Raw genomic sequence first — 57,671 nt, 5'->3', positions numbered from 1 at the left:
TTCATGCGCTGCAACAGCAATACTGGTAACAATTCCCAGTTTAACATCGGTTAAAAATGCCGCCGCAATGAGTATCCCATCGACAAAGTTATGGATTCCATCACCTAACAAGATCAAAATCGCGGCAGGCTGATGGTCGTGATGATGGTCGCCCCCGGCTTCGTAGCCGCTGTGATGACAATGCCGCCAGATCAGTAGTTTTTCAAGTACAAAAAATACCAGAATACCGCCCAGTATGGTCGCCGAAAGCCCTTGAAACTGAGCCTTTTCAACCTCTTCAAAAGCGTTTGGAATCAGCCCCCAAAAAGCGGCCGCCAGCAATGCCCCTATCGCAAAACTGATACCATGAGGCAATACATGCGCTCTTTGCGTCTCCGATAACAGTAAAAATACCGAGGCGGCCAGCACACTCAGTACACCGCCAATCGCTGTAAAAGTGACAATCAATAACAATAAACTCATAGCCGCCTTATGCCCGCCATATCAGTGAGGCCATGCGCCCCGTTTGCTTATCCCTTCTAAAGGAATAAAAGCGGTCCGCATCCGTCACTGTACAAAAGCCGCCCCCATAGACCTGATTAATTCCTACCGAAGCCAGATCAATACAAGCGAGCGTGTAAATATCGGCCAGCCATTTACCGTCATGACTTTCAGTAAAAGCCGCTTCAAAGTAAGTTGATTTCGCCAGGAACGCTTCCCTGACTTCCGCGCCAACCTCAAATGCAGCCGGACCAATCGCAGGCCCCAACCATACCAGTAGATCTTTACCCTGCAGGACCTTAACCGTATTGGTAATGACTCCGTCCAGCAACCCCCGCCAACCGGCATGAACTGCCGCAACGCTCAACCCGTCTTTGGAACACAATAAAACCGGCAGGCAATCAGCCGTCAGCACGGCACAGACAATGCCCGCTTCGTCGGTAAAACTGGCATCCGCAGCACATAAGCCATCGACGTGAGCGGCATTGATGACCGTATTGCCATGCACCTGCTCAAGCCAGACGGGTTCCGCCGGCAAATCCAGCATAGTGGAGATTCTGGCTCTATTGCGCATGACGGACTCGGGATCATCCCCAACATGCAACGCAGGATTGAGGCTTTGATAAGCGCCTTCGCTGAAGCCACCGGTTCGCAAAGTGGTCACAGCAAATACGTTATCGGGCGCTGGCCATTCGGGGGTAAGCCAATTATCAGTGTTGGTCATTTTCACGAAATGCCGCCAATAATTCTTTCATGTCTTCAGGCATTTCCTGAACCCACTCGCAATATTCATCGGTTAAGGGATGCACCAGACCCAGCTTTTCAGCATGCAAGGCCTGCCGCTTGAAACTACGAAGAATTCGCTCCAGCCGCTCGCCGCATTGCGCCGGCATCTGGAAACGTCCACCGTAAACCTGATCACCCACCAATGGAAAATGAATGTGAGCCATATGCACCCTTATCTGATGCGTACGCCCCGTCTCCAGCTTAACCCTGATCAGGGTATTGCGCGAAAAACGCTCGACCACACGGTAATGAGTCACCGCCTCCTTTCCGTTCATCCTGACGACATACCGTATTCTGTCGTGGGGATGACGACCAATCGGCTCGTCGACGGTGCCACCTGCGATCATCCGCCCTTTGGTAACGGCCAGATACTCCCGGTTTATCTCTCTTTCCTGCAGTTGTCTCACCAGACTGGTATGTGCCGGTAAGGTTTTTGCCACCATCAATAAACCGCTGGTTTCTTTATCGATGCGATGCACCAAACCGGCTCTGGGAAGAGTATCCAATGCAGGACAATGACTGAGCAAAGCGTTTTGCAAAGTGCCGGTCCAGTTACCTACCGCTGGGTGAACGACTAATCCGGCCGGCTTGTTGATAATCAACAGCGCCTCATCCTCATAAACGATATCCAGCGGAATGGATTCGGCCACGCACTCAATAACGCGCTCGGCCTCCGCATCCACTTCAACATCCTCCCCCCCTTCCAGCCGGTCTTTAGGCTTTAAAACCCGGCCATTGACGGTGACTTTTCCTGCTTTAACCCAGGTCTGCAGCTTGCTTCGAGAATACTCTGAAAAAAGCTCAGCCAACACCTGATCCAACCTCATGCCCGCCATTTCATCGGGCACATTTGACGATAATCTAGTCATAACAAAATCTTCTGGTTAACCCACCGTATAAGTTATACTCGCCGCATAAAAGCGCAGTTGAATACTGCAGCTATCAGTCCGGGTGCAACTCACTGCGTTTGCACAAAAAACCGATCATATTACAACGTGTCGTTAACACTATGCGATTATTTTTAGTAAAATTGTTTCTCATCATCAGCCTGGGGCTTATCCTGCCTGGGTGTGAGACCTTGAAAAACTTTAATTTCGGCAGCGACAGCGAAACGGATGAATACGCCGACTGGAACGAAGAACAACTGCATACCTCGGCAAAAGAGGCTATGGACGCAGGCGGCTATCAAAAAGCCATCAAACTTTATGAAACCCTGGAATCGCGCTATCCCTTCGGCGACTACGCTGCTCAGGCACAACTCAACATTGCTTATGCCTATTTCAAAAACGATGATCCTGAGGCTGCGATTGCTGCCGCAGACCGGTTTATCAAACTTCATCCGCGAAATCCCAGCGTCGACTATGCGTATTATTTGAAAGGACTGGTTAATTATAACCGGGGAATTGGCTTTCTGGACCGGTTTGTGCCTACTGATTCCACACAAAGAGATCCGGGCAGCGCCAGAGATTCCTACGACAATTTCAATGAGCTGCTGACGCGCTTTCCCAACAGTCAATATGTATCCGACGCGAAGCAGCGCATGATAGCCCTGCGAAACAACATGGCCATGTATGAGGTTCACGTAGCCCGTTTTTACATGAAACGTAAAGCCTACAATGCCGCTATCAATAGAGCCAAAGAAGTGATCGAAAAATACCAGCGCACACCTGCGATTCCTTATGCCCTGGAGATCATGAAAGAAGGCTATACCAAACTGGGACTAACTGAACAGGCCAATAACGTTAATCGTGTTTATACCCTCAACTTTCCGGACGGGCCGCCCGTACCTATTAAAGACACCAGCACAACGGCCGGAAAAGTGTGGGATTTTATCGGTCTGGATGAATAAAAATCTGTATCTTCTGACCATCCTCCCATTTTATTGGGTGTAGGCGGTTGATTGAAAAGGCTTCTGCAAAAGGAATATTGCAGAGAGCGACAGGGACGTATTGTTGCGTCCTTTGAAATCAAGTACCTACGACCTTAATTCAAAGGGGGCGAGTAGTTACAAAAATCTTTTGCTTGAGATTGGACGAGTGAGCTTTTTCAACCGCTCTTTTTGGCTCGTTCGTCCTGAACAAAGCCCGCTAGCCTTGTATCTTGCGCTCCAGTTCTTCATGGCTGATATGCCGCACATCTTCGCCTCTGACCATGTAAATCACATGCTCGCAAATATTGCAGGCATGATCGCCGATACGTTCCAAGGCCCTGGCCATCCATAACACATCCAGTGCCCGGCCAACATTTCGCGGATCTTCCATCATTCTGGAGATCAGTTGACGAATGATACTGCTGTATTCCCTATCCACTTTTTGATCCTGACCGGTAATTGCAACCACCTGGTCTACATTCATTCGGGCAAACGCATCCAGCGCTCCGTGCAGCATCTCTTTCACCATAGACACAAGATGCTGGATTTCATAGTAATCTTCACCCTTATGCTTATGATCCATACCATTCAAGTGAATAGCCATTTCCGCAATTTTTATCGCTTCATCACCGGCTCGTTCCAGATCATTGATGGTTTTTATCACCGACAACAGCAAGCGCAAATCAAAAGCCGCAGGTTGCCGTAAAGCCATGATTTGGGTGCACTCCTTGTCAATCTGCATTTCCAGCTGATTAACCTGACTGTCTTGTTGTATGACTTTTTCGGCCAGCTCCAAATCGCTGTTCATTAACGCCGTGGCAGCCTCATCAATCTGGTTTTCAACAAGGCCGCCCATGATCATGACTTTATTGCGGATATCTTCAAGTTCTTCATTGAATTTACGGGATATATGATGCCCGATTTTGCTCACATCCATCGTATGGCTCCTTTTAGCTGTAGCGTCCGGTTAAATAATCTTCCGTCTGTTTTTTTGACGGGTTGGTAAATAATTGACTGGTTGTGCCAATCTCAATCAGTTCGCCCTTATTCATGAATGCCGTTACATCAGATACCCTGGCTGCTTGCTGCATATTATGGGTAACGATGATGATGGTATATTGATTTCGCAACTCGCTGATTAATTCTTCTATTTTCAAGGTCGAAATAGGATCTAGCGCAGAAGCAGGTTCATCCAGCAACAAAACCTCAGGTTCTATAGTGATTGCCCGAGCAATCACCAGCCTTTGTTGCTGGCCGCTGGACAGATTCAATGCGCTATCGTGAAGGCGATCTTTAGCCTCATCCCAGAGCGCTGCTTTGCGCAAAGCCAATTCTACTTTTTCATCCAGCGTCTTACGCTGATTGATACCCTGAATTCTAAGCCCATAGGCGACATTTTCATAAATCGACTTTGGAAAAGGATTGGGCCGTTGAAACACCATTCCTACCCGCCTGCGCAGTGCCGGAACGTTTGATGACTTGGCATAAATATCCTGATGATCGAGAAATATGCTGCCGTCAATTTTCACATCATCCAGCAAATCATTCAGGCGGTTAATACATCTTAACAAAGAGGATTTGCCGCAACCACTAGGACCAATGAATGCCGTCACTCTTTGCCGGGGAATGTCCATATTGACTTTATGAAGCGCTCGTTTGGCCCCATAAAATAGCGATAAATTATCCACCTTGACAATACAGTCATTCATTGCGTTCATTCCTCCATCGCCTGGTATTTTTTCCGCAGATAATTCCTGATACACACCGCAGTCAGATTGAGACAGATAATAACCAGGACCAACAACAAAGCCGTGGCGTAAACCAGCGGTCTTGCGGCTTCAATATGCGCACTTTGAAACCCTACATCGTAAATATGAAACCCTAAATGCATAAACTTTCTTTCCAAATGCACAAAGGGAAACGAACCGTCTACCGGCAAAGCCGGCGCCAGTTTCACAACCCCCACCAGCATCAAGGGCGCCACCTCACCCGCTGCTCTGGCAACAGCTAAAATCAATCCGGTCAACATCGCCGGACTGACTAAGGGCAAAACTGTCCGCCATAGTGTTTCAGCCTGAGTTGCGCCTAACGCCAGACTCCCTTCGCGTATCGACCTAGGCACACGCAGCAAGCCTTCTTCGGTAGACACGATCACCACCGGCAAAGTCAACATGGCCATGGTCAAAGAGGCCCAAAGCAAACCCGGAGTTGCAAACACGGGGACAGGGTAGGCCTCCGGATAAAATAAGCGGTCCATCTCTCCACCCAACAACGTGACAAAAAAACCCAAACCAAAGACGCCAAACACCACAGACGGAACGCCCGCCAGATTATGCACAGCGATTCGAATCAATTGCGTGACAAAGCCCTGTTTGGCATATTCCTGAAGATAAATCGCAGCAACAACGCCCAGAGGTGCAACGACGAGTGACATCACGATGACCATCATCACGGTGCCGAACAGCGCCGGAAAAATTCCGCCTTCACTGTTGGCCTCCCGGGGATCTCCTGTCAAAAACTCAGTAAGCCGTGCCCCATAAATGCGGATTTTATCGCTGCCGTTCAGCCTGTTGGGCTGATAAATTCGAACGATGTTAGCCAAAGGAATTATTTGCCGTTGTTCATTTGCATCCCTGGCAACCACAGTGTACTGTTTAATCAACGGGTATAGCTGCTCTAATTCATCCAGATAGCGTTGGTATTGCCCTTCGTGGCGGGTTATTTCAGCTTCGAGCAGGCTCAATTCATCCGGCTGGGTAGAATTCTCCATCAACAAACGCTTTTTTCTAAGCTTTAATTGCTCAAGTTGTTGGCTGATCTTTCTTATGGCATGACTTTCAATCTGTTGAATTTTTTTAATTCGTTTTGATGTTTCGTCCAGCTTAGTCCATAACACAGGCCAGGCCTCCAGATTGGTGGCAATGACGCGGCCCTGCTCGTTGATACTTTCTATAAATCCGTAATAATTACCCCATTCCTTACGCTCTATCACCATCACTTGATCAGGATAATGCCAGCGCTCTATCCTGTTGGCTGATACCCAGTGGAAATCAAATCCATTGACATCCCGGTTTCCGGATTTGATCAAATATTGAAAAGATACACTTTCAGCTGTTTCATCTCCAGCATCTGCAGATCCGGCGATAAACGCGCCTTGTTGATTCGTTCCGGCTATTTCGCCAATAATCATCCGGACTTGGCCCTTTTCATCGAGGTAACTCATTTCTGCAACCGATTTGGGCCAAAAATGACCCAAGCCCTGAATGGCGATAAGGAGTAAAAGCCCGGACACCAATAACAGACTGACACTGACAGCCGCGGCATTCAGCCAGATCCAGGGGGTATCGGTGCGCAGCCAGGACTTCATCACAAGGCGCTATAGCTGCGGCGTAGTCGCTGACGAATCCACTCTGATAGCGTGTTGACTACAAATGTAAACATGAAGAGCAGCAATGCCGCCAGAAACAACAACCGGGAATGCGTGCTGCCGGTCTCGGATTCGGGCATCTCAATAGCAATGGTTGCCGACAAGGTTCGCATGCCCTGAAAGATACTAAAATCCATCATCGGCGTATTTCCGGTGGCCATCAACACGATCATCGTCTCCCCCACCGCACGGCCAAAACCGACGATAACCGCTGAAAAAATACCGGGACTGGCCGTTAACAGCACAACCCTAGTCATCGTTTGCCATCGTGTTGCTCCTAAAGCCAGCGAACCGATGGTCAGATGACGAGGCACATTAAAAATAGCGTCTTCTGCAATCGAGAAAATGCCAGGAATCACGGCAAATCCCATAGCAATACCGACGACCATCGCATTGCGTTGATCATATTCGATACCCCACTGTTGAGATAACCAGTCTTTTATACCCCCATCAAAAAACTCGGCCTCCATCGGCCCGCCAAAACTTAAACAAAGCCAAACCACAAGCATGATCAACGGCATCAAAAATGCCGCTTCCCAGCCGTCCGGTAAACTGTGACGCCATGAAGAGGGCGCATATTGCCAACCGTAAGCCGCCAGCAAAACACTGATTGGCGTCACCCATAAAGTAAAGATAATGCCGAACAAGTGCGCTTCGATAAAAGGCGCCAGCCAAAGTCCGGCCAAAAACCCTAAAATAACGGTGGGTAGCGCTTCCATAATTTCGATACCGGGCTTCACTATTTTCCGCATGGCAGGAGCCATAAAGTAAGCGGTATAAACGGCACTGGCCAAAGCCAGAGGAACGGCAAATAACAAGGCATAAAATGCGGCTTTTAAGGTGCCATAAACAAGCGGTGTCAAGCTGTATTTGGGTTCAAAGTCATTGCCGGACGAGGACGACTGCCAAACATAATCCGGTTTTGCGTAGCTTTCATAGCTGATTTTTTGCCACAAAGCCTTTAACGACACTTCAGGGTGGTTATTGGTCAATCGCCATAAGGTCAGCCTGCCGTCTTCCGACTCACTTAAAAGCGCAGTAGCCCGGGGCGCTAAAGCCATCATCCGGATTTTGTTTTCGGACAAGCGGTATTCGAGTAATTTCCGTTCACTGGTGGAATAAAAGAGCGCGGCTTTACCGGTTACATCCAGGGCAATAAAACCTTTTCGCCGTTGCTCGGATTCAATCGACGTGACCGCTTGAGCGGATACGTTAAACGTTCTTAATTTTTGCAAAACCGACTGATCAAGCCCGCCCAAAACCCAAGCCCACTGACTAACCGATCCGGCGTCATCTCCGGCCAGTATCGACAAATGTCCGTTTAGCAGCGTTACACTACTCAGCTTTCGGCCGGGGCCGACAAGGTCTTGCCGACCTTGGGACAAAACCTCAAATGCCGGATCAACCTTAACCCAATTGAGAACGCCCGATGCTTCAACCCAATAAACAGTGCGTCCGGCCTTATCCAGAAGCACATGCTCAATGGGTCCCAAAGGTAAAGTAAATTCCTTGCGGACTATTTTAAAGCCGGAAGCCCAGAGCGGAGAACTGATTGCCGCCAGCCTGGTGAGCACCAGACGACCCGATGCCGTCATAACTGCCAAAGTGGCCTGTCCTTCTTCGCTGGCAACGGCCAGCCGGGACAAAGATTCTCCGGATTCATCCAGTTTGATAGGCTCTTGACCGAAAGGAAAATTAATTGAAGGGATGATCACTCCCTGATCATGCTCAAAAGTCAGCGCGTAATGCGGCTGAACCAGAAGCGCCTTGCCGTCAGAAAGGCCAAACGCCACTAAGGACTGATCACCCCCTTCACGGCTAATGCCTGTTATGGTGACATTTTCAGGCAGCGGAATGGACGCCGTTTTAACGCTTCGTCCGGTTTCCGTCTCAAAAAAAATGATGCGCCCTTTGTCCGTATATCGGACGCCCAGCTTGTTTTTCTCCTCCATACCCAGCAGCAATGTTTTGCCTGCCGCAGAATCCGGAACCGGGTATCCTCCGACCTGTTTTATTGAAGAGCCAACAAACAAGGGCATAACCATCGCCACCAGGTAAAAGAACATCAGTGCAATCATCAGCATGACGCCGTAACCGCCGGCATGAACGCAATAACGCAGCAGCGCATCCTTCGTCATTCGCCATAAGCCATACCAGCCGCCACAAGTTTTGATGCGGGAAGCAAAAAAGGCAGGCCTGGAAAATTGCTTTTCGCTCATGCCATGACTCAGAAATTCAACCGGAGCATTGTAATATCAGACTTCCTATGAAAAAAGTAAATGAGGAGCCGCAACCATGCCTTCGTTTTGGCACGTTACGACTGAGCAAAAAATACAGTACAGATTCAGATAGGCATATTTGCCGGGTAAAACAGGTTCAGTTCTTATAACCGGAGTCAAGAGAACTCAAAATCTTGTCTATCATCTCTTTAGGCAAAGGAATATAACCGTCTTTGATCACCATCTCCTGCCCACGTCTGGATAATACTAATTTCAGAAATTCAAGCTCCATGGACGCCAGGGGTTTAGTGGGGTGCTTGTTCACATAAATATACAAATAGCGGGCAAGTGGGTAGGTTCCGTTAATGGCATTTGCGGGCGTGGCCTCAACGTAGCTCATACCTGGCTTAATCGCCAAAGCAACACTTTTTACTCCCGATGTTGCATAACCAATCCCTGAATAACCAATGCTGTTTAGAGAAACAGAAATAGCTTGTACCACTGATGCCGAGCCCGTCAGCTCATTGACATTATTTTTGAAATCGCCGCCACACAAGACCTGCGCTTTAAAATACCCATAGGTTCCTGAAACTGAGTTGCGCCCATAAAGCTGTATCGATCTTCCCCGCCAAATGCCATCAAGCCCCACCTGCCCCCATCGAATGATATCGAAGGGATGACCGCATCTTCGGGTTGAAGACATCATCGCATCGACTTGAGGGAGCGTTAACGCTCTGATTGGATTATCTTTATTGACAAATATAGCCAAGGCATCAATGGCTACCGGCACAGCCAACGGATTGTAACCGAATTTTTTTTCAAAAGCTTCCAACTCACTGTCTTTCATTTTTCGGCTCATAGGCCCCAAATTAGCGGTTCCTTCCGACAACGCGGGCGAAGCACTGGAAGAACCCAGCGACTGAAACTGGATATTGACATTGGGATAAACGCGTCTGAATTCCTCCGCCCAAAGTGTCATCAAGCTACCTAACGTATCAGAACCGACGCTGGAAAGATTTCCGGAAATTCCGCCCACTCGCTGATATTCGGGAATACCGGGATCAACAACCGGAAGAGCGTTGGCTTGAGCAGCCAGCATGGCTAAAAAAAATCCGCTTATCTGTGTGTATTTGTCGAATTTCATCCGCTCCCCTCTTCCAACACTCTTTTAAAAGTAATCCAGGATTATACTTCGCGCGGTCACATTTGCAGTTTTCTGACGCGCTCTTTTGTCCGATAGCAGCGTTGCGAAAACAGTTACATAGCTTGCTATGCGCCTGTTTCCGCGCCTTGCTCTCGAACAAAATAGCATTGCCATAAAAGCCGCAAACATGACCGCGCGAAGTATATAAGCCGCAAACGTCCAACTGAGGCTTGCAAAATCGCACTCGTCAGACCATTTATTTCCTGTCAGCCAAGTTAGCCGTTAATCAGGATCCTCTTCAGATCGTAAATCAGCGGCTCGAATAAGCAACAATAACTTCGCTGATGAGCGGGTTAAGTGTGTCCAGTCATCCGGCATCATGAGCCTTGCCAGTGTTGCTGTTGCAAACAATTTTCCGTCCGGCGGCACGTCTACCTTGTCAGCGAGATAGCTTAAAAGCGCTTCCAGATCAGGATTATGTCCGACTAATAAAACACGCCGATAAGTCTTCGAATGTTCGGCCAACACAAGCAGTAATGACGCCACATCGGCATCGTAAACCCGAGGATCTTTAATGACTGAGCGCCTATCAAAAGCCATGGCCTCACAAACCAATTGCGCAGTCTTAAGCGCCCTGACCGCGGGTGAAGTGATGATACAATCAGGAACAAGGTCTTCCTGCTTCAGCCATAAGCCCATTCGCAGCGCAGCTTTTTTGCCTTTTTTCTTCAATGGACGGTTAAAATCATCCGTTTCTATTCCCCAATCCGACTTGGCATGTCTTAATATAAATAACTCTCTTTGCATCATCCGGCTACCCATGTAACTACTCGCCCGCTTTGAATTAAGGGTATAGGTGCTTGATTTCAAAGGACGCATCAATACGTCCCTGTAGCTATCTGCAACATTCCTGTTGCAGAAGCCTTTTCAATCAACCACCTACACCCACTAAAATTGGAGGGGGTGAGCAGATACCTACCAATTAAATTAAAAAATGGATACATCAAAGTAACACAGGAACATACGGCACTTTGTCATGGTTTTTTAATATTAGCTTGCTAAAATCAAAAATTTATGACAATAACCGTCTCGGTACAAGTAACCAAACGTTTATTTTTAGTCATCTAACACACTCATCATGCCTTTACATTTTAAATTACCAGGTCATCTGAGCATCGATAAACTGTTGCTGGAACTTGAAAAACAGACCGTTCTGGAACTGGTCACTCAACATTTTGCCTTAAAAACATTTTATGACAGTTTTGACTGGCGTTTATACAGAAAGAACCTGATCTGCGAATATGATCAGTCCCGTCTTTCATCGATGCTGTTTATTAAAGAAGCGGATTCCGACAATATCGTCCACTCAGTTCAGGCGGATCAAGTGCCTTCTTTTGCTGACGATTTCAGTCAAGCGGAACTTCGTGATTTATTGCGTCCTTTACTGGACATGCGCGCGCTAATGCAAATCACAACCTTGGACTACACCTGTTATCAACTGCATATTCATAACAGTGATGCCAAAACCGTTCTTAAAATGACTATTGAACACTATGATCCGATTCAATCCCGGGTCATTCTTGACCCCGTCAAAGGCTATGATAAAGCGTTTAAACGCATGTCAAAGCTGTTATCGAATCTGGGCTTGATGCCAACGCAAGAGCCGGTTTTAGTTGACGCACTGAAAACCCAAGGCCGCAAACCCAAGGATTATTCCTCCAAATTAAATATTAAACTGGCGCCGGACATGCGGGCCGACATTGCCGTCAAATATATTTACAGCCATTTATTGAAGACGCTCAAACTCAATGAACAAGGCGTGATTGCCGATATTGACAGCGAATTCCTGCATGACTTCAGGGTTGCCGTCAGACGTACCCGGACAGGCCTGACCCAGCTTAAACAGGTTTTGCCAGTCGCCCAGACCAAACGGTTCTCAAGCTATTTTTCCTGGTTAGGACAAATAACCAGTGAACCGCGAGATTTAGACATTTATCTGCTTCATTTTGAAACATTTAAAAACCATCTGCCGGATACCATGAAAGCAGACCTGGATCCTCTGTATGATTTTATGGTGCAAAAAAAACGGGCGGTCCATGCCGGACTGGTTGATAAACTCAAGTCTATCGATTATTACGCCCCGCTGATTGAATGGGAAGATTACATCCGCTCAGCCGCCATCAAAAAGCCGGATGAGACACAGGCCTTAATCCCGGTTAAATCCCTGGCCGATCGACGCATATGGACTATTTACAAAAAAGTCATCAAACAGGCTGGCGCCATTAAAGAGGATGCTCAGCCCTCAGAATTGCACACCTTAAGAAAAACCTGCAAAAAGCTGAGGTACCTGATGGAATTTTTCCAAAGCCTTTATCCTGAATCAACCATTAAGATGCTGATTCGCTCACTCAAGGAATTTCAGGAAATTTTGGGTACCTATCAGGATTTAGAGATACAACAACAAACGCTCAAGGAATTGGGCAAAGAAATGTATAGTCAAACTGATTCACCACAAACCCTTTTAGCCATGGGCGCGTTGATAGAAGCATTGGGGAAACAGAAAATTGAAACGCGATCAGCATTTGATGGGCGGTTTAATGAATTTAACCAAGCGGATAACCACACTATTTTCGAAACCCTTTTTAAATGCGGAGCGGCTTGAGCCATGAAAACCATAGCGGCATTCAACATTAAAGGGGGCGTTGGTAAAACATCCACGGCTGTCAATCTGGCTTTTCTGGCCAGCAAACAAGGCTATCGCACCCTGGTTTGGGATCTTGATCCTCAGGGGGCCAGCAGTTATTACTTTAGAATCAAGCCAAAAATCAAGGGCAGCAGCAAAAACCTGGTTGCCGGTCAACTGGATTTGGATGACTTGATCAAAGGCACTGATTTTGAGGGATTGGATTTACTGCCGGCCGACTTTTCGTTTCGTAATCTGGACCTGATCCTTGATGGCAAAAAGAAGCCCACCGAACGCTTACACAAATTACTGGCTCCTTTGAAACACAACTACGACATGATCTTTCTCGATTGCCCGCCGACTATCTCACTGCTGTCCGAAGCGATATTCGAAGCAGCGGACGTGCTCTTGTCACCCGTGATTCCCACCACGTTATCGCAGCGCACACTGGAACAACTGAAAGCTTTTTTGCACGATAAAAAACTGAAAAAACTCAAACTGATGCCGTTTTTTTCGATGGTGGACAAACGCAAAAAAATGCATCTGGATATCATGCTCACCCTGCCCGTTCAACACCCTGAAATACTGGCGACTTATATTCCTTATGCCAGCGATATTGAACGGATGGGCAGCGAGCGCATGCCATTGGCTGCATTCAGTAAAAACAGCGCTCGCTCGGTACAGGCTTATCAAGCACTCTGGCAGGAAATAAGCCGTGCGATGAGCCTTTAGTTCACGCCTTTGTATCCTGAGGTAATCGGGTAACGTCTATCCCGTCCGAAGGCTCTGGGGGTAATCCTGATGCCGGGCGGTGATTGACGCCGTTTGTATTCGTTTCTATCGACCAGACTGATAGCCCGATAGACATCGTCCCTGGCAAACCCGGCAGCCATGATCTCCTCCGCCGACTGGTCCCGCTCCACATAACGCTCCAAAATCGCATCCAGCTGATCATAAGGCGGCAGTGAATCCTGATCCACCTGATCGGGGGCGAGTTCGGCAGAAGGCGGCCGGATCAACACCCGCTCGGGAATAACCTGACTGATGCTGTTACGGTAACGGGCCAGTTGGTAAACCAATAATTTGGGCACATCCTTGATCGGCGCAAAACCACCGGCCATATCGCCGTAAAGCGTCGCATATCCCACGCTCATTTCGCTTTTATTTCCGGTTGTAAGCAATAATTTGCCTTGCTTGTTCGACAACGCCATCAACACGACGCCGCGGCAGCGAGCTTGGATATTTTCTTCGGTCGTGTCTTTGGCGCTACCGGCAAAAGCCTGTTCCAGCATTTGGGCAAAGGCGGTGACCGCAGGTTCTATAGGGATAACGTGGTAATTAACACCCAAAGCCTGCGCTTCCAACTCGGCGTCCTCGATACTCATCATGTGCGTGTACCGCGAAGGCATCAAAACCGCTTCGACCTGACCTGCGCCCAGCGCATCGACCGCTAAAGCGAGTACCAATGCCGAATCAATACCGCCGGACAATCCCAGCAGCGCGCCTTTAAAACCATTTTTGGCGACATAATCGCGAATACCCAGCACCAAGGCCTGATATTCACTCGTTACCGGCTGATAAATCGGCGCACAAACCGATCTCAACGGTTTATTGCCGGAAAACTCGACCACACTGAGTTGTTCCTGAAATTCTTCTGCGCGAAAGACGACCGAACCGTCGCTATCAACTACGAAAGAAGCCCCGTCAAAAATCAATTCATCCTGTCCGCCAACCAGATTCACATAAACCAGAGGGATTCCGGCCTCTTTGATTTGATCGCAGACAATCTGCTCACGCTGATGGATTTTTCCGGCGTGAAACGGCGAAGCGTTCAAAGTCAGAATAATATCGGCACCGGCCAGCCGGTTTTTGGCGATCAGCCCAGGCTGCCAGACATCTTCACAAATTGTCAACGCCAACGCCCGCCCTTTTGCAGTAAACAAGGCCGTATCGGAACCGGCCGAAAAATAACGCTGTTCGTCGAACACCCCGTAATTGGGCAGCGCATTTTTCCGGTAACGCGCGATTATTTCACCCGACCGGCAGACCACAGCGGTATTGTAGAGCTTACCGTCGGTTTGCTCGGGATATCCAACCACCACATCGATCCCGCTGACCTGTCCGGCAATCGTATCCACCGCCTGTTGAGCCATGGCAATGAAATCCGGTCGCAGCAGCAAATCCTCGGGCGGATAGCCGGTCACCGGCAATTCGGGAAAGATCACGACATCGGCACCAAGCCGGTCGCGGCTATACAGTGCTTGATTGATGATTTTAGCGGTATTGGCCTTGATGTCGCCAACCAGAAAATTGGTTTGCGCAATAGCCAGTTTGAGAGTCGTCGTAGCGCTCATAAGAAATTGTTTTCACCCTGGAAACGGGAGCTCTCGTAGGAGCAATCCCTGGATCGCGATTGACGCCTTGGAAATCTGCAACACAATTAGTCCGCCTGAAGCAGAACCGGGAAATTAACCAGGCCCGACTTCCGCTTCACTGCATCCTGACTACAACGTTATCGTTTTTAACCCAACGCTTTTTTCATTGCCACACCAATATCGGTTGGCGAACTGACCACGTCGACACCGGCTGCTTTCATCGCAGCAATTTTACCGGCCGCCGTGCCTTTGCCGCCGGTTACGATAGCTCCGGCATGTCCCATGCGTTTGCCGGGAGGTGCAGTTTGCCCGGCAATATAGCCGACAACAGGTTTGGTGACATGAGCTTTGATATATTCGGCCGCATCTTCCTCTTCGCTACCGCCGATTTCACCGACCATGACAATACCGTGCGTTGCATCATCGGCCTGAAAACGGCTGATCACGTCAATAAAATTCATCCCATGAATAGGATCACCACCTATGCCAACACAGGTGCTTTGTCCTAACCCTTCGCGCGTAGTTTGATGAACCGCCTCGTAAGTCAACGTGCCGGAACGTGAAACTATCCCGACTTTACCGGGCTGATGAATGAATCCCGGCATAATGCCGATTTTGCATTCGCCGGGTGTGATGACGCCGGGACAATTGGGCCCGATCAAAACAGTGTCGGTTCCGGCCATAGCCGCTTTGACGCGTAACATATGCAGCACCGGTATGCCTTCGGTGATACAAACAATGACTTTTATCCCTGCATCAAACGCTTCAAGAATAGCGTCGGCCGCATAAAATGGCGGCACATAAATTACGCTCGCCTCCGCACCGGTGATTTGCACCGCCTGTTCAACAGTGTCGAAAACCGGCAAACCCAGGTGAGTGTCGCCGCCACGGCCCGGCGTTACACCGCCAACCAGTTGAGTCCCGTAATCCAGCGTCTGCTGTGAGTGGAAAGTACCTTGTTTACCGGTAAATCCCTGGCAGATAACTTTTGTTGCTTTATTGATCAATATGCTCATACACCCTCCGCCAAAGCGACAATTTGTTCTGCAGCAACGGCAAGATCTTCGGCTGCGATTAGATTAAGTCCTGATTCACTGAGTATTTTTCTTCCTGCCGGAGCATTGGTCCCTTCCAGCCTGACGACAACCGGCACGTTAACACCCACTTCTTTAACCGCCGCCAAAATACCTTCAGCGATAATGTCGCATTTGACAATGCCGCCAAAAATGTTCACTAAAACCGCTTTGACATTTTTGTCCGATAAAATAAGTTTGAAGGCTTCGGCTACCCGCTCAGTGCTGGCACCACCGCCCACATCCAAAAAGTTGGCCGGTTTCCCGCCTTTCAATTTGACCAGATCCATGGTGGCCATGGCCAATCCTGCACCGTTCACCATACAGCCGATAGTGCCGTCCAGAGTGATGTAATTGAGTCCATGCTGTTGGGCCTTATGTTCTTTCTCATCTTCCTGCCCTGCGTCTCGCATCGCTGTAATATCGGCATGAGCGGCCAGGGCATTGTCGTCAAAATTGATTTTGGCATCCAGTGCCAGCAGGTCGCCGGTATCGGTTGTCACCAGAGGATTGATTTCAATTTGGTTGGCGTCTTTTTCCAGTAACAGCGTGTACATGCCGGACATTATTTTTTCGAGCTTCTTGAGTTGATCGCCTTTAAAACCGAACGCAAAAGCCACATTGCGGCATTGATAAGGCTGAAGACCTGCGGCCGGACTGACTTCAAAGGTCACAATTTGATCCGGTGATGTTTCCGCCACTTCTTCTATATCCATTCCGCCGGCGGAAGATGCAATAAAAATGACCCGTTCGCTGCCTCTGTCGACCAGACAACTGAGGTAAAACTCTTTGTCAATTTGACTGGTTTTTTCAACGAATACCATTTCAACCGGCAATCCTTCCGGCCCTGTCTGTTTAGTCACTAAGTGAGTGCCCAGAATTTTACGGCTGAACTCGGCTATATCTTCATAGCTTTTGGCAATCGTGACACCGCCCGCTTTTCCCCTTCCTCCGGCATGAACCTGCGCCTTGACAGCCCAGGCACTCCCTCCCAGTTCCCGTGCGACTTGCTCGGCATGTCCAGGTGATTCGGCCGGCAATCCATCAGGAACGGCAATACCGTAAAGCTTGAACAATTGTTTGGCTTGATATTCATGAATATTCATCGTTTATTTCCTGGTTGGGTAAAACTTTGGATAGCCCGAAGTCTCTCTTTCTAAAACAACGGTGCTATGATTAAACAATTGCGTGTCAGCAGTGGCTGGCATTTTTAAAGATGCAACAGCAGGCAATAACAATAAGTCATTGATAGGATTAATCAATAATCTCAGCTTACCCAGTAAAGATTTCACTATTTGAGCGCCAGGATCAAACAAGGCCGCTTCATGTTTAGGGACGTTAGAGGATGCATGTTCTGATTGTTGGCGATCAGTACAGAATTGTCATGCTTGTCATTTGTTATGCCTGCATCTGTCTTCTTTGCGAAAAAGATGAACGTTATTTTAACCAAGTCGCGGCAAAACGCCATGTTTTATAAAGTTTATGTCTGAAAATACGCAAGAAAATATTTATCCCTGCCCCTTTTCCAAAAACTACGGCATTCCCAGCCAGCAGGCCTGGCTACTGTTAAAAGTTTATCTCGTCTATCGCTTTATTCTAGGCGGTGTCTTCATTATGCTCTTTTACAGCCGGGTTGGACCTTCAATCCTCGGCTCTCATGACCAATTACTGTTTGTCTACAGCAGTCTCTGTTATCTGTTTATCACCTTTGGTTCCGGCGTCTGCGTTTTTCGAAGACTCACGGCGTATACCGTTCAGGCACAAATCTTAATTTTCACTGACATTGTGCTGTTAACCCTGATCATGCATGCCTGCGGAGGCATCAGCAGCGGTGTGGGCGTTCTGCTAGCGGTCTCGATTGCATCGGGAGGACTGTTGATCGGCGGACGTTGCGCGATGCTTTTCGCCGCCATAGCCAGTCTTGCCGTGCTGGCAGAACAGGTCTATTCAGTCCAAACCCATTTTACCGAGACCAGTTCCTATACTTATGCGGGGATGTTGGGCGCTTCATTTTTTACCATTGCCTTACTGTCCTATATCCTGGCTCAAAGAACCGAAAAAACGGTTCAACTTGCCCATGAGCAGCAACTGACGATTCACACCCTTGAAGAACTCAACCGATACATCATCCAGCATTTACAGTCAGGCATCATCATCATGGACACCAACCGGCAAATCCAGATGAGCAATGGCGCCGCCTTAAAGCTGACGCATCACCCGAAAATGCCTCACCATCTGGATAATCTTTCCGAAGCACTCAAACAGGCTTACGAGCACTGGCTAGACGATCCTGAACAAGACTTCGCCCTGATTATGATCGACAACCAAAGTGAAATTCAGATCCGTTTGATGACGCTGCCAACCCAACATGAAACTTTCCATATGATCATCTTGGAAGACATTGCCTTATATAATCAGCGGCTTCAACAAAGCAAGCTGGCTTCGCTGGGTCAACTGACCGCCAGTATCGCGCACGAAATCCGTAACCCTCTAGGCGCTATTAGCCATGCCGGACAATTGCTGTCGGAAAATCCCGATTTACCTCCGGTCGACAAACGACTGACCGAAATCATTCAACAGCACAGCCAACGGGTAAACCGGATCATAGAAGATATACTTCAGTTATCGAGAAGAAATGCCTCACTCCGCAAAAAAATCGAGCTGTCCAAATGGCTTAACGATTATCTTGCAAACTTTGTTTTGGAGCAGGGTATCAAGAAAGATGCCTTTCATATTGCCATTGAAACTACACCGGCCAATGCATTGATCGATCCGGGACATTTAAAACAAATTTTGGATAATCTGTGTCTCAATGCCCTAAAATACGGACGTCCTGAACGGGGCAAGATAACCTTAAAAATAGGCTCTTATCATGACCTGTTGCAGATAGACGTCATTGATGAGGGAGCCGGTATTTCGCCAGGGGACAAGATGCATTTATTTGAACCTTTCTTCACGACCTCGCCTGATGGCACGGGCCTTGGGCTCTATATATCGCGAGAACTGGCCGAACTCAATCAGGCCAATTTAAGTTACCGGCAAACGGAAAGCGGAAAATCCTGCTTTCGTCTGAGTCTTCTCAATGCAGAGCACACACATATCGAGATATGAAAAAACCACTTGCCCTTGTTGTTGATGATGAACCGGATATCCGCGAACTGCTCAGTATCACCCTTAACCGAATGGGTATCGACACGATATGCAGTGAAACTATCAGTTCAGCCATACAATCATTAAAAGAAAACACGCTGGATCTGTGCCTGACCGATATGAAGCTCCCGGATGGCAATGGTTTGGCACTGGTTGAATATTTGCAAAACTCGGAAAAACCCATACCCATTGCAGTGATTACCGCTCACGGCAGCATGGATACTGCGATTAAAGCGATGAAAGCCGGTGCATTCGACTTTATCTGTAAACCGGTGGATTTATCCGTACTCCGGCAAATCGTCACCAAAGCGTTGCGGTTAAGCCCTGAAACCAACACCAAAGACAGACGGACCCGCGAAATCCTGATTGGTGAATCTCCAGTTATGCGGGCAGTAAGAACCAAAATCGATAAACTGGCGCGCAGTCAGGCTCCGGTCTATATCAGCGGCGAATCGGGCTCAGGCAAAGAATTGGTCGCCAGGCTCATTCATAAACAGAGCCCGCGCAGCGATAAGCCTTTCATTGCCGTCAATTGCGGAGCCATTCCCCCCGAACTGATGGAAAGTGAATTCTTCGGTCATAAAAAAGGCAGTTTCAGCGGCGCCGTTGCCGACAAAATGGGCTTATTTCAGGCAGCCGAGGGTGGGACGCTGTTTTTAGACGAAGTGGCCGATTTACCGCCCGCATTACAAGTCAAACTGTTACGCGCCATACAGGAAAAGAAAGTGCGTCCGGTAGGCGAACAGCAGGAAATTGCGGTCGACATCCGGTTGTTGAGCGCGACCCACCGCGATCTCGCAGTCATGGTACAAGAAGGTTTATTTCGGCAAGACCTGTATTACCGCATCAATGTCATTGACCTGAATGTTCCACCGCTTAGAGTGCGTTCCGGAGACATCGAGCAATTGACGCGTTTTATTCTGACTGCGTTGACTAAAAACAGCGACCTGAAACCTCGCATTTCAGATGCCGCCATCGCAGCCCTAACGCATTACTCCTTTCCTGGCAATGTGCGCGAACTGGAGAATATTCTTGAAAGAGCCATTGCTTTAAGCGACGGCAAACTGATTGATGAGGATGATCTTAACCTGCCTATAGAAGCGCATGTGTTACCGGATTATCCCGAATTCGATCCGGCGGAAACGTCTCTTGAAAACTATCTGGAAAATATCGAACGCAAGGCCATTACCATGGCCCTAACCGCGAACCGCTGGAACAAGACTGCAGCCGCCAAACAATTGGGATTATCCTTTCGTTCTTTCCGCTACCGCTTGAAAAAGCTGGGCATGGAATAATCCAGATCAAGCGGGCTCGTGGCTATAAGGATTCACCTTATTGAGAAGCACCCAATACACCGATGAATCCTCATAAAACAGCGCTGGGTTTTTAAAAATCAAACCCGGTATTGTTCCAATTTAGCGAATTTAGTGAAGGCGGTTTTTATCTTTTTATTGGCTTTTTCATCCAACTCATCATTCTTATAAACTTTTGGTAAAAGACCTTCTTTAACCAAAGCATCTTTCATCCAGCGTTTTGCAAAACGGTAGTTGTTGGGCAAAGCGTTAACCTCACCGGTTTCAGGATTTCGCACTTCAGACGGAGCTTTTGCTGCCGCAGGTTTTTTAGCCGCAGCAGCCGGTTTTTTGATCCCAGCTGTTGGTTTGGCTTCGACCGCTGGCGCTGGTTCCGGAGTTGGCGCTGCCGGCTCTTTTATTAAATCAGTTTCTTCTGCAACAGCAACGCTTTCAGTTTTTGCCGCTTCCGGCACCTTGGCTTCGCTGACTTGTGCCGCTGGCTGAATTTCTGCTGCAACAGAAGAGGGTGCTGCGCTCTTTTCAGCAAACAATTGAGATACTTTGGATTTGATTGATCCAGCAGCACCCGATTTACTATCCGACGATTTTTCGCCGACAACCAAATAAACAACATACGCTACATATATTGTAGTGAGTATAAATAAGACCTCGGTCATAGTTCCCCCGTGAATTTAATTATTATTATTTTTTAAATTTATTCAGAAGCTCTTTGATCTGATCACCAAGAACTTCATAAATTACATAACCGACAAAAACGGTTGTCAGCAAATAGATTCCGGTCGCCATCGTTCGCCCCTGATTAGAGTTATCGTTAAATTACTGTAAGAGCAATACCATTTCCGGGGCATCTAAGCCGCGCTTATGAAACCGGTTGATTAATCTTACAAACACCGCGGAATATACCAGAAGCCCAACAAGACGGAAAATTTAAATGCTCAATCGAAGAGGCTCGAACTAGAAAAGGGCTGTTAAAACTTTTCAAAATAGTCGAAATGATTGAAATTATCGGGTAAAGAGGCGCCGCAAGAGATAACACTTCGAGGTGAAACCGCCGAAGTTATCGGCAGGCAAATAAGGCGAGCGATGGATTTTGTTGCTCTTCGCATTTATCTCACTGAAGAGATACCGATCTGTTTAAGGGGCGTAAAAGTTCAATCAAATGGTTGATAAATCGGGTTTTGAAGCTCATTGTTGACAGCAAGATGAAAAGAAAAGTATGGTTTGCAAGACCTGGATCATTACTTGCCAGCGTAGATCTGGTTCCGGGCTATTCGGGGATTGTTTTTCGGTTAATATTAGGTGCAGAACTAATGAGCAAGAGATACACTCAGGAGCAAAAAGAGTATATGGCGGAAATGGCTATCGAAATCGTTAAGAAGCTAAATGGCGACTATCCGTCCTTTAAAAACTATGTTTGGGCTGCGCAACATATTTTGAACGGTGGCACACCAAATAATCAAGTTGACGAGCTAGTCATGGAAAAACTTAAATTGTCGGGTAGCTTATAAGCTTCGCTTTTGATTTTTAACGAAAGGGTACAGTGTCCATAATGAACAACATCTCTATTACCGATATTCTTGAGCTTCCGGTACAGGAGCGCATTCGGCTGGTTGAGCTTATCTGGGACAGCGTTGCAGCAGTACCTGAAGCTGTCGAAGTTTCACCAGAGCTTAAAGCCGAACTGGAACTACGCATGATTGAGTTCGAGAAAAATCCAGAGGCTGGTTATTCCTGGGATCAGGTAAAGTCACGCCTAAAAGATGGCTCATGGCGTACCGCCTGAAGTTTTCTTCACGAGCCTTACGTGAAACGGGCGAAGCCCAAGAATGGTACGAGTCACAGAGCTCAGGACTCGGTGAAGAATTTATTGCCGCAATAGAACTGCAGCTAAAACGGCTGGAGCAATCACCATTACTATATGCTGAGATAATACCAGGTGTTCGCCGCGCACTCATCCCACGATTTCCATTCGGTTTGTTTTTTGTCGTGCGTAGTAATTTAGTCCATGTGTTGGCGGTCGTGCATGATGCAAGAAATCCGAATCGTTGGCCTAAAAGCAGTTAACCCGTAAGGCGGATTCGCAGAGGCAATCCGCCATTGCTTTAAAGCGTGTTGGCGTTTTGCTATCGCGATAACGCCCTACAGTTCTACAAAACTACAATCCGAGATATGAGCAAATTTCCGGGTCATGCCAGGTTCAACGATTTTTGCCCAGCCGGGGCAATTGGCTTGCCAGACCCATTGCATGTCGGGTCAACAAGCTTTTTCCCGAGGGGGCAATGTCCAGCAAAGCCAAGCCCAGATTTCTGACCAGCGCTAATGGCGCCCACTGGTTTGAAAAAACGCTGACCAGTGTATGGGTAAAACCGATCACTTTTGATAAATCCTGCTGCCGGGTATCAGCATATTGTTTGAGTACGTCCGGATCACCGATATCTCCGTTTATCTCAATTTGATGCAACAGCGTGTCAGCCAGTTGAACCACATCTCTCAGACCCAGGTTAAAGCCCTGTCCAGCGACAGGATGCAATTGATGAACCGCATTGCCGATGATGACTGCTCGCCCGGAAACCATCGCTTCAGCACGGATCAGACTTAATGGAAATGCCCGCCTCGGTGCAGATAAACTTAATTCACCCAGCCGATAACCGAAACAATCGTGTAAGCGCTCGATAAATTCTGGTTCACTGCAGTCTTTAAGATATTCCGCTTCTTCGTGTTTGCGCGTCCAGACGAGGGCACAAGTTTGACCTTCCATCGGCAATAAAGCCAAAGGACCCGAAGACGTGAAGCGTTCGAAGGCGATATTTTGATGCGGCAAACTGCAGCTTATCGTGGCAACCAGTGCGGTCTGGCCATATTCAGTGATGTCTTGATCGATATCCAGCAACTTGCGTACCGAAGAGTTGCCGCCATCTGCACCGACCAGTAACAAAGCCGTCAACGCATGCGATTCGTTGCCGGCTTTGACACTGACGCCGATGTCGAACTCAGTACTCATCAATCCGGCAACGCGTGCCGGGCAGATCAAGGTAATACCGGCCTCATCGACCAGCTTGGCCACATGGGTTTCTATGTCTCTGGCTCGTATCACATAGCCCAGCGCCGCTACATTTTCTTTTTGAGCGGCCAGACGTGTTTTTCCGAAATGCCCCTGATCCGACACATGAATATTAACGATGGGCGTGGCCATTTCACGGATGCCGTGCCAAATGCCCAAGTCCTCCAAAAGCTCGACCGTTCCGCTCGCCAGCGCCAACGCTCGGTCACCGGCGGGAGATTCTTGAAGCTGTTTGAGGGTTTGCGCTTCGACAATCGCGATATTCAAGCCGGAGTCTTTCAATGCCAAAGCCAGACAATTACCAGCCAATCCGCCTCCGGCAATCAATACATCGTAATCGCTTCTCATCAGGCAGCCTGCATCAGCGCTTCTATCGCTTCAACGGACTTGGGCACCAGACTGGTTAAAATTTCGTGGCCGTCTTCAGTAACCAAAACATCGTCTTCTATACGGATGCCGATTCCTCGCCACTGCTCATCTACCGTCGCGCAGTCGCTGGGAATGTACAACCCCGGTTCAATGGTCAAGACCATGCCCGGTTCCAATAATCGCCATTCATCGTTAATTTTATAGTCGCCGACATCGTGCACATCCATACCTAACCAATGGCCGATCCGGTGCATGTAAAAAGCTTTGTAGGCTTCATCTTTAATCAACTTGGCGGTGCGGCCTTTTAGCAGGCCCAGTTTAACCAGTCCTTTGGTCAAAACCGAAACTGAAGCCTCATGAGCTATATTCCACGGAGTACCCGGCTTGATTTCGGCAATGGCCGCATACTGAGCATCCAAAACCAACTGATACAACTGTTTTTGCGGCTCATTAAATTGCCCTGACACCGGGAATGTACGGGTGATGTCGGCGGCATAATGGTCGCACTCGGCACCGGCATCGATCAGCAACAAGTCTCCGGCTTTAAGCGAGTCTGCATTTTCCGTGTAATGCAAGGTACAGGCATTCTTGCCTGCGGCGACTATCGAAGGGTAGGCCACCGCTCTTAAACCGTTGTTCATAAAATGATGAACGATTTCAGCTTCCACTTGATATTCGAATAATCCGGGACGGCTGAATTGCATGGCCTTGACATGAGCCTGCGCTGAAATTTCCGCCGCTTTTCGCATAAGCTTAAGCTCGGCCGGGCTTTTTATAAGCCGCATTTCATGAACAATATGCTCCAGCGACACCAATTCCATGGGCGCACTGATGCCTGACCGTGTTTGACCTCGCAAATGATTGATCCAGTCCATCAAGCTATGGTCAAGGTCGCTGTCGCGTCCCATCGGATAAAAAACCTTGCCTTTGTTTTCCAGTAATCCGGGCAAAATGTCATCGATGTCATCAATCGGAAAAGCATCATCGGCCTGATAATCTTTGGTAGCGCCCATCAATCCGGCATGCGCGCCTTCCCACAAGGCTTTCTTTTCATCAAACTCCCTGCAGAACAGGATGTACTCGCCTTGAGGTCTTCCGGGAATAAACACCGCCAGAGCTTCAGGCTCATTAAACCCCGTCAAATAATAAAAATCACTGTCCTGTCTAAATGGATAACTGACATCACGATTACGTGTCTGTTCGGATGCGCTGCCTATCAGCCCGATATTTCCCTGACCGATTCGCTTCATCAACTGCTTGCGGCGTTTTTTAAATTCAACTTGTTTCATTTAGTTAATTGTCATGAGGGGGTTAATGACTGTACCTGTAATAATCCGGTAGTTTTTGCTGAATAAAGTCAGGCCAAAGGGCTTAGGCTTCGAGCAGGCAATCAACAGAATATCAAGACTCCGGCTTACTTCAATGGGGAGCGCTTTCCGCGCGACTGAGAAATTCTTCGCGTATCATGTAAACCGAGGCACGAAGATACTCATTGATCTCTATGAAAGCCGCCCTGTCCTCTTCATCTTTTGCATCCTGATCGTCTTTAACTGCATCACCACTGATGCTTTGACCGGCTTCGATTTTGGTAATTTCAACAATATCCTTCAGAATTTCACTGATTTCTCCAGGCCATGCGCCTGATCCTCCGGAATAACCGACGCCAAACAAAAAGCCCTGACACCAATCGCGCAGTGCCTCGACCTGTTCTTCAAGATCATCAATGTCTTCCGGCAACAACAAGTCAAAACGGTAGTCATCGCTGGTTATGGCGGCGCGGGTCTTTTCAAAAAATTTGCTGAAAGCCGAAGAATCGCTGTCTGCATCCTCATCAAACAATTCGGTTAACCAATTGGCCGCATCTGCGCGCTCATCGACACATAACATTCCGGTTGCCAGGCCATGGGCCTCGGCCACCGAACAATTAGTGCCGGCAGTGACAAAAAGAGATTCAAAAACGTGATAATCCATAAGTAATGACGGGAAGTAGGGCTAAACAAAAATGCGCTTGATTTTCTTACGAATGATACTTGAAAAGTCATATTTTTGTTACCATAGACTTCCTTTGATCGGCTTGAGTGCCGAATTAGTCTCGTGTTGTAATTGAGACGGGATATTACTTTTTTCCAAGCTTTTACAGACAATCACTGCCATGACACATCCTGAAAATGATCAGTCCCTTGAATTGAAAGATCTGGAAGACAAGCTGGATCAACTCATAGAGCAATACAATTCATTAAAAAACGAAAATAACTCGCTCAAAATCAAACAAGAAGAACTGGTTCGTCAAAAAGCCAAATTACTCGAAAAAACCAGCCTGGCCAGAACCCGGGTCGAAGCTATGATATCCCGGTTAAAAGCAATGGAGCACGGCGCATGAACAAAAATGTATCAGCAATTACCATCAACATACTGAGCAAAGAATATAAAATTGCCTGCGCGCCTGACGAACAAACCGGTCTGCTTGAGTCAGCACGCCAGCTCGACAATCAGATGCGCAAAATCAGAGACTCCGGCAAAGTGGTCGGCACGGATAGAATAGCGGTGATGGCCGCCCTTAATCTGGCACATGAATTACACATTGCAGAAACCCGCAACCGGGAACTTGAGAGAAACCTCACAGAAACCCTGATCAAATTGAGCGGAAAAATAGAAAACGTTTTGGAAAATTCAGAAACGCGCTAGAATAGCTGCACGTATCTCCTACAGCGTTCGAGGATGTGCTGGGTGTTTCCTGAACCTATATTTACCCCGGGAGCTGATTTCTACATTGGTGTGCATACCCGTTTATTCGGGGAGCCTGATAAGTAGATTGAGTTCCCACTTGAACCGTCGGTTCAAGGACGATAGCGTGTTACGGCGCAGGTGGGAGATACTGCTTTATCGACTACAAAAATAGACAGGCATCTTGATCTGTCAAATTACCAATACCCCTCTGATTTTCATTGGATAACCAGGCAAAGGCTTTGCCTAAAGTCCATTTGTTTTAGCCGAAAAGTAAATTCATTACGTACGCGCAAATCAAGCCGTGACCCAATTAAGTAACCTCATAAAATATGTTACTTACATTCCCATTTCGTATGAATTAAACTCTCTTATTAATTTATGGTATTTCCGCTCTTCAGTTGCTCTTAATGCGTTCCTCTGATTACTGGAATTACAATAATTGCCGGAATTATCGTATCTGTTCACCCCTTTCGATTTAATGGGGGTGTAGGTGATTGATTGAAAAGGCTTCTGCAACAGGGATGTTGCAGAGAGCTTCATGGACGAATTCACGCGTCCTTTGAAATCAATGACCTACATCCAAAATTCAAAGCGGGTGAGTAGTTACGAATTATCAAGCATTACATGCCCTCCGGCAATGAAGACCGGGTTTAGCTTTGATTAGCCCTGTCCGCAACCAACTATTTCATGGAAACTTTTCCTAAAGCTGATTTCTCCAAATCAAACAATTGAGCTGACCTAATGAGCAAGAATCCTTCTGATGTCACGCGTCCGGCTAATCTTCAAAGTCACGAACTGGGTACGGGTGCAATTCGCAGTCAACGACCTGTTTACAAAGACTTTTTACCTCCTTGCAACAATGCCTGCCCGGCGGGTGAGAACATTCAAGCTTGGCTGGCTTTAGTCCAAGCCGGTCACTTCAAGCAGGCTTGGCAGGTCATCATGCAGGACAACCCTCTGCCTTCCGTGCATGGCCGTGTCTGCTATCACCCTTGCGAAACCAGCTGCAACCGCTCGCATTATGATAGCGCCGTCAGTATTCATGCGGTTGAACGCTTTCTCGGCGATATGGCGGTTGCCGAAGGCTGGAACATTGAATCCGACGCCGCGCCCAGCGGCAAACGTGTGTTGATTATCGGCGCCGGACCCAGTGGTTTATCAGCCGCCTATCATTTGGCCAGAAAAGGACATAAAGCGGTCATTTACGAAGCGGGGCCTGTCGCAGGCGGCATGATGCGATTTGGAATTCCTACTTACCGTTTACCGCGTAAAGAACTAGACCAGGAAATTGCCCGCATAGAATCTTTAGGCGTCGAAATCATCCTGAATCGCAAAGTTAACAATCTGTTAGCCGATAAAAAGGAAGGTCATTTCGACGCGGTATTCGTCGCTGTCGGTGCACATTTGAGCAAACGCGTCGACATACCGGCCAGAGAAGCCTCAAAAATGCTGGATGCCGTAACTTTTTTACGTGAGGTTGCGGCAGGTAACGCCCCAAAAATTGGCCGGAAAGTGGCTATTTACGGCGGCGGCAATACCGCGATGGATGCCGCCCGAACCGCCAAACGGCTTGGCGCAGAAGAGGCCTTGATTATCTACCGCAGGGACCGCGAACATATGCCCGCGCATGACTTCGAAGCGGATGAAGCGCTGGAAGAAGGTGTCAAAATCAACTGGCTGCGGACGATCAAGGAAATGGACGGAACGTCATTGACCGTAGAGGTCATGACCATTGACAAGAGTGGCCGCCCGCAACCGACAGGGCAATACGAGACATTGGAAGCGGATTCGCTGATTCTGGCCGTCGGCCAGGAAACGGACACAGGATTTTTACAAGCCGTGCCCGAAATCGATTATAAAGATGACGGCACCGTTATCGTGGACTCGACCATGCAAACCGGGTCCAGCGGCATCTTTGCCGGAGGCGACATGGTGCCCAGCGAACGGACTGTTACGGTCGCCGTCGGCCACGGCAAAAAGGCAGCCCGGCACATTGATGCCTGGCTGAGCAACAGCCGCTATACCCAGCAGCCAAAACATGACCTGGTCAGCCATGAGAACCTCCACACCTGGTATTCGACGGACGCCGACCAAAAAACCCAGGGCATGCTGAACTCCGAGCAACGCGCCGGAAGCTTCACTGAAATTGTCTCGGGACTTGCGGCTGCCGATGCCACTTTTGAAGCGCAGCGCTGTTATTCTTGCGGCAATTGCTTTGAATGTGACGGCTGCTATGGTTCCTGTCCGGAAACTGCCGTGGTTAAGTTAGGCCCTGGAAATCGTTACCGCTTTGATTATGAAAAATGTACCGGGTGTGCCGTCTGTTTCGAACAATGCCCGTGCCATGCCATAGAAATGCAATCTGAACAGGGAGCTTAAGCAATGACTGAACAACAACTTGTTACTGTCGACGGCAATGAAGCAGTTGCGTATGTGGCTTATAGAACCAATGAAGTCTGCGCAATTTATCCTATCACGCCGTCCTCGACCATGGCCGAATGGGCTGATCAGTGGGCCAGCGAAGGCAAAACCAATATCTGGGGCAACATTCCTCTTATTGCCGAAATGCAGAGCGAAGGCGGTGCCGCAGGAGCCGTTCACGGGGCACTGCAAACAGGCGCATTGACGACGACTTACACCGCATCGCAAGGCTTATTGCTGATGATCCCGAACATGTATAAGATCGCCGGGGAACTGACCTCGACGGTTTTTCATGTTGCCGCCCGCTCATTGGCCGCTCAGGGATTGTCGATTTTTGGTGACCATTCGGATGTCATGGCTGTCCGTGATACCGGCTTTGCCCAATTAGGTTCCAGTTCGGTTCAGGAAGCCCACGACATGGCCCTGATTGCCCAGGCTGCGACGCTGGAAGCACGGATTCCCTTCATTCATTTTTTTGATGGTTTTCGTACTTCTCACGAAGTTAACAAAATCGCATTGTTGGACGACCAGCAAATTCGCACCATGATAGACCCGATAAAAGTCAGGGAACACAGAGCCAGAGGCTTGAATCCGGATAACCCGTTTATCAGGGGTACAGCGCAAAACCCGGATGTCTATTTTCAGGCGCGTGAAACAGTCAATCCTTTTTATCAGCAAACACCGGCCATCGTCCAAAAGACCATGGACAAATTCGCCGAGTTAACCGGCCGCCATTATCAGTTGTTTGAATATACAGGCGCAGAGGATGCCGAACGCATTATCGTGATCATGGGTTCAGCCGCCGAAACGGTCAAACAAACCGTCAAGGCTTTGGTTGCTCTCGGCGAAAAAGTGGGCGTGATCCATGTGCGCCTCTATCTGCCTTTTGACGAAAAAGCGTTTTTAGCGGTTGTACCCGGCACCACCCTTAAAATTGCCGTGCTGGACCGTTGTAAAACCCCCGGATCCACCGGTGAACCTTTGCTTCATGATGTCATTAACACCTTGACGGAAGCTTTCACTACCGATGAATTAGCTAACCTGCCCCGGACCATCGGAGGCCGTTATGGCTTGTCTTCTAAAGAATTCACCCCGGCCATGGTGAAAGGTATTTTTGACGAGCTTAGTAAAGACAAGCCCAAGCACCGCTTTACGATAGGCATCAACGACGATGTCGGCCATACCAGTCTGGACTATGACCCCGGCTTTAATATTGATCCGGATAATGTCATCTCGGCATTATTTTATGGTTTGGGAGCCGATGGTACGGTTGGCGCCAATAAGAACACCATCAAAATCATTGGTGATATCCCTGATTTTTTCGCTCAAGGTTATTTTGTCTATGATTCAAAGAAATCAGGCTCTCAAACAGTGTCGCATTTGCGTTTCGGCCCTGACCCGATACACGCACCCTATCTTGTCCAATCGGCACAATTCATCGGCTGTCATCAATTCAATTTTCTGTTCAAAACCGACATACTCGCAAAGGCGGCAGAGGGCTCGGTCTTTCTTTTGAATTGCCCCTTCCCTGCTGAAGAAGTGTGGAATCATTTGCCCCGCTATGTGCAAGACAAGATTATCGGCAAAAACCTGTCCTTCTATGTCATCGACGCCACCACCGTAGCACGCGAAAGCGGCATGGGCAGCCGTGTCAACACCATACTGCAAACCTGTTTTTTTGCTCTTTCCGGGGTATTGCCGCGAGCGGAGGCGATCGCCAAAATTAAGGAAGCGATTAAAAAAACCTACAGCAGAAAAGGCGAAGAAATTGTTTTAAAGAACTACGCCGCCGTCGATCAGACACTGGCGCATTTATATCAGGTCACTGTTCCTGAAACAGCGACAAGCACGCTGGCAATGCCGCCAATTATTCCGATCGAGGCACCGGAATTTGTGCAAAATGTTACCGCAAAAATGATTGCCGGTTTAGGTGATGATCTGGCCGTCAGCGAAATGCCGATAGACGGCACTTACCCATCGGGCACAACGGCCTGGGAAAAACGCAATGTTTCCGATTTTGTCCCTGAATGGAAACCGGATCTTTGCATACAATGCGGCAACTGTAGTTTTGTTTGTCCGCATTCCGTCATCCGAGCCAAGTTTTATCATCAAAGCGCGCTGGATTCTGCTCCGGCAAGTTTCAAATCGGCGCCAATCAGTGCGCGCGGCTTCCCCGAAACCCGCTACACCTTACAAATTTATCTGGAAGATTGCACCGGCTGTAATTTATGCGTCAGCGTTTGCCCGGCCTTAAGCCTTAAGGAAAGCGGCGTTAAAGCGATCAACATGAAAGATAAAGAACCGCTCATGGTGTCTGAGAAAGAAAACATCCGCTTTTTTGAAACCTTACCGGTCAACGACAGAGCCCGAGTCGATTTTTCTTCCATACGCGGTGCTCAATTCCTGGAACCCTTGTTTGAATTCTCGGGTGCCTGTGCCGGCTGCGGCGAAACCCCTTATGTCAAACTCATCTCGCAATTGTTTGGCGACCGTTTGATCGTAGCCAATGCGACCGGCTGTTCTTCAATCTACGGGGGAAATTTACCGACCACGCCCTGGACGAAAAATCATGAAGGCAGAGGCCCTGCCTGGTCAAATTCATTATTCGAAGATAACGCTGAATTCGGCTTCGGATTTCGGCTGACCGCAGATAAACACCATGATCTTGCGGTTCAACTCACCCGCCAGTTTGAAGCGGAATTGGGATCAGGATTTATCCGCGACATCACCAACGCCAGACAGAAAACAGAATCTGAAATTCGCATACAACGCGAACGCGTCGCTGAATTAAAAGCCGTGCTATTGCATCTGGACACAGAGCCTGCTCGTGATCTTTTGTCGGTAGCCGATCATCTGGTCCGCCGCAGCATCTGGATTGTGGGAGGCGACGGCTGGGCTTACGACATCGGTTCGGCGGGACTCGACCATATTCTGGCCAGCGGTCGGGATGTCAATGTATTGGTTATGGATACTGAAGTTTATTCAAACACCGGGGGCCAAATGTCCAAATCCACGCCCTTGGGCGCAGTCGCAAAATTTGCCGCTGCCGGAAAGACCGTTGCCAAAAAGGATATCGCACTGCAGGGCATCTCCTATGGCAATGTCTATGTTGCCCGTATCGCGATGGGCGCGAATCCGCAACAAACGCTACTGGCCATGCGTGAAGCGGAAGCTTATCCGGGGCCTTCGTTGATTCTGGCCTACAGCCACTGCATTGCACATGGCATTAACATGCAAAACGGCTTGAAACAACAAGCACTGGCTACGGCTACCGGTTATTGGCCATTAGTCCGTTACAACCCGGCACTCCGGCAGGCGGATAAAAACCCATTTGTCCTGGATTCGCCCAGACCTCGCAGAGCTTTTAAAGATTACGCTTACAACGAATTACGCTACAAAATGCTGCAACGCACCAATCCGGATGATGCGGATAGGATGCTAGAACTGGCCCAACAGCTGGTTAACCAGAAATGGGATATTTACGAACAAATGGCGACCCGCAAGGGTAGCCAGTTTCATCCCGACGCCACCTTTTCCGAGTAGAGGCAACCCGTATGGACTTATCCACCCGTTACATGGGACTAACTTTAAAGCACCCGATTGTGGTGTCTTCCTGCCCTTTGTCCGATTCTCTAGCAGGAATCAAGACACTCGAAGATTCAGGGGCCTCGGCTGTTGTCCTGCATTCATTGTTCGAAGAACAGATTCGCCGGGAAAACGATGCTTTCGATTTTTTCCTGGAATCGGGCTCGGACAGCTTTGCCGAATCGCTTAATTTTTTTCCGCATATTTCTGATGGCCCTAAAGATTCTGACCGCTACCTCAACAAGATCAGAAAAGCAGTAGAAAGCACCGATATTCCGATTATCGGCAGTCTGAACGGCATCACCAACAGCGGCTGGATTGATTATGCAAAACTGATTCAAGATGCCGGCGCCCATGCGCTGGAATTAAATATTTACTTTTTACCTACGGACATCAGTTTAACCGCTCAAGAAATTGAACAACGCTACTTTGAAATCTTAAAAGCCGTCAAAAAAGCGGTGACAATACCGGTAGCCGTTAAGTTAAGCCCTTTTTTCAGCGCCATCGGCAATATGGCAAAACGTCTGGATGAAACAGGGGCCGACGCCCTGGTCTTGTTCAACCGGTTTTATCAACCGGATTTTGATTTGGATAAATTGCAGGTTGACCCTCGCTCCAGCTACAGCAGCCCTGATGAAATCAGACTGCCGCTGCTGTGGATTGCCGTATTGCATGGCCAGCTAAAGGCTTCGTTAGCCGCCAGCCGAGGTGTGCATTCGCCGGTGGAAGTAGTCAAATATCTGCTCGCCGGAGCCGATACGGTCATGGTGGCCTCAGCATTGATGAAAAACGGGCCGCAATTTTTGCAGGTGCTCGTGGACGGCCTGGAACACTGGTTAACCGCTCGTGACTATCAATCTCTGGAAGAGATAAAAGGTGTAATGAGTAAAAAGAATGTGTCCGATCCCGGCGCTTTTGAAAGAATCAATTACATCAAAGTACTGGAAAGCTTCGAGAATCCCTTTACCGCAGGCCACTATTAAGATTGGTTAAAATCTCACTGACTCACGGATGCGCTTTCTGTAGCCATGGATCAGTAACCCCAGCAATTCCCAGTTTGCTATTTTCAGCGTCATTCTGGGCAGGGAAAAGCCTTTCGAGGAACGCCGTAAACCCTTCCATGGGGGCTTGGCAGCAGCATCCCTGCTGCCGACATCCTCAAAAAGCTTAACCCAGCCCTTTTTTCTCTTCAAATTGAGAATTGCTGCAGTAACCCGGTTTTTAACAGGAAACCTATATGATCCCGGCAATACCCAATTTGGTCATGAAAAAACTTGTCGGCAACAGGGATCGGGCAACGGCATTTCTGATAAGGCTTACGCCAAACCACATTAAAAGTTCAAACTGGGAATGAATGACATGATCCGCCTCCTTATTATTTTCATGATATTTCCTACTATCATGTCATGCTCCACAGAATCAAGGATCGAAACACCCGACGCACAGCTCTCGTCTGATCCCCCTCCTGCATCCAAAAAGAACGCGCATGCCTCTGAGCCCCCCGATACCGGTGAACCCGCCATGCATGCGGTTCAAAACAACCGTCTGCAGCAAGTCATGCAGCAGATCAATAGCCTTGTCTATGCCCAACTGAGCAGTGAAATTAGTTTGGGCCAGGAACGCCAGATCAAAACTGAAGAAATTGCCCGGATTGCCGGAGAACTGGCTGCCAGCGAAAAATCAATGATAGAAACCATGCCCTCTCTCAACCTCAAGCCAAACGAGGAAGCCACCTTTATCGCATTAGCCGAGAAGTTGCGATTAAGCGCGGTTCAAATGGAAACATTGGCTCGCCAACATCAACTGCAAGGTATTCCGGAAACCTTGGACAACATCACGAATACCTGCACTTCGTGCCATGTTTTATTTAGAAAAAGCCGCAGTCTATTAGAAAAGTGCAGAGACCCCCGATACACTTGTTAGCGTCTCTCTGCCATGGCGAACAGGCGTCAATATCTTTTAACAAGACCTAGGCCTTAACCGGCAAATTATCGTGATATGAACCGCAAGATTACGCCTATCTTCAGTCTGGTATTTTTTAGTTATCTCCTGACGCCCAATTCCGTCTTCGCTGCAGACGGTCACGCCGATCCGCATTGGACATACGAAGAACAAGCCGACTGGAGCGTATTAAAGGATCCATTGTACAAGCCCCCCTTTCCCTATGCGGAATGCGGCATCGGTCAAAAGCAGTCTCCGGTGAACATCGATCCGGGCAATGTCATCAACGTTGATAAAATCGATGAACTTCAACCCAGTTATATCGAAGTACCGCTCAGTTTGACGAATAATGGGCACACTATCCGGGCAAATATCGCGGAAGGCGCGCTGTTTTTCGGCAACAATCAGTATGATCTGGTCCAGTTTCATTTTCATGCGCCTAGCGAACATCTCTTAAACGGGGTTACTTATCCCATGGAGATTCATTTCGTCAATGGTACTGCCGATGGCCGGATGGCCGTGGTGGCTGTCTTGATCAAGGCAGGCACTTTTAACGCCGCATTCCAGGAAATTCTTGATCAGGCACCTACTCAAGCAGGCCAAACCGCTAATCCGGCTTTATTGATACGTCCTGATCGATTGCTGCCTAAGCATACTCAACATTTTTATACTTATGCCGGATCTCTGACTACGCCGCCCTGCAGCGAGGGCGTTCAGTGGTTTATTCTGCAAGAGCTTTTGGAAATATCGGAACAACAGATAAAGGCATTTAACAGCAGGTTTTACCATGACAATGTTCGTTCCGAACAAAAACTGAACGGACGCAAGCTGGACGTTCACTGATGCTGAATGGACTGTAATCTGTTAGGCGGCGAATGCAACAACCGACGCCTGAGAAATACCCACTGAGCAAACTCAGTCCATACCGGTTATTCCTATTGAATTCCCTATTCAGATTTGAGGACGATGCTGTTTGTGATTACAGAACAAAATATATTAGACGGTCTGAATAATGATGAATTTGTCTATTTTTATCAACCCAAGGTATCGCTGATTACCGACAAAGTGATATGCGCGGAAGCCTTGATTCGCTGGATCAAGCATGAACCGCGAAAGATGCGGTTCGTTCCTCTCCACATCCTACAAAGGGGTCATTTATGACACGGCTTTATTTTATCGGCACATCGTCCGTCCGGTCAGTCTTTACGCAATTGATCGCGGATAGGTAACTGGCGAATGCGTTGACCGGTTGCGGCAAAAATGGCATTGCACAATGCCGGCACGATGGGAGGAACACCCGGCTCACCTACCCCGCCTAACGGTGTGACGTAGACGGGGACGGAAGAGGATGTACCCGGATTTCGCGAGGTGCATCATCCATAAGGATCAACTGGTAGGCATGAAAATTTTCCTGCAGCACCACGCCTTCCTTGAAACTGATTTCGCCAAGCGTGGCTAAACTGCCCCCCATAATGCAGGTTCCCTCAATTTGGGAACGAATAGGTTCCGGATTAACCTGCGGTCTGCAATCCACGGCCAACTCAATACGGGGTACGCTTAATTTGCTATCCTCGGTGACGGCAACCTCAACCAGAACCGCAACAAACTATAATGAGCAACAAGGCCTAATCCTCGGCCTTTGGAAAGCTTGCCTCCCCCATTGACCGTATCGGTAACAGTTTCTATCACACGAGCAAGAAGACGGGCGGGTAGACAACGAGACCCAACTGGGAACTCTGAGTCAAATCACATTGGCTGAAGGTTCTAAGTAATCAGAAGTCCTTATGTATTATGTATTTTGCACCACAATAGTAGGGAACCGAGAACTGAAGTCTTTGGCTCTTATCGCAAGTCTACCGGCAGCTTTTCGTGCAATCTCACGGTAAATGGTTGCGGGCCGTCCATCAGGATCAGACACAACGATCGGCCTGCCTGAATCGGCAAACTGTCGGATCGAAATATCTAAAGGCAAGGATCCCAGCAACGGCACTTTGTTTTTTTCCGCCATCGCAACACCGCCGCCAGAACCGAAAATCGGCTCTTCATGTCCGCACTGGCTGCAAATATGAATACTCATATTCTCGACAATCCCCAGTACAGGCACATTGACTTTCTCAAACATGCCCAAGCCGCGTTGGGCATCCAGTAACGCAATATCCTGTGGCGTCGTCACAATAACCGCACCGCTGACCGGAATTTGCTGCGACATCGTCAATTGAATATCACCGGTGCCTGGGGGTAAATCGATAACCAGGTAATCCAGGTCAGACCACTGAGTTTCCTTCAAAAGTTGCTGCAAGGCACTGGTTACCATTGGCCCGCGCCAGATCATCGGCTGATTCTGATCAACAAGAAAACCGATGGAATTGGTTTGCAAGCCAAAGGACAATTTGGGCTGCATGGTTTTACCGTCCTCACTCGCCGGAAAGCCCGACACACCCAGCATTGTCGGAATACTGGGGCCGTAGATATCCGCATCGAGAATGCCGACATTCGCACCTTCCGCCGCCAAGGCCAGCGCCAGATTCACCGCTGTCGTCGATTTACCGACGCCTCCCTTGCCGGAAGCAACCGCGATAATATTTTTCACCTGTGGAATGGGCTTCAAGCCCTGCTGAACAGCATGCGAAATGATATTGACCGACACATCAATCATAATCGAACCTATGCCCGGCAAATTCTGTAAATGCGCCCGTACAGCTTCTTTCAATTGCTCAGCGTAACGCTTGGCAGGATAACCCAACTCCAGCGCCAGATGAACATCAGCCCCATCGATAGAAATCTGCTTAACTGATTTTTGGGCCACCAAATCCGTATCGGTATTGGGGTCAATGAACGTTCGCAGCAGATTTTCCACATCTGCCCGGTTGATTGCTGTCATGTCTACTCCGTTGTAATTAGATAAAATAAATAACCAAGTAAAATACTCAAGAATAACCCATTTTACCTGTTTTTACTAAAAACGCACTTTTTGATATTGACCTACTCTGAAAGACAGGGTTTTGTGACATAATGCCGCATTAATTTATGCTTTAGTACGATCGATATCATACATCATGCCTGACAGAAAAATTCTAGTTACCAGCGCCCTGCCCTATGCCAATGGCCCTATCCATTTAGGTCATCTGGTGGAGTATATTCAAACCGATATCTGGGTGCGTTTTCAAAAACAAAGAAACAACACCTGTTATTACGTCTGCGCCGATGATACCCACGGCACACCGATCATGCTGCGTGCAGACAGCGAAGGTATTACGCCTGAAGCCTTGATTGGCCGTGTATGGGAAGAGCATTTGGCCGATTTTACCGCATTCGGCGTAGCCTTTGATAATTTCCACAGTACGCATTCAAAAGAAAATCAGGTCTTATCGACACTGATTTACGAACGTCTGCGTGATGCCGGTCATATCAGTTCGCGCACTATCGTTCAGGCCTATGATCCGGTTAAAAACATGTTTCTGCCGGATCGTTTTATTAAAGGTGAGTGTCCCAAATGCGGTGCCAAAGATCAATACGGCGACAGCTGCGAAGCCTGCGGTGCGACTTACTCACCCACCGAACTCAAAAACGCCGTTTCAGTCGTATCCGGTGAAAAACCCATTGAAAAAGAATCGCTGCATTACTTTTTTAAGCTAGGCGATTTCAAGGATATGCTGATGGAATGGACCCAAGCCGGTCATTTGCAGCAAGAGGTGACCAACAAACTCAATGAATGGCTGGAAGGCGACCTGCATGAATGGGATATTTCCAGAGATGCGCCTTATTTCGGCTTTGAAATTCCTGATGCGCCGGGCAAATATTTTTATGTCTGGCTGGACGCTCCGATCGGCTATATGGCCAGCTTTAAAAATCTTTGCGAACGCGAAGGATTGGACTTTGACGCGTTTTGGGGAGAAAACAGCCCTACCGAGCTTTATCACTTTATAGGCAAGGATATTGTTTATTTTCATGCCCTGTTCTGGCCCGCCATGCTCAAAGGCGCAGGCTTCAGAACCCCCAGTGCGATCTTTGTGCATGGCTTTTTGACCGTCAACGGCGAAAAAATGTCCAAATCGCGCGGCACATTCATTAAAGCCCGTACTTACCTGGATCATTTAAACCCGGAATATCTGCGTTATTATTTCGCTGCCAAACTCAGTGCCGGGGTCGATGACATTGATCTCAGTTTTGATGATTTTACGCAACGGGTCAATTCCGACCTGGTCGGTAAAGTGGTCAATATTGCCAGCCGTTGCAGCGGTTTTATTCATAAACAATTTGGCGGTCTTTTATCGGATCGTTGCGCCGAACCTGAATTGTTCAAGCTTTTTATTGAAGCCAATACATCCATCGCTGAACATTACGAAACCCGCGAATTCGGCAAAGCCATGCGCGAGATTATGGCCTTGGCCGACAAAGCCAATCAGTACATCGATGAGAAAAAACCCTGGCTTATCGCCAAGGAACCGGAGCGAGCAGCAGAACTGCACGAAGTCAGCTCAATGGGCATCAATCTTTTTCGCTTGCTGGCCGCTTATTTGAAACCCGTTCTACCGGTGATGGCGCAACATGCTGAAGTTTTTCTGAATATTGACCCAATGGTCTGGCCGGATCAAAGCCAACCATTAACCGGACACACCATCAACCCGTTTCAACCGCTAATGACACGCGTAGACCCGGAAAAAATCGCCGCGGTCGTTGACGCTTCCAAGGAAAATCTGCAAAAAACAGAGACGCCAAAACCCAGAAAATTTGACCCTATCAGCGAACCCATCACGTTTGACGATTTTGCCAAGCTGGATTTGCGGATTGCCAAAATCATTAACGCAGAGCCTATCGAATGCGCGGATAAACTGCTGCAGCTTACCGTCGATATCGGCGATGAAACCCGCAATATCTTTGCCGGCATAAAATCGGCCTACTCACCCGAAGATTTAATTGGCAGACTGACACTGGTCGTCGCGAATTTACAGCCGCGAAAAATGCGTTTCGGCATGTCGGAAGGCATTGTAATAGCAGCAGGACCGGGGGGCAAGGATATCTGGTTATTGTCTCCCGATCCGGGAGCCGTGCCTGGTATGCGGGTAAAATGATGACCTGTGATGCGGCCTGATATGCCCGGCCATCAACGACGACCAGGACTCAACCTGATCTTCCGACGCTGGCTGTTTATTACGCTGGCGATACTGCAGTTGGTATCGCCTTTGTTACATGCACACACCTCATCCGCAGAACCCGCAAGCGGACTTCATCTACCCGGTCTGGAACAGTTCAGCTTCTTTTCCGAAGCGCCTTCATCGGACGATTTGCCCGATCATGCCGGCGATGAACGGCCTATCGTCATAGACTTTGGCCTCAATAGCTCATCACCAGGTCAGCATGACGTACAGGCCTTAATTACTGCCACATTCGTTTTTTTAACTTATACGGCCGTTTTTTGTTACACCATCAATTTATCCGCTCATGCCAAGCCGGCACATAGAGCGTTTTTGACTCCACATTCCCCGCGTGCGCCCCCTGCCTATCTGTAAAAAAGACTGAAAACCGGCATATCATAAAGTTTACGTTGTAAACGTCCCGATTTTCAGTTTAGTTTCATGCTGACTTGGTCTAATGACATTCTTATTAATTTTAGAATAATCGTAATTTTTCAGTATAGGTTGGGCTTTCTTTTTACAAGCAGCAACCCACACGGAGCATCAACTTGGTTTTGTTGCTCCTCGAAATAGTTACGAATAATGATTTAATCAACGAAAAACAGTACTCCTAACTGGTCGAAAAACGTCCAGTTTCCAAATGGAGTAAAAACACGATCGTATTAAACGACAAACCTTATATCAGTGCGTCATTCGAAGAGTGTCTTTTGTGCATTTCGTGACCTAACCGCTTTTGGAGTTAACTATGTTTGCCCTCAACCTGTTGAGAGCCGGATTGCTGATAAGCCTGCAGACCACTGCCCTGACGGGCCAAGCGGAGCCGCTAACCAGCACCGGACATCAAGATCCTATCGAAGTGGATGCCGGTTTGACACTAAGCCAGGTTATTGATGCCACGCTGGAGAAATACCCGGATGCCTCATGGCTGAATGCTTTGGAAGAAGAATCTGCCGCCATTGCCGAGCGCGGCCAAAGTTGGACAGCCGGAGCTGCGACTGCAGGCCTGGCATTCCAGGAAGCAACCAGTGGCACGCTGCATATTCTGGATGCGGCAGTCCAGGTGCCTTTATGGAATCCGGGGCAACGCGACGCCGAACAAGCGCTGGCAAAACAAGCCGGAAACAGCGCCCAATCTCAAAAATCGGCGGTCAAACTCAGAATTGCCGGCCTGATCAGAGCGACCCTCTGGGACATAGAATTGGCCAACATCAAATACAATCAGGCCAAAACGGACAAAGAGGTCACCCAGGCCTTACTGGATAAAGTCCGGCAACGTTATGAACTGGGCGATTTACCCCGCTCCGACCTGTTGCTCGCCCAAAGCGAATTGTTGCAAAAGCAATCCTCGCTGACCCTCGCAGAAGCGGAAATCATGCACGCCCGGAAACGCTATATCAGCATTGCACAAAACTCTAAAATTCCCGGCCACTATCAGGAATCCTTATCGGAACTGACTGAAATTCAACAAAACCATCCGGACTTGGTGGCGGTAAACAGTCTAATTGACCGCAAACAAGCCGAACTTGAAACCATCAGAAGGATAGGCTCGGGCCAAACACATGTGGCGGTAGGCATCAACAGCGACAGAGGCAACAACGACCCCCGCAGTAATTACACAGAAAGCTTCAATATCGGCGTCTCCGTCCCCTTTGGCGGCAGCGCTCATATGGCGCCCCAGATTGCCGCCGTGAATGTGGAAGTGAACAAACTGATTACCCAGCGTGATCAGCTATACCGAAACCTGGAACTGGCGCATCATGAAGCAGAACATGCATTGGAAGTAAACCGGGCTGAACAGGATAATGCCAACCAGCTTAAACAACTGGCCGAAGAACATTTAGCAATGACTGAACTCAGCTTTTCGGCCGGAGAAATCAATCTGATGGATTTGCTTAAAATTCAGGCACGTACCCAACAATCCATCCTCTATGCCAACGAACGTGCGGTCATGCTCCAGCGCGACATTGCCCTTTATAACCAGGCGGTAGGAGTATTGCCATGAAATTAGTTAAAACCTTGGCTCTGACCTTGAACCTAATCGTGCTTAACAGCGTTGCCGATGAAATAGCACCAGCTCGGGAAACAGTGCCGGAAACAATCGCACCGGCCGTCAGCGCACCCGCTCCATTAAAGGAAGCCGGCAAAGAAACCCGACAGATCGTAATTTCCCAAGCCCAAATACAGGCGCTGGGCATCAAAACGGGTCAGTTAATACCCGTTCAGGAAATTCCTCTTCTGCAAGTTGCGGCCAAAGCCATTATTCCTCCTAACAAAGAAAACTGGGTCAGCGCGGCTCAAGGCGGATTGATCACCAAAATTGCAGTCGCGTTAGGCGACAAAGTCAGCCAAGGTCAATTACTGGCGCAAATTAACAGCCCGGAATTATTGAACCTGCAACGACAATATCTTAAAGCGGGCAATGAACTGCGTCTGGCCGAGTCAGTTTTTCAGCGTGACAAAAAGATGGCTGACAGCGGCATTATCGCGAACAGCCGTTTGCAGGAATCACGCAGCCGCTATGACTCGTTGAGCGCCGAAACCAATGAAGCCCGGCAACTGCTGCGTTTGACCGGCATGACCGAGGTCGCGATCAAACAACTGGAGACGACACGACAACTGAACAGTTTGCTGAATGTGGTCGCCCCCATCTCCGGTGTTGTGCTCGAAAATAAAACTACCACGGGCAGCCGGGTGGATAATCAGACCGCCTTATTCCTTATCGCCGACCTCACCGAACTGTGGTTGGAACTGAGCATTCCGCAGGAAAAAATTAACACGATTCATTTAGGCGACAAAGTCACTATCACTGACTCGGAAGTGACGGCCAAAATCAGCCTTTTGGGTCAGAGCGTCAATGATCAGAACCAGACAATAACGGCCCGCGCCGTCATTCAAGCCCCCCAAAACGAAGTTCGTCCCGGCCAAAGTTTACAGGTGAATGTTATCAAAGTGCTTGAACAACCGGCTATCAAGCTGCCCAATGAGGCCATCGCACAGCATCAAGACCAAGCGTTTATATTCATCAAGAATGAGCAAGGCTTTTTGGTTTCCCCTGTTCAGATCATCGGCAAACAAGAGAGCGAATCATTTATTAGCAGTAATTTGCCGGCTCAATCCGTTGTCGCATTAAGCGGAGCTGCTGCTCTAAAAGCCAATTGGCTGGGCTTAGGGGATGCAGACTGATGATCAACGTCATTCGTTTTGCTCTCTCACAGCGCATCTTAATGCTGTTGTTGATGATAGCGCTAGCGGGAGGCGGCTATTATGCTGTCAGCGATATTCCCATTGATGCCTTTCCCGAGGTGTCTCCGACGCAAGTCAAGATCATTGTCAAATCGCCCGGCATGACGCCGGAAGAAATCGAGAGCCGGATCACCGCACCGATAGAAGTGGAATTGCTGGGCATACCGCATCAAACCATGCTGCGCTCCATCGCCAAGTATGCGATGACCGACATCACGCTGGATTTTGAAGAAGGCACCGATATTTTCTGGGCACGTCAACAAGTTGCTGAACGCTTGAATACCGTTTGGGGTGAGTTGCCCGCAGGCATTCAGGGCGGGATCGCCCCGATGACCACACCTTTGGGCGAGATGTTCATGTTTTCCGTCGAAGGCGGCGATCTCAGCTTGATGGAGCGGCGCAGCTTATTGGATTGGGTTATCCGGCCGGCATTGAGAACCGTGCCCGGTGTTGCCGATGTCAATTCATTGGGCGGTCTGGTCAGAAGCTTTGAAGTAGTACCCGATAACACCCGCATGTCAGCCCGGCATATCGGTATCGATCAATTAATCAACGCTTTGGAACACAATAACCGTAATGACGGCGCAGGTCGTCTCACGGAAGGTGAAGAAGCCCTGATTGTCCGCGCCGAAGGCCGCATCAAAACCCAGGAAGACATTCGTAACATTGTGGTCAGCAATGACCAGGGAACACCGATCAGAGTCGGCGACATCGCCGAAATTCGGACCGGCTCAATGACCCGCTATGGCGCAGTCAGTAAAAACGGAGAAGGTGAATCGGTTACCGGCCTGGTCTTGAGCCTGCGCGGAGCCAACGCCCAGCAAACCATCAACCTGATTGAGCAGAAACTGGAGGATATCAGTTCCGCATTTCCGGAGGGCGTTCATATCGACGTATTTTACAATCGCGGCGATTTGGTCGGCAAAGCCGTTCATACCGTCATCAAGGCATTGGTAGAAGCGATCGTACTGGTAGTTATTCTGCTGCTATTATTTCTGGGCAATTTACGCGCGGCACTGACTGTGGCGCTGGCTCTGCCTTTGGCAGCACTGGTGACATTTATTCTGATGCGGGGCATGGATATGTCGGCCAATTTGATGAGCCTGGGCGGCTTGGCTATCGCAATAGGCATGCTGGTGGATGCAGCGGTAGTGGTAGTGGAAAATATCATCACCCACTTGGCCCATCAGGAAAAAGCTTCACGCCTGCCTAAATTACATGTCATCTACAGAGCCACCCGGGAAGTTGCCGCACCTGTCGTTTCGGGTATTTTAATTATCATCATCGTATTTTTACCGTTGCTGACCTTGCAAGGTCTGGAAGGTAAATTATTCAGACCGGTGGCTCTGACCATCGTCTTTGCGCTGAGCGGTTCATTATTATTGTCATTAAGCATCATTCCGGTGTTGGCGTCTTACCTGCTAAAAAATATATCACACGAAGAACCTTGGCTACCCAGGCAATTGATCCGGCTTTACCGGCCCATGCTGGAATGGTGCATGGGCAATGCTAAAAAACTTTTTAGCGGCGTTGGCATTTTAATGGTCATCACCGTTTTCATCTTCAGCCAGATAGGCAGTACCTTTATGCCGACGCTGGATGAAGGCGATATCATCATTCAATTGGAAAAACTGCCGTCCATCACGCTAGACCAGTCGGTTAAGCTCGACGGTAAAGTGCAACAGAATATTCTTAAAAATGTCCCTGAGGTCGTCAAAATAGTCTCTCGCGTCGGCTCGGATGAGCTAGGCCTGGATCCGATGGGCCTCAACGAAACAGACACCTTCCTCGTTTTAAAACCCAAGGAAGAATGGCGTATGGGCAGCAAGGAAGCCTTGATCGACGAAATACGTAAAGTCATGGCCGGAACGCCGGGTATTGCTTATGGTTTTACACAACCCATTGAAATGCGCGTTTCCGAAATGCTGACCGGCACCCGCGGCGATCTGGCTGTTAAATTATTCGGCAGCGATCTGGCACTTCTGAATGAAAAAGCCCAGGAAATAGTTACTCTACTTAAAAATATCTCCGGCTCCACTGATGTCTTTGCCAAACAAAATGAAGGCATGCAATTTTTATCCGTTGAACTGGACAGTTTAGCCCTGGGCCGTCTGGGTCTGAATGGCGACGGCCTGCAAACGCTGCTGCGTTCTCAGATAGAGGGATTAAATCTCGGTATTGTGCAAGAAGGCATCAAACGAATCCCCTTGATTTTACGCGGCGCCAGCTCATCGGCTGATTTTGAAAGCCTGCAGATCACGCTACCCAGTGGCGAAAAAGTACCCATCACAGCCGTCGCACATTTAAAGCGTGTCGAAGGCGTCGTGTCTGTTGAACGGGAACGAGGACAACGCTTTGTCGTCATTCGCAGCAACGTTGATAACCGGGATCTGGTCGGTTTTGTTGATGAAGCGCGCCGCACGATTGCCGAAAAAGTGAAGCTGCCGGCCGGCTATTTTGTGGAGTTCGGCGGCCAATTTGAAAATCAGCAGCGCGCTGCAGCGAGACTGACCATTGTTATCCCGGTAGCGCTGGCTTTGATTTTCCTGTTACTCTTCTCGACTTTCGGCTCAGTCAGACAAGCCACGCTGGTTTTATCCAATATTCCGCTGGCCATGATCGGCGGCGTATTTGGCCTCTGGCTATCGGGTGAATATCTGTCTGTACCCGCCTCGGTAGGTTTTATTGCCTTGCTGGGTATTGCCGTCCTGAATGGTGTGGTCATGGTCAGCTACTTCAATCAGTTGCGCGCGACCGGCATGGCTATAGGAGATGTCGTTATTACCGGCTCGTTACGCAGACTGCGCCCGGTCATGATGACCGCCACTATTGCAGCTTTCGGCTTAATTCCATTGCTGTTTGCAACAGGGCCGGGTTCTGAAATTCAACGGCCATTGGCAATCGTCGTGATAGGCGGTCTGGTTTCATCGACCTTTCTGACCTTGTTTCTATTACCGATTTTATTCAAACTATTTGGTCAACCCAAGGAAGCCTGATCATGAGCAAAAATGAATTTATGGTCACGCTCAGCGTACCCCCAAGCATTGAAGAAGCGATTGTCGATTGTCTTTTGGAGATTGAATCCGAACTTGGATTTATCAGTTTTCCGGTCAGTGCTCACGATCACCGGAATGAAGGATTATCAACGGCCGAACAGGTCACCGGACGGCAACGCAAGATCCGTTTTCAGATGTACCTGGATCAGGCCGGGCTAACGGCGCTCATCGCCCGACTCAAATCCGAATTCAAAGGGGCGGGTATCGGCTATCGGGTTATACCGGTCATTGATGGCGGGGTGATTTGATTTTTTGAAAAGACCTAATTTAATAAGCCACTTCATTCATACGCTAGAACTTAAATTCTAGCGCCAGCTTTTCATGCAACAGAGTCATTGTTCAAACGCTGGGCAGTCAGCGCATCACCCCAGAAAATGAAAGATTAGTAGGATGTGCTGTACAGCAATAAGATGGTTTTCCTGCAATCATTAAAATTGTCACACAACTGTCATATTTCTGTCATAAAACTGTCATTTTAAGCCTATAAGATTGCCGCATTTTCTACTCTTAGACAAGCTTACATGAAACTTACAAAAATGAAGTTGGCGATCATTTCAGTTCTTGGCTTCAGCCTTTCGACCAGCGCTTTTGCAATAGATCTTTATATGGACAGCGAAACCAAGCAGCTTTTTGCCGAAGACGGTCCGGGACGGATTAAATTGGGTACGTTTGAAAAAGTGGAAGACAAAACCAAGCAAAACGAGGAAATGGCCGAGATTCGCAATGATTTGAAAAACAAGGAGCAAGAGTTTAAAGAACTGGAGGAGCGCGTCGTCGCGGTCAAAGAAGCGAATGCTAAAAATGACGAAAAATGGTTTAACAAAATCAGCCTAAGAGGTTATACCCAGCTTCGTTATAACCAAAAACTGACCGGCGATCGGGTAGCGGGTCAACCCGAGTTGCGTTCTAACGAGGGAGACAAATCGATCAAGGACAACAGCAATTTCTCGTTCCGTCGAGTTCGTTTGGTATTCTCGGGCGACATCAACGAATATGTATCTCTTTATATTCAACCGGATTTTGCTACTACGAATGGTGATCAGAACTTTGCGCAGTTGCGTGACGCGTATGCCGATCTGGCCTTTGATAAAAGCCATGAATACCGTATCCGCGCAGGTCAATCCAAAGTTCCGTTTGGTTGGGAAAACCTGCAATCATCACAAAATCGCTTATCACTGGACCGGGCAGATGCACTCAACAGTGCGGTACCCAGCGAACGCGATTTAGGCTTGTTCGCTTACTGGTCGCCTACCCATGTACAAAAACTGTGGAAAGATTTAAGCCTGAAAGGTCTGAAAACATCGGGTGATTATGGCGTATTAGGCTTCGGTGTCTACAACGGCCAGAGCTTGAATAAAGATGAGCGCAACGATGACCTTTATATGGTGGCCCATGCAACCTACCCGATCGAACTGGACTTTTTAGGTTCCATGTTTAATGGGCAGGTTCTGGAAGTTGGCGCGGATGCCATATCCGGTAAATTTAATGTAAATAGCCGTAGCGCATACACCACATTCGATGGTATAAAGCGAGATAAGCCCCCTACTCAAGATAATAAAGGCAATAGCGAAGATCGCGCAGCGATCCATGCGATTTTGTTCCCGCAACCTTTCGGCTTTCAAGCTGAATGGAACTGGGGTAAAGGCCCTGCTCTGAATGTTGAAGATAACATTATCGAAAGAAAGTCTCTGAGAGGTGGCTATGTTCAAGCCATGTATAAGATCGACAATATTTTCGACACTCAAGGTACTTTAATCCCGTTCGTCAAATGGCAACACTACGACGGTCCGCACAAAGGAGCCGTGAACGCGACCTACACTCATGTCGAGGAAATCGATTTTGGCTTTGAATGGCAAATGATGAAAGCGCTGGAACTGGTGATGACCTATACCATGATGGACAGAACCAACACAGTCATCGGCAACGACTACCTTGGCCAAGCCTCAGGCGACTTGCTCCGCACCCAGTTGCAATGGAACTATTAAGGATATCGCTACAAATAATTTCCCCCTTTGAAAAAAGGGGATCGAGAGGGATTTATTAAAAACCATCCCCTAGCCTCTTTTTTTCAAAGAGGGGAGATAATCGCAGCAATTCTCAATTTGAAGAGAAAAAAGGGCTGGGGGAAGTTTTTGAGGATGTCGGCAGCAGGGCAGATTTTTATTCCAGACAAAATCTGCATTTCCACCGTCCTTGGCGGTCAGATGCTGCTGTCAAGCCCCCATGGAAGGGTTTACGGCGTTCCTCAAAAGGCTTTTCCCAGCCCGGAATGACGCCGAAAAGATCAAACTGAGCGTTGCTGGGATAATCGTACGGTTCGACACAATCCGAATTCCGGGAAGTTATTTATGACGGAATCCTAAGTCAAAACTATTCAGCTTTGCCACAAAAATAAAGGTGATGCCCCGTGTAGGTTGCGGTTGGCGAAAGCCAACCAAACCTACACGGCGCATCGTCCAAGTTTCTGCTGATCTTAACTCAGGCCTTGGTCAACAAAATCCTGAGCAAAAAACCATTGCGTCTTTACACTTTCCGCCCTTTGAGCACTCGCTTGGCTTCATTCCAGAGTTCATCAAGCTCTGCGAGTTCGCAGTCCCGCATTCCACGACCTGAAGCCAGCACTTGCTGTTCTATGTATTGAAAACGGCTGGAAAATTTCTTAGTGCTTTCCCGCAACGCGATTTCAGGATTGACTTTAAGATGGCGGGCCAAATTGACGGCTACGAGTAATAAATCGCCGATTTCTTCCTGAATATGAACCTGATCTCCGGATTCCCAAGCTTCCCTGACTTCTTCCAGTTCTTCCATGACTTTATTGAATACCGGCAATACCTCGGGCCAATCAAAACCCTGGCCTGCGGCGCGATTCTGAATCTTTTCGCATTGCACCAATGCCGGAAGATTTCCGGGAACACCGTCCAAAACACTGTCGGGTAAAGCGCTGCGTTTTTTACTTTGTCGCTCTTCCAGCTTGGCATCTTCCCAGGCTTTTTTTCGCTCGTCATCATCATGATAGTGCGTGTCACCAAACACATGCGGGTGCCGTCTAACCAGTTTTTCACAAATGCTTTCGGCGACTTGTTCGAAATTAAACAGGCCCTGTTCCTCAGCAATCTGCGCATGAAAAGCAACCTGCAACAGCAAATCGCCTAATTCCAGTCGCAAATCATCCCAGTCGCTGCGTTCAATCGCATCAGCCACTTCATAGGCTTCTTCAATCGTAAAAGGAATTAAACTGTAGAAATCCTGCTGGATATCCCAAGCGCAGCCGCCGTCCGGAGAACGCAGGCGCGCCATGATGGCTAGCAATTTTTGGGTATGCTGGAGCATTAAAAAGAAGAACCGAAATTCTCTTTATAGCGGGCTTTGAAGCTTTCCATTGAAAAGCCATGATTCTGAGTGCCGTGGTGTTCTATTTTGATGGCTCCCAGTAAAGAAGCAATGCGACCGGTAACCCGCCAACTCATTTCGTTAATTAAACCGTATAACAATCCGGCTCTAAAGGCATCACCGCAACCCGTTGGATCATTAATCGATTTTGGTTTAGCGGCTGGAATTTCAATGCATTCTTCTTGCGTGTAAATTTTTGAACCGTTTGCACCCAGCGTAACAATCAACGCATCGACTTTTTCAGCTATTTCTTCCAGGCTCAGTCCAGTGCGTTCCTGCATGAGTTCTGATTCATAGTCGTTCAAGGTCACCCAGGTAGCCTGATCCAGAAAATGAATCAATTCCTCGCCATTGAACATGGGCATACCTTGACCCGGATCAAAAATAAACGGAATACCCTGTTCAACAAATTGCTCGGCATGACGCTGCATGCCTTCTTTACCATCAGGAGAGACGATGCCGATACTGATAGGAAGATTGGTAGGCACTTCATTCAGGTGTGACATATTCATTGCACCGGGATGAAATGCAGTAATCTGATTATCATCTTCATCGGTGGTGATATAGGCCTGCCCCGTATAGTTGTCGTCGAGTATCCGAATATGGTCTCTGGAGATACCGCATTGGCACAACCACTGTGCATAAGGCTCGAAATCATGCCCGACAGTCGCCATAATGTAAGGATCTTCACCCAGCAATTTAAGGTTATAGGCTATGTTACCTGCACATCCGCCATATTCCCGGCGCATCACCGGCACCAAAAAAGATACATTCAGAATGTGGACCTTATCAGGCAAAATATGATTTTTAAATTTATCATGAAATACCATGATGGTATCGTAAGCCATAGAACCACAGATCAATGCACTCATAAATTCCTCAGAACCCCTTGTTAACAAACCGCAGTCTGCCGCTCATTATAAAAAATGAAAAGCCTGCGAATTTCAAAAAATTACAATAATATCACGCCCCAAGTCACAGCGGCCCAGAGCAAAGACAACATAACAGCAGCCGATCCGATGTCTTTCGCTCTCCCGGACAACTCGTGATGATCCAGACCCACGCGATCAACAACCGCTTCCACCGCCGAATTTAACAACTCAACCACCAAGACCAGAACCATACTGCCGATCAGCAACAGCTTGTCTGTGGCCGTTTCACCCAACCATAGCGCTACGGGTGTCGTAACAACAAACAGGAGCACTTCCTGCCTGAACGCTTCTTCATGCGACCAAGTTGCCTTAAACCCCGCGATTGAAAAGAACACTGCATTAAAAATGCGTTTTATGCCTTTTGCGTTTTGATTTGCCATGATTGTTCGACTGTCCATTATCCAAAACGTCCATGTTAGTCTTGTAATTTGTCAGAAAAATGACAAGTGTCATTTCTGACAAACCATTTCAACCGTCAATCATTTTTTGGTAGTCATCGGCATCCATCAATGCATCAAGTTCGGAAGGATTATCTGCTTTTATGCAAAACAACCAGGAAGTATAGGCATCATCATTCACCTGTTCAGGTGAGTCGTTTAAGTTTTCGTTAACAAACACGACCTCACCCGAAACAGGGCTGTATAAATCCGATGCGGTTTTTACCGACTCAACAACCGAGCATTGTTCACCTGTTTTTAATTGCCGCCCTATTTTAGGCAACTCGATAAAAACCAGGTCGCCTAGTTCAGATTGTGCAAAATCGGTAATGCCGACACGCACTAAATTATCATCTTCCAGCTTTGCCCATTCATGGGTTTTTGCATATTTTAAGTTATCGGGTAATTCGTTCATTATCCTGCATACCTGGTTAGTTTAAATCCGGAAACAACTTTTACAAGCCTGTTTCGTCGATAAGGTTTATTGATTTATAAAGGCTTGACTTTATTGGATAAGCTTCGCTGGCACATAGTGTATTATTTTTGAACCGTAAACCGACAAATAACACACCTTTAAAACGGGCCGATTTCGAAAGTCGGGGACTACCCTGCTATCCATTTCAAGCGATGCTAAAGAATAACCTGCAATCCAATAAAACAACAAAAAATTAATTATAGATTTCAGTCCGTCTTATAATCTCTTCCAGCAAATCAAGCCGCCTCGCTTAAGTTTATCCCTTGGCGCCTAATTTTTGCCATTATTTCAAGCGAGCCCCTGATCTCAAAGCAATTCTCAATTTGAAGAGAAAAAAGGGCTGGGGGAAGCTTTTTGAGGATGTCCGCAGCAGGGCAGATTTTTATTCCGGACAAAATCTGCATTTCCACCGTCCTTGGCGGTCAGATGCTGCTGTCAAACATCCCTGGAAGGGTTTACGGCGTTCCTCAAAAGGCTTTTCCCAGCCCAAAAGGACGCCGAAAAGATCAAACTGAGAATTGCTGCTGAGCTCCGTAATAAAAATATCGTTTTTGAATTTAAGCTACTCTACCTACTTTTTAAACTGAATGTCCAGACTGACTGCCGTCAACATCTTAAAGCCGCTTTGTCTGATTGCCGCCACAACGCTTGGCTTGATCAGCATTCCAGGCTTTACCAGCCCGGAATCGGATGAGGCAAGTCAGCGCGCTGACGTTGAGATAGAAACAGATCAACAAGCCTTGTCCGGCATTAAAACAGTGATTTTGAAAGCCGAGAGTTTTCTGCCTGAAATGGCTGTTTACGGCAATGCCATGAGTCTGCAGCCCCTATTGGACCTTAGAAACCGTTATTTAAGCGCGCTGGCAGAAACACAAAATAGCCGGGCCCGTTTGCAATTGACGCAAAAATCCATGGCCCGGACACGCCACTTGCATGACAGCGGAGTCGCTGCAAAACGCACCCTGGAAGAACAGCAGGCGCTGTTTCAATCGGAACAGGCCTTATCTCAAAATGCGCAATGGACCACACAAGGTATTCGCAACGAAGCCCTCATGAATTGGGGAGAAAAACTGACAGGCCTGTTTTTGCAACAAGACAGCCTTTCCGTTACACCTTATTTAACCGGACAACAAGCGTTGTTACTGATCACCTTTCCCGGCACAACCCTGCTCAATCCGGCGGGTCAAAAATTGGCCGTGAGTCCATCCGGCCAAAGAGATCAGGCGCAAAGTGCCGAATGGATCGCTAAAGCACCACAACTTGACGGGCTGACACAAGGGGAAAGTCATTTTTTTACAACCCGGCATCCCGGCATTCGACCTGGCGCCCGCGTTGCTGCCTGGCTGCCGAAACAGCAAGAAGCACTGTCCGGAGTCATCATACCCGGCACGGCTTTGATCTGGCACCTTGGGCAAGCGTTTGTTTATATCAAAACCGGCCCGGAACACTTTAATCGCCGCGCCATCCAAACGTTTGATGAAGCTCAGAACGGCTATTTCATCAGTCAAGGTCTATCAGCCGGTGAAGAAATAGTCATAACCGGCGCGCAAATGCTGTTGTCAGAGGAATTTAAAGCCCAAATTCCTGATGAAGACGATGATGACTAGCTTGCCATGCTGACGGCACTGATCCGATTTTCAATCCGTTATGCGGGCCTTGTAGCGGTCATGGCTGTGCTGCTGTTCGGCTACGGACTGTATCGCTTTGCATTGGCAGGACTTGATGTATTTCCGGAGTTTTCGCCCAAACAAATTACGATTCAGACCGAAGCGCCGGGTTATTCAGCCGAACAAGTCGAAATTTTAGTCACCCAACAGATAGAAAGCGCTATTAGAGGCCTCAGCCAGCTCCATAACGTTCGTTCCGAGTCCATTCAGGGCCTGTCCATTGTCACGGCAACGTTTAGCGAAGACAGCGACATCTACCGCAACCGCCAGTTATTGGGTGAACGGCTGGCCGGTTTGGCAAACCAGTTACCTCAAGGAGTTGTCAGCGCGCCAACCGCCGTCCCGCTGTCGTCTTCATCAGCGACTGTCCTGACCATCGGTTTGAATTCGGACAAAAGCGATTTGATGACATTGCGTAATCTGGTGGATTGGACCATCGTTCCCAGACTACTGGCTGTCCCGGGCGTGGCCGACATCAATGTCTTCGGAGGCGAAATTCAACAGCTGCAGATTCAGGTTGATCCGCTCAAATTACAGCGTTTCAACCTGGCACTGAACGAGGTTATTCTCGCGGCATCGGAGGCCGCTCAAGTGCAAGGCAGTGGTTTTATAGAAAATACCAACCAGCGCTTTACTCTGGAAGTCACCGGGCAAAAAGCCACTCCTGAAACATTTGCAGGTGTCGTGCTTAAACACCAGCAAGGCCGGGCTGTGACGCTGGGAGATGTCGCGCTGATCCGCCATGCGCCTGATGCGCCCATAGGTGCTGCTCAAATCATGGGAAAACCCGGGATCGTCATGATGGTGATCGGTCAATTCGGGTCGAATACGTTGACCGTATCAAAACAGGTAGAGGAAACACTAACCGAATTCAGTACCCTGTTTCAAACCCATGACATCAACTTTTATCCGCATTTATTTCGTCCGGCCGATTACATTGAAGCATCCTTGACCAATTTATCAGGTCACTTATTGTTCGGCGGTTTGTTCGTCCTGATTATTTTGTACGCGTTTTTGTTTAACCTGCGTACCGCCGTCATTTCGGCAGTTGCGATTCCGGTTTCGCTGATTTCCGCCATCGTGATTCTGCTGGAATCCGGGATTAATCTGAATATCATGGTGCTTGGCGGACTGGCCATTGCTCTGGGCGAAGTCGTCGATGACGCCATTATCGACACGGAAAATATATTCCGCAGACTGCGCGAAAATCGCCTCATTCCTTCGCCCCTGCCTTTGTCTGAGGTTATCTCTAATGCATCCCTGGAAGTGCGCAGTTCGGTTGTCTATGCCAGCTTTATCGTCGCACTGGCCTTTGTGCCTTTACTGACTTTAGGCGGAACCGCTGGACGCCTGTTTGCGCCTTTGGGGATTTCCTACATTCTCGCCATTCTGATGTCTTTGCTGGTTGCACTGACGTTAACACCGGCCTTGTGTTACCTGTTATTGGGCAAACAGCTTAATGACGCCAAAGAACCGCCGGCCATTCGATTGATTAAACCCGCCTACCAGAAAGCGCTAGGCTTTGTGACCCGCCAGTTCAAAACCGTGTTACTCATCAGTTCACTTCTTTGTCTGAGCGGCATTTTTGCCTTCTTTGGCATGGGTAGTAAATTTTTACCGGAATTGCGTGAAGGCCACTACATAGTTCACACCACCAGTATTCCGGGAACCTCACTGCAGGAATCCATTCGCATCGGCAGCCGAATCACCGAAGCGTTTTTAAAAATTCCGGGCATTGAATCGGTTTCGCAATGGGCGGGCCGGGCTGAACGGGGCGCCGATACCTACGGCAGTCATTACAGTGAGTTTGAAGTGCGTCTAAAACCGATGTCCGGCCGGGAACAACAGCGAATCCTGACGGCGTTGCGCAAAATTCTTGGCGCCTTTCCCGGCATTCTGTATGAAGCCAACACCTTTCTTACCGAACGTGTTGATGAGACTATCTCTGGCTATACATCGCCTGTCGTGGTTAACATATTCGGAAATGATTTAAACGCCATGGACCTTAAAGCGGAGGAGGTTGCAGCCGTCATGCGCACCGTCCCTGGAGCAGCAGAAGTGCAACTGCGCTCACCGCCTGCTACACCGGTTATTCAGGTCAACCTGAGAGAGGACAAGCTCAACTTTTGGGGCTTAAGATCGATTGAGGTGATGAATGTCATCCAGACAGCTTATCAAAGCAAGCTGATAGGCAAAAATATCCAGGGTAACCGTATCTTTGATATCAACGTGACGCTCACGCCCGAATTCCGGCATCGACCCGATCTGCTGGGGCGGTTACCGATACGAACGCTGGATGGCACCTTGATTACCTTGGCTCAAGTCGCCGATATCAGATTGACCAGTGGCCGCTATAATATTCTGCATCAAAACGCACAGCGCAGGCAGGCCATCACGGCCAACGTGGTTGACCGGGACTATGACGCCTTTATATTGGACTTAAAATCTCGCGTTTTTAATACCATCAGCTTTCCTGCGAACATGTATCCGGAATTCACCGGAGCCGCGATAGAACAGAGCAAAGCCCGAAAAGACCTGATATTGCATTCATTGCTGGCCGGAACCGGCGTGATGATCTTTATCTATATTGCCTTGGGCAGTTTCCGGCATACGCTGATCACTCTGGTCAACCTGCCGTTTTCATTAGTGGGAGGTATTGCCGCTGTTTTGTTGAGTGGCGAAAGTCTTTCTATAGGCTCAGTCGTTGGCTTTGTGACACTCTTCGGCATCACTGTTCGCAACAGCATCATGCTGTTATCTCATTACCGCTACCTGACTGAAACCGAGGGTAAACCCTGGAACCTGGAGACAGTGACGCAGGGCGCTCAAGAACGATTACCTTCGATACTGATGACCGCTTTGGTCACGGCCTTGGCGATGTCGCCTATCGCTTTTGACAGTGATAATCCGGGTAGGGAAATTATGGGCCCCATGGCCGCCATCATTATTGGGGGCTTGGCCTCATCAACGTTATTGAATTTGTTGTTGTTGCCGGCAATCTTGCTGCGCTTTGGAAAGTTTGGTGGTAAGGACGTAATTCGGAAATAACGCCCTTACCTGCAAAAATGAAGCAATTCCCATTCTGCCCTGCAACCCCTTTCTAAGGGGGGGAAAGTAGGAGAAGCAGGACAAAATCGAAACGATAACTCGACGAGTCAAAGTAAATCCTTTTTTAAAACAACCTCGCGTTAGAGCTATATCAATTACATCGTAAACCATTAATTACCAGCAAAAATGTAATCACATATTCCCAACGAGATTGCAGTTTAACGGATCAACCTTTCATTTTACTTTCAACCGGCAACCCTAACCAGCTTATAACACCTTGTCCCGCGGCTCTTCCGGTAGCCAGACACGCCGTCAGCAAATAGCCGCCGGTAGGCGCCTCCCAGTCGAGCATTTCTCCTGCACAAAAAATTCCTGGCCACGCCTTAATCATCAGGTCACCGGTCAGCGCTTCAAAAACAACGCCTCCGGCGCTGCTGATTGCCTCATCCAAAGGTCTTGTCGCGATGACTCTCAAAGGTACATATTTGATCGAGTGAGCCAGATGCGGCATATCGTCAAACCGACCAGGGGCAACACACTCGCGCAAAAGGCCGGTCTTTATGCCATTTAACCCGGCTTTTTTTCTCAAGTGATTGGTAAGCGATGATTTCCCGCGTGGTTGTTCCAAACGTTCCATCAACCGATTCAGAGGAATATCGGGTAACAAATCAATGAGTACATCCGCATAACCGGATGAACGTATTTCATCGCGTAGAACCGAAGACAAGGCATAAATGAGACTGCCTTCTACACCGGTTGACGTAATGTTAAATTCACCTCGCTTTGAAACTCTGTTGCCCTGACTGTCTGTAAAAGACATCACCACTGTTTTAACCGGTTGTCCGGCAAAATGCTCACTGAAATATTCAGACCAGGCGACATCAAAACCGCAGTTTGACGGCAATAAAGGCGCGACCGGTATTCCCTGATTCTGCAGTAAAAAAACCCATGCGCCAGTCGAACCTAACTTGGCCCAGCTGCCGCCCCCCAGCGCAAGTATAAATGCATCGGTTTGCTGCGTTTTTATGCCATCCGGGGTGTTGAATTGCAGTAAATATCCCTGCTCCATGGCTTGCCAGTTGAGCCATTCATGCCGCATGAAGAATTTTACGCCGCTCTCACGCAAACGGTGTAACCAGCTTCTCAATAAGGGAGCGGCTTTCATCTGCTCAGGAAATACGCGACCTGAACTGCCAGTAAAACTTTGAATACCCAGTTCTGCCAGCCAGGCTTTGAGTCTTTCCGGGCTGAATTGATTCACACAGGGCTCAAGTGCGGCTTGTCTTTTGCCATAGCGTGTCAAAAATTGAGGTAACGGTTCGGAATGGGTAATATTCATGCCGCCTTTGCCAGCAATCAAAAATTTGCGTCCTACCGAAGGCATCGCATCATAAACATGAACCGTCAAACCGGCATCGACTAGCACTTCGGCAGCCATCAGTCCCGCTGGACCGCCACCGATGACAGCGACTGTTTTTACCGGATTTGGATTTTGTTGCATCTAATAACCGCCGAAATAATCAATAGTAAAACCGGTAACTACTCGCCCGCTTTGAATTAAGGGTGTAGGTGCTTGATTTCAAAGGACGCATCAATACGTCCCTGTAGCTCTCTGCAACATCCCTGTTGCAGAAGCCTTTTCAATCAACCACCTACACCCA

Annotated in this window: 48 protein-coding genes and 1 other RNA gene (1 of these 49 running past the window's edge); 26 read left to right on the top strand and 23 right to left on the bottom strand. The window is 48.4% G+C overall.

What is annotated here, in order from left to right; all coding sequences use genetic code 11:
- The 3 genes in view from Q7V32_RS02560 to rluD are tightly spaced (at most 7 nt apart) and all read right to left on the bottom strand, a layout consistent with a single transcriptional unit that may run on beyond the window.
- Positions 1-462 carry the 5' portion of a ZIP family metal transporter gene (locus Q7V32_RS02560; protein ID WP_304895426.1) on the bottom strand. 369 nt of this gene lie to the left of the window's left edge, so only the first 462 of its 831 coding nucleotides appear in the window; its start codon is at positions 460-462; the stop codon falls past the left edge of the window.
- Between the two features lie 7 nt (positions 463-469).
- Entirely contained in the window at positions 470-1,204 is a 735-nt protein-coding gene (gene pgeF, locus Q7V32_RS02555; RefSeq protein ID WP_304895435.1) for a peptidoglycan editing factor PgeF, read from the bottom strand.
- On the bottom strand, positions 1,191-2,135 hold the full coding sequence (gene rluD / locus Q7V32_RS02550; RefSeq protein ID WP_304895425.1) for a 23S rRNA pseudouridine(1911/1915/1917) synthase RluD: 945 nt from the start codon (positions 2,133-2,135) through the stop codon (positions 1,191-1,193). The genes pgeF and rluD overlap by 14 nt, the downstream gene beginning before the upstream one ends.
- Positions 2,136-2,275: 140 nt before the next feature.
- On the opposite strand from rluD, the gene Q7V32_RS02545 reads away from it, so the two are divergent.
- The gene (locus Q7V32_RS02545) at positions 2,276-3,115 is read left to right on the top strand and encodes an outer membrane protein assembly factor BamD (RefSeq protein ID WP_304895424.1); all 840 of its coding nucleotides are present in this window, start codon (positions 2,276-2,278) and stop codon (positions 3,113-3,115) included.
- A 238-nt stretch (positions 3,116-3,353) separates the two neighbouring features.
- Here the strand turns inward: Q7V32_RS02545 and phoU are convergent, their stop codons facing one another.
- From phoU to Q7V32_RS02515, 6 genes are all read right to left on the bottom strand, one after another.
- The gene (gene phoU / locus Q7V32_RS02540; protein ID WP_304895423.1) at positions 3,354-4,073 is read right to left on the bottom strand and encodes a phosphate signaling complex protein PhoU; all 720 of its coding nucleotides are present in this window, start codon (positions 4,071-4,073) and stop codon (positions 3,354-3,356) included.
- Between the two features lie 13 nt (positions 4,074-4,086).
- Positions 4,087-4,854, bottom strand: coding sequence for a phosphate ABC transporter ATP-binding protein PstB (gene pstB / locus Q7V32_RS02535; protein ID WP_370691404.1), 768 nt, complete (start codon positions 4,852-4,854; stop codon positions 4,087-4,089).
- Complete coding sequence (gene pstA / locus Q7V32_RS02530) at positions 4,851-6,503, bottom strand: phosphate ABC transporter permease PstA (protein ID WP_304895421.1); 1,653 nt, start codon at positions 6,501-6,503, stop codon at positions 4,851-4,853. The genes pstB and pstA overlap by 4 nt, the downstream gene beginning before the upstream one ends.
- The gene (locus Q7V32_RS02525; protein ID WP_304895420.1) at positions 6,503-8,782 is read right to left on the bottom strand and encodes an ABC transporter permease subunit; all 2,280 of its coding nucleotides are present in this window, start codon (positions 8,780-8,782) and stop codon (positions 6,503-6,505) included. The genes pstA and Q7V32_RS02525 overlap by 1 nt, the downstream gene beginning before the upstream one ends.
- A gap of 157 nt (positions 8,783-8,939) precedes the next feature.
- Entirely contained in the window at positions 8,940-9,926 is a 987-nt protein-coding gene (locus tag Q7V32_RS02520; protein WP_304895419.1) for a PstS family phosphate ABC transporter substrate-binding protein, read from the bottom strand.
- A gap of 282 nt (positions 9,927-10,208) precedes the next feature.
- Positions 10,209-10,805 carry a histidine phosphatase family protein gene (locus tag Q7V32_RS02515; RefSeq protein WP_304895418.1) on the bottom strand — a complete coding sequence of 199 codons (597 nt, stop codon included), beginning with the start codon at positions 10,803-10,805 and terminating at the stop codon, positions 10,209-10,211.
- 259 nt (positions 10,806-11,064) lie between these two features.
- Here Q7V32_RS02515 and Q7V32_RS02510 point away from each other — a divergent pair, with 259 nt between their 5' ends.
- Together Q7V32_RS02510 and Q7V32_RS02505 are read left to right on the top strand one after the other, a co-directional pair.
- Complete coding sequence (locus Q7V32_RS02510; RefSeq protein ID WP_304895417.1) at positions 11,065-12,588, top strand: CHAD domain-containing protein; 1,524 nt, start codon at positions 11,065-11,067, stop codon at positions 12,586-12,588.
- A gap of 3 nt (positions 12,589-12,591) precedes the next feature.
- On the top strand, positions 12,592-13,341 hold the full coding sequence (locus tag Q7V32_RS02505) for a ParA family protein (protein WP_304895416.1): 750 nt from the start codon (positions 12,592-12,594) through the stop codon (positions 13,339-13,341).
- Here Q7V32_RS02505 and Q7V32_RS02500 read toward each other — a convergent pair.
- The 3 genes from Q7V32_RS02500 to sucC form a co-directional block, all read right to left on the bottom strand.
- Positions 13,338-14,963, bottom strand: a complete 1,626-nt coding sequence (locus tag Q7V32_RS02500) for an NAD+ synthase (RefSeq protein ID WP_304895415.1) — start codon at positions 14,961-14,963, stop codon at positions 13,338-13,340. The two genes, Q7V32_RS02505 and Q7V32_RS02500, sit on opposite strands and share 4 nt — an antisense overlap.
- A 167-nt stretch (positions 14,964-15,130) precedes the next feature.
- Positions 15,131-16,000: a succinate--CoA ligase subunit alpha gene (gene sucD, locus Q7V32_RS02495; protein WP_304895414.1), complete on the bottom strand. Its 870-nt coding sequence runs from the start codon at positions 15,998-16,000 to the stop codon at positions 15,131-15,133.
- Complete coding sequence (gene sucC / locus Q7V32_RS02490) at positions 15,997-17,163, bottom strand: ADP-forming succinate--CoA ligase subunit beta (RefSeq protein ID WP_304895413.1); 1,167 nt, start codon at positions 17,161-17,163, stop codon at positions 15,997-15,999. The genes sucD and sucC overlap by 4 nt, the downstream gene beginning before the upstream one ends.
- A 376-nt stretch (positions 17,164-17,539) precedes the next feature.
- Here sucC and Q7V32_RS02485 point away from each other — a divergent pair, with 376 nt between their 5' ends.
- Together Q7V32_RS02485 and Q7V32_RS02480 are read left to right on the top strand one after the other, a co-directional pair.
- Positions 17,540-19,168 carry a PAS domain-containing sensor histidine kinase gene (locus Q7V32_RS02485; protein ID WP_304895412.1) on the top strand — a complete coding sequence of 543 codons (1,629 nt, stop codon included), beginning with the start codon at positions 17,540-17,542 and terminating at the stop codon, positions 19,166-19,168.
- Positions 19,165-20,502, top strand: coding sequence for a sigma-54 dependent transcriptional regulator (locus Q7V32_RS02480; RefSeq protein ID WP_304895411.1), 1,338 nt, complete (start codon positions 19,165-19,167; stop codon positions 20,500-20,502). Before Q7V32_RS02485 ends, Q7V32_RS02480 begins: the two co-directional genes overlap by 4 nt.
- Before the next feature lie 98 nt (positions 20,503-20,600).
- Here the strand turns inward: Q7V32_RS02480 and Q7V32_RS02475 are convergent, their stop codons facing one another.
- Positions 20,601-21,179: a hypothetical protein gene (locus tag Q7V32_RS02475; RefSeq protein WP_304895410.1), complete on the bottom strand. Its 579-nt coding sequence runs from the start codon at positions 21,177-21,179 to the stop codon at positions 20,601-20,603.
- 546 nt (positions 21,180-21,725) lie between these two features.
- On the opposite strand from Q7V32_RS02475, the gene Q7V32_RS02470 reads away from it, so the two are divergent.
- From Q7V32_RS02470 to Q7V32_RS02460, 3 genes are read left to right on the top strand one after another with little or no spacing between them, the layout of a single operon-like run.
- Positions 21,726-22,031 (top strand): hypothetical protein, encoded by a 306-nt coding sequence (locus tag Q7V32_RS02470; RefSeq protein WP_304895409.1) that lies wholly within the window; start codon positions 21,726-21,728, stop codon positions 22,029-22,031.
- A 41-nt stretch (positions 22,032-22,072) separates the two neighbouring features.
- The gene (locus tag Q7V32_RS02465; protein ID WP_304895408.1) at positions 22,073-22,306 is read left to right on the top strand and encodes an addiction module protein; all 234 of its coding nucleotides are present in this window, start codon (positions 22,073-22,075) and stop codon (positions 22,304-22,306) included.
- A complete protein-coding gene (locus Q7V32_RS02460; protein ID WP_304895407.1) occupies positions 22,291-22,587 on the top strand; it encodes a type II toxin-antitoxin system RelE/ParE family toxin in 297 nt (98 codons plus the stop codon). Before Q7V32_RS02465 ends, Q7V32_RS02460 begins: the two co-directional genes overlap by 16 nt.
- A 133-nt stretch (positions 22,588-22,720) precedes the next feature.
- Here Q7V32_RS02460 and ubiH read toward each other — a convergent pair whose 3' ends face one another.
- From ubiH to Q7V32_RS02445, 3 genes are all read right to left on the bottom strand, one after another.
- Complete coding sequence (gene ubiH / locus Q7V32_RS02455) at positions 22,721-23,932, bottom strand: 2-octaprenyl-6-methoxyphenyl hydroxylase (RefSeq protein ID WP_304895406.1); 1,212 nt, start codon at positions 23,930-23,932, stop codon at positions 22,721-22,723.
- Positions 23,932-25,242 carry a Xaa-Pro aminopeptidase gene (pepP, locus tag Q7V32_RS02450; RefSeq protein WP_304895405.1) on the bottom strand — a complete coding sequence of 437 codons (1,311 nt, stop codon included), beginning with the start codon at positions 25,240-25,242 and terminating at the stop codon, positions 23,932-23,934. The genes ubiH and pepP overlap by 1 nt, the downstream gene beginning before the upstream one ends.
- A 130-nt stretch (positions 25,243-25,372) precedes the next feature.
- Entirely contained in the window at positions 25,373-25,924 is a 552-nt protein-coding gene (locus Q7V32_RS02445; RefSeq protein WP_304895404.1) for a UPF0149 family protein, read from the bottom strand.
- A gap of 181 nt (positions 25,925-26,105) precedes the next feature.
- Between Q7V32_RS02445 and Q7V32_RS02440 the strand changes: the two genes are divergently transcribed.
- The 8 genes from Q7V32_RS02440 (at position 26,106) to Q7V32_RS02405 (ending at position 35,470) form a co-directional block, all read left to right on the top strand.
- Positions 26,106-26,333: a TIGR02449 family protein gene (locus Q7V32_RS02440; RefSeq protein ID WP_304895403.1), complete on the top strand. Its 228-nt coding sequence runs from the start codon at positions 26,106-26,108 to the stop codon at positions 26,331-26,333.
- On the top strand, positions 26,330-26,638 hold the full coding sequence (locus Q7V32_RS02435) for a cell division protein ZapA (RefSeq protein WP_304895402.1): 309 nt from the start codon (positions 26,330-26,332) through the stop codon (positions 26,636-26,638). Before Q7V32_RS02440 ends, Q7V32_RS02435 begins: the two co-directional genes overlap by 4 nt.
- A gap of 12 nt (positions 26,639-26,650) precedes the next feature.
- Positions 26,651-26,829, top strand: a non-coding RNA gene (gene ssrS, locus Q7V32_RS02430) — 6S RNA.
- A gap of 592 nt (positions 26,830-27,421) precedes the next feature.
- A complete protein-coding gene (locus tag Q7V32_RS02425) occupies positions 27,422-29,059 on the top strand; it encodes an NAD(P)-binding protein (protein WP_304895401.1) in 1,638 nt (545 codons plus the stop codon).
- Positions 29,060-29,062: 3 nt separating this feature from the next.
- Positions 29,063-32,644 (top strand): pyruvate:ferredoxin (flavodoxin) oxidoreductase, encoded by a 3,582-nt coding sequence (nifJ, locus tag Q7V32_RS02420; RefSeq protein WP_304895400.1) that lies wholly within the window; start codon positions 29,063-29,065, stop codon positions 32,642-32,644.
- Between the two features lie 11 nt (positions 32,645-32,655).
- Complete coding sequence (locus Q7V32_RS02415; RefSeq protein WP_304895399.1) at positions 32,656-33,669, top strand: dihydroorotate dehydrogenase-like protein; 1,014 nt, start codon at positions 32,656-32,658, stop codon at positions 33,667-33,669.
- A 418-nt stretch (positions 33,670-34,087) separates the two neighbouring features.
- Positions 34,088-34,609: a hypothetical protein gene (locus Q7V32_RS02410; protein ID WP_304895398.1), complete on the top strand. Its 522-nt coding sequence runs from the start codon at positions 34,088-34,090 to the stop codon at positions 34,607-34,609.
- A gap of 75 nt (positions 34,610-34,684) precedes the next feature.
- Positions 34,685-35,470, top strand: a complete 786-nt coding sequence (locus tag Q7V32_RS02405) for a carbonic anhydrase (RefSeq protein WP_304895397.1) — start codon at positions 34,685-34,687, stop codon at positions 35,468-35,470.
- 472 nt (positions 35,471-35,942) lie between these two features.
- Here Q7V32_RS02405 and Q7V32_RS02400 read toward each other — a convergent pair whose 3' ends face one another.
- Together Q7V32_RS02400 and apbC are read right to left on the bottom strand one after the other, a co-directional pair.
- A complete protein-coding gene (locus tag Q7V32_RS02400; protein WP_304895396.1) occupies positions 35,943-36,167 on the bottom strand; it encodes a molybdopterin cofactor-binding domain-containing protein in 225 nt (74 codons plus the stop codon).
- A 249-nt stretch (positions 36,168-36,416) separates the two neighbouring features.
- Positions 36,417-37,508, bottom strand: coding sequence for an iron-sulfur cluster carrier protein ApbC (apbC, locus tag Q7V32_RS02395; RefSeq protein WP_304895395.1), 1,092 nt, complete (start codon positions 37,506-37,508; stop codon positions 36,417-36,419).
- Positions 37,509-37,683: 175 nt separating this feature from the next.
- Here apbC and metG point away from each other — a divergent pair, with 175 nt between their 5' ends.
- From metG to Q7V32_RS02355, 8 genes are all read left to right on the top strand, one after another.
- On the top strand, positions 37,684-39,699 hold the full coding sequence (gene metG, locus Q7V32_RS02390) for a methionine--tRNA ligase (protein WP_304895394.1): 2,016 nt from the start codon (positions 37,684-37,686) through the stop codon (positions 39,697-39,699).
- 9 nt (positions 39,700-39,708) lie between these two features.
- Positions 39,709-40,137: a hypothetical protein gene (locus tag Q7V32_RS02385; RefSeq protein WP_304895393.1), complete on the top strand. Its 429-nt coding sequence runs from the start codon at positions 39,709-39,711 to the stop codon at positions 40,135-40,137.
- 370 nt (positions 40,138-40,507) lie between these two features.
- Positions 40,508-41,764: a TolC family protein gene (locus Q7V32_RS02380; RefSeq protein ID WP_304895392.1), complete on the top strand. Its 1,257-nt coding sequence runs from the start codon at positions 40,508-40,510 to the stop codon at positions 41,762-41,764.
- Positions 41,761-42,945 carry an efflux RND transporter periplasmic adaptor subunit gene (locus tag Q7V32_RS02375; protein ID WP_304895391.1) on the top strand — a complete coding sequence of 395 codons (1,185 nt, stop codon included), beginning with the start codon at positions 41,761-41,763 and terminating at the stop codon, positions 42,943-42,945. The genes Q7V32_RS02380 and Q7V32_RS02375 overlap by 4 nt, the downstream gene beginning before the upstream one ends.
- Positions 42,945-46,001 carry an efflux RND transporter permease subunit gene (locus tag Q7V32_RS02370; RefSeq protein WP_304895390.1) on the top strand — a complete coding sequence of 1,019 codons (3,057 nt, stop codon included), beginning with the start codon at positions 42,945-42,947 and terminating at the stop codon, positions 45,999-46,001. Before Q7V32_RS02375 ends, Q7V32_RS02370 begins: the two co-directional genes overlap by 1 nt.
- Before the next feature lie 2 nt (positions 46,002-46,003).
- The gene (locus tag Q7V32_RS02365; RefSeq protein WP_304895389.1) at positions 46,004-46,309 is read left to right on the top strand and encodes a DUF3240 family protein; all 306 of its coding nucleotides are present in this window, start codon (positions 46,004-46,006) and stop codon (positions 46,307-46,309) included.
- 273 nt (positions 46,310-46,582) lie between these two features.
- Positions 46,583-48,046: a porin gene (locus tag Q7V32_RS02360; RefSeq protein ID WP_304895388.1), complete on the top strand. Its 1,464-nt coding sequence runs from the start codon at positions 46,583-46,585 to the stop codon at positions 48,044-48,046.
- Between the two features lie 27 nt (positions 48,047-48,073).
- Positions 48,074-48,334 (top strand): hypothetical protein, encoded by a 261-nt coding sequence (locus tag Q7V32_RS02355; protein WP_304895387.1) that lies wholly within the window; start codon positions 48,074-48,076, stop codon positions 48,332-48,334.
- Positions 48,335-48,584: 250 nt separating this feature from the next.
- On the opposite strand, the gene mazG is transcribed toward Q7V32_RS02355, so the two are convergent.
- The 4 genes from mazG to gcvH form a co-directional block, all read right to left on the bottom strand.
- The gene (gene mazG, locus Q7V32_RS02350; protein WP_304895386.1) at positions 48,585-49,391 is read right to left on the bottom strand and encodes a nucleoside triphosphate pyrophosphohydrolase; all 807 of its coding nucleotides are present in this window, start codon (positions 49,389-49,391) and stop codon (positions 48,585-48,587) included.
- Positions 49,391-50,323: a carbohydrate kinase family protein gene (locus Q7V32_RS02345; protein WP_304895385.1), complete on the bottom strand. Its 933-nt coding sequence runs from the start codon at positions 50,321-50,323 to the stop codon at positions 49,391-49,393. Before Q7V32_RS02345 ends, mazG begins: the two co-directional genes overlap by 1 nt.
- Positions 50,324-50,403: 80 nt before the next feature.
- Positions 50,404-50,763 carry a diacylglycerol kinase gene (locus Q7V32_RS02340; protein WP_304895384.1) on the bottom strand — a complete coding sequence of 120 codons (360 nt, stop codon included), beginning with the start codon at positions 50,761-50,763 and terminating at the stop codon, positions 50,404-50,406.
- Positions 50,764-50,851: 88 nt separating this feature from the next.
- A complete protein-coding gene (gene gcvH, locus Q7V32_RS02335) occupies positions 50,852-51,235 on the bottom strand; it encodes a glycine cleavage system protein GcvH (protein WP_304895383.1) in 384 nt (127 codons plus the stop codon).
- Between the two features lie 647 nt (positions 51,236-51,882).
- Between gcvH and Q7V32_RS02330 the strand changes: the two genes are divergently transcribed.
- Complete coding sequence (locus Q7V32_RS02330) at positions 51,883-52,902, top strand: efflux RND transporter periplasmic adaptor subunit (protein ID WP_304895382.1); 1,020 nt, start codon at positions 51,883-51,885, stop codon at positions 52,900-52,902.
- Between the two features lie 6 nt (positions 52,903-52,908).
- Positions 52,909-56,010 carry an efflux RND transporter permease subunit gene (locus Q7V32_RS02325; protein ID WP_304895381.1) on the top strand — a complete coding sequence of 1,034 codons (3,102 nt, stop codon included), beginning with the start codon at positions 52,909-52,911 and terminating at the stop codon, positions 56,008-56,010.
- A 226-nt stretch (positions 56,011-56,236) separates the two neighbouring features.
- Here the strand turns inward: Q7V32_RS02325 and Q7V32_RS02320 are convergent, their stop codons facing one another.
- Complete coding sequence (locus Q7V32_RS02320) at positions 56,237-57,511, bottom strand: TIGR03862 family flavoprotein (protein ID WP_304895380.1); 1,275 nt, start codon at positions 57,509-57,511, stop codon at positions 56,237-56,239.
- Between the last annotated feature and the right edge of the window lie 160 nt (positions 57,512-57,671).

This window comes from Methylicorpusculum sp. (assembly GCF_030651835.1).
Taxonomy (GTDB): Bacteria; Pseudomonadota; Gammaproteobacteria; order Methylococcales; family Methylomonadaceae; genus Methylicorpusculum.
The sequence above is the reverse complement of the archived record's forward strand: the minus strand, read 5'-3'. Positions and strand labels throughout refer to the sequence as shown.

What these genes read in the sequence shown, in the direction of transcription:
- Q7V32_RS02405 (WP_304895397.1), top strand. Translation starts at nt 34,685, where the DNA reads ATGAACCGCAAGATTACGCCTATCTTCAGTCTGGTATTTTTTAGTTAT.
- rluD (WP_304895425.1), bottom strand. Translation starts at nt 2,135, where the DNA reads ATGACTAGATTATCGTCAAATGTGCCCGATGAAATGGCGGGCATGAGG.
- sucD (WP_304895414.1), bottom strand. Translation starts at nt 16,000, where the DNA reads ATGAGCATATTGATCAATAAAGCAACAAAAGTTATCTGCCAGGGATTT.
- Q7V32_RS02480 (WP_304895411.1), top strand. Translation starts at nt 19,165, where the DNA reads ATGAAAAAACCACTTGCCCTTGTTGTTGATGATGAACCGGATATCCGC.
- apbC (WP_304895395.1), bottom strand. Translation starts at nt 37,508, where the DNA reads ATGACAGCAATCAACCGGGCAGATGTGGAAAATCTGCTGCGAACGTTC.
- Q7V32_RS02415 (WP_304895399.1), top strand. Translation starts at nt 32,656, where the DNA reads ATGGACTTATCCACCCGTTACATGGGACTAACTTTAAAGCACCCGATT.
- Q7V32_RS02360 (WP_304895388.1), top strand. Translation starts at nt 46,583, where the DNA reads ATGAAACTTACAAAAATGAAGTTGGCGATCATTTCAGTTCTTGGCTTC.
- ubiH (WP_304895406.1), bottom strand. Translation starts at nt 23,932, where the DNA reads ATGAGAAGCGATTACGATGTATTGATTGCCGGAGGCGGATTGGCTGGT.
- Q7V32_RS02435 (WP_304895402.1), top strand. Translation starts at nt 26,330, where the DNA reads ATGAACAAAAATGTATCAGCAATTACCATCAACATACTGAGCAAAGAA.
- Q7V32_RS02515 (WP_304895418.1), bottom strand. Translation starts at nt 10,805, where the DNA reads ATGCGTCCTTTGAAATCAAGCACCTATACCCTTAATTCAAAGCGGGCG.
- Q7V32_RS02545 (WP_304895424.1), top strand. Translation starts at nt 2,276, where the DNA reads ATGCGATTATTTTTAGTAAAATTGTTTCTCATCATCAGCCTGGGGCTT.
- Q7V32_RS02320 (WP_304895380.1), bottom strand. Translation starts at nt 57,511, where the DNA reads ATGCAACAAAATCCAAATCCGGTAAAAACAGTCGCTGTCATCGGTGGC.
- Q7V32_RS02475 (WP_304895410.1), bottom strand. Translation starts at nt 21,179, where the DNA reads ATGACCGAGGTCTTATTTATACTCACTACAATATATGTAGCGTATGTT.
- pstA (WP_304895421.1), bottom strand. Translation starts at nt 6,503, where the DNA reads ATGAAGTCCTGGCTGCGCACCGATACCCCCTGGATCTGGCTGAATGCC.
- phoU (WP_304895423.1), bottom strand. Translation starts at nt 4,073, where the DNA reads ATGGATGTGAGCAAAATCGGGCATCATATATCCCGTAAATTCAATGAA.
- nifJ (WP_304895400.1), top strand. Translation starts at nt 29,063, where the DNA reads ATGACTGAACAACAACTTGTTACTGTCGACGGCAATGAAGCAGTTGCG.
- pstB (WP_370691404.1), bottom strand. Translation starts at nt 4,854, where the DNA reads ATGAACGCAATGAATGACTGTATTGTCAAGGTGGATAATTTATCGCTA.
- Q7V32_RS02440 (WP_304895403.1), top strand. Translation starts at nt 26,106, where the DNA reads ATGACACATCCTGAAAATGATCAGTCCCTTGAATTGAAAGATCTGGAA.
- Q7V32_RS02445 (WP_304895404.1), bottom strand. Translation starts at nt 25,924, where the DNA reads ATGGATTATCACGTTTTTGAATCTCTTTTTGTCACTGCCGGCACTAAT.
- Q7V32_RS02525 (WP_304895420.1), bottom strand. Translation starts at nt 8,782, where the DNA reads ATGAGCGAAAAGCAATTTTCCAGGCCTGCCTTTTTTGCTTCCCGCATC.
- metG (WP_304895394.1), top strand. Translation starts at nt 37,684, where the DNA reads ATGCCTGACAGAAAAATTCTAGTTACCAGCGCCCTGCCCTATGCCAAT.
- Q7V32_RS02380 (WP_304895392.1), top strand. Translation starts at nt 40,508, where the DNA reads ATGTTTGCCCTCAACCTGTTGAGAGCCGGATTGCTGATAAGCCTGCAG.
- Q7V32_RS02520 (WP_304895419.1), bottom strand. Translation starts at nt 9,926, where the DNA reads ATGAAATTCGACAAATACACACAGATAAGCGGATTTTTTTTAGCCATG.
- Q7V32_RS02330 (WP_304895382.1), top strand. Translation starts at nt 51,883, where the DNA reads ATGTCCAGACTGACTGCCGTCAACATCTTAAAGCCGCTTTGTCTGATT.
- Q7V32_RS02425 (WP_304895401.1), top strand. Translation starts at nt 27,422, where the DNA reads ATGAGCAAGAATCCTTCTGATGTCACGCGTCCGGCTAATCTTCAAAGT.
- Q7V32_RS02340 (WP_304895384.1), bottom strand. Translation starts at nt 50,763, where the DNA reads ATGGCAAATCAAAACGCAAAAGGCATAAAACGCATTTTTAATGCAGTG.
- Q7V32_RS02465 (WP_304895408.1), top strand. Translation starts at nt 22,073, where the DNA reads ATGAACAACATCTCTATTACCGATATTCTTGAGCTTCCGGTACAGGAG.
- Q7V32_RS02410 (WP_304895398.1), top strand. Translation starts at nt 34,088, where the DNA reads ATGTCATGCTCCACAGAATCAAGGATCGAAACACCCGACGCACAGCTC.
- pgeF (WP_304895435.1), bottom strand. Translation starts at nt 1,204, where the DNA reads ATGACCAACACTGATAATTGGCTTACCCCCGAATGGCCAGCGCCCGAT.
- Q7V32_RS02385 (WP_304895393.1), top strand. Translation starts at nt 39,709, where the DNA reads ATGCGGCCTGATATGCCCGGCCATCAACGACGACCAGGACTCAACCTG.
- sucC (WP_304895413.1), bottom strand. Translation starts at nt 17,163, where the DNA reads ATGAATATTCATGAATATCAAGCCAAACAATTGTTCAAGCTTTACGGT.
- Q7V32_RS02365 (WP_304895389.1), top strand. Translation starts at nt 46,004, where the DNA reads ATGAGCAAAAATGAATTTATGGTCACGCTCAGCGTACCCCCAAGCATT.
- Q7V32_RS02500 (WP_304895415.1), bottom strand. Translation starts at nt 14,963, where the DNA reads ATGAGCGCTACGACGACTCTCAAACTGGCTATTGCGCAAACCAATTTT.
- Q7V32_RS02470 (WP_304895409.1), top strand. Translation starts at nt 21,726, where the DNA reads ATGAAAAGAAAAGTATGGTTTGCAAGACCTGGATCATTACTTGCCAGC.
- Q7V32_RS02375 (WP_304895391.1), top strand. Translation starts at nt 41,761, where the DNA reads ATGAAATTAGTTAAAACCTTGGCTCTGACCTTGAACCTAATCGTGCTT.
- Q7V32_RS02485 (WP_304895412.1), top strand. Translation starts at nt 17,540, where the DNA reads ATGTCTGAAAATACGCAAGAAAATATTTATCCCTGCCCCTTTTCCAAA.
- Q7V32_RS02370 (WP_304895390.1), top strand. Translation starts at nt 42,945, where the DNA reads ATGATCAACGTCATTCGTTTTGCTCTCTCACAGCGCATCTTAATGCTG.
- gcvH (WP_304895383.1), bottom strand. Translation starts at nt 51,235, where the DNA reads ATGAACGAATTACCCGATAACTTAAAATATGCAAAAACCCATGAATGG.
- Q7V32_RS02510 (WP_304895417.1), top strand. Translation starts at nt 11,065, where the DNA reads ATGCCTTTACATTTTAAATTACCAGGTCATCTGAGCATCGATAAACTG.
- mazG (WP_304895386.1), bottom strand. Translation starts at nt 49,391, where the DNA reads ATGCTCCAGCATACCCAAAAATTGCTAGCCATCATGGCGCGCCTGCGT.
- Q7V32_RS02325 (WP_304895381.1), top strand. Translation starts at nt 52,909, where the DNA reads ATGCTGACGGCACTGATCCGATTTTCAATCCGTTATGCGGGCCTTGTA.
- Q7V32_RS02460 (WP_304895407.1), top strand. Translation starts at nt 22,291, where the DNA reads ATGGCGTACCGCCTGAAGTTTTCTTCACGAGCCTTACGTGAAACGGGC.
- Q7V32_RS02345 (WP_304895385.1), bottom strand. Translation starts at nt 50,323, where the DNA reads ATGAGTGCATTGATCTGTGGTTCTATGGCTTACGATACCATCATGGTA.
- Q7V32_RS02505 (WP_304895416.1), top strand. Translation starts at nt 12,592, where the DNA reads ATGAAAACCATAGCGGCATTCAACATTAAAGGGGGCGTTGGTAAAACA.
- pepP (WP_304895405.1), bottom strand. Translation starts at nt 25,242, where the DNA reads ATGAAACAAGTTGAATTTAAAAAACGCCGCAAGCAGTTGATGAAGCGA.